Source organism: Pseudomonas mandelii, assembly GCF_002251635.1.
GTDB lineage: Bacteria > Pseudomonadota > Gammaproteobacteria > Pseudomonadales > Pseudomonadaceae > Aquipseudomonas > Aquipseudomonas mandelii_B.
The window spans coordinates 5,062-48,201 of record NZ_NMOJ01000023.1; the positions used below are offsets into that span (position 1 = coordinate 5,062).

Genomic DNA, 43,140 nt, shown 5'->3' on the forward strand with positions numbered 1-43,140 from the left:
CCGCTCGTCCTATCGAGCGGGGCCTTTTTTTGTTTGTCGCGAGCGTAATAAATACAGCTATCGTTAAGCGTATTCGCTGTTGTGCCCATGGAGACTTGCGATGAAAAGTTCCCTGACTTTCCTGTTATTACTGGCTACCGCAACTATTGCTCAAGCAAACAGTGTCGAAGGCGTTCCTTCTTTCGATGTGGAATGCCCCGGAAAAATCATCATTCACGCGGATCAGGACGGTCCGGTGTTGATCAACAACAAAGAAGCTGACACAAAAGCCATCAGCGAGCGTCGCTTCGAAGCCAAGGGTTCGGGCATCACGATTTCGATCGTTCTCGCCGATGACGACTCGGTGACCGTGAGCTCCACGGGCAAGGCGCCCAATGGCGTCTGCCAATCACTGGACGACTGACTCCGTCGCCACCGCCCCTAACACCAGTTTCATAAACGCCACTGACGCCGCGCTGTGAGAGTTGTTCTTGCGCCGAATCACCTCCAGCAAGGTGCTCACCGAGCCTTTCGGCCTTTGCTTCAGCTGGGGGAAACCCAAAAAATTCAATCGATTGTTGCTTAATAGTGGCGATAGCCGTGTGCCGAATCACCTCCAGCAAGGTGCTCACCGAATTGACCTCGATCACCACCTTGGGTGTGATCTGCGTCTTGGCGAAATACTCATCGATGCAGACACGGGTGGCGAAATCGGGAGTCAGCAACGCAAAGTCCAGTTGAGCGACCTGCTCGGCGGTCAAGGGTTTCTTACAGTCGTATAACGGATGATTGCGCCCCACCACCAGCCCCAGGGTTTCAATAAAAGCCGGGATCGTTTCGATGTCAGCATTTCTTACATCGTCAAACGCAATGGCGATATCCAGTGAGTCATCCGCCAGGCCGGTCTCGATATCGGCCATGGAGAGTTCAAAGATCTCCAGATGGATGTTCGGATAGAGAGCCATGTAGTCGCGCACCAACGATCCTACCAAGTACGCCATGAACGTCGGTGTCATGGCCAGGCGCAGGGTGCCGCGGGACAGATCCTTCACGTCGTGCAATGCGCGCTTGCCAGCTTCCAACTCAACCAATACGCGACGTGCACATTCAATGTAAGCCTGCCCCGCATCGGTAGGTTTTACCGTGCGCGAGGTCCGGTCGAACAGCACAACGCCGAGAGTCTCTTCCAACTGCCGGATCTGTTGCGACAAGGTCGGCTGGGAAACATGCAGCGCCTCGGCGGCGCGGGTGAAGCCGCCGTTATCGGCGACTGCCAACAAATAGCGCAAGTGTCGTAGCAGCATGGAATTCCCCCTCTATAGGCCCCGCTTATGCGTTGCATTGTATATCGGTCTTGGACGCTATCGAGCAANCAGCAGAANATTGCTTCACACCCAAGCAANCAAACCCGATAGGAGAAACACCATGCAACAGTCCCACGCTTACAACGACACCAGCCTCGAGCTGACCGCGAAAATCCTCGACGCCAAGGCGCGCAAAAACCTGTCCTTCGAACAAGTGACTGAAGGCACCGGCCTTGGCCTGGCTTACGTCACCGCTGCCCTGCTCGGCCAGCACCCGCTGCCTGAAGCCGCTGCCAAAGTGATCGGCGAAAAACTGGACCTGGATGCTGACTCGGTCGCCCGCCTGCAAATCATCCCGNTGCGCGGCAGCCTGTCGGGTGTTCCAACGGATCCGACCATCTACCGTTTCTACGAAATGATCCAGATCTACGGCACCACGCTCAAGGCCCTGGTTCACGAGAAATTTGGCGACGGCATCATCAGCGCCATCAACTTCAAGCTGAACATGAAGAAAGTCGAAGACCCAGAAGGCGGCCATCGTGCAGTGATCACCCTCGACGGCAAGTTTCTGCCACTGCGCCCTTTCTAAGGATGCAACCGGACCTGTAAATCGGCCCGCAGCCTTGCGGGCCTGCTTCAAAAAATTTCTTAACCCTTTCGATCAAGCTGCAAAGCAGTCGTGAAACCTGAATGACTTACCGCGATTCGCACGGTGAAACCCACATCCTGGAATACAGCGTGATCGGTAGCGGCTGTACCAACTGATCGTCACTCACTCAACACTCAATGAAAGGTAAACATCATGAAAGCGCTCATCGAAGGTTTTTTGAAGTTCCAAAAAGAAGCATTTCCTCAACGCACTGACCTGTTCAAACACCTGGCCACCACGCAACATCCAGGCACTCTGTTCATCACTTGCTCCGACAGCCGCGTGGTGCCGGAACTGCTGACNCAGCAAGAGCCTGGCGAACTGTTCGTGATCCGTAACGCCGGCAACATCGTGCCGTCCTACAGCCCCCANCCNGGCGGCGTGTCGGCCACGGTNGAATACGCCGTCGCCGTACTGGGCGTGACCGATATCGTGATCTGCGGCCATTCCGATTGCGGTGCCATGACCGCTGTCGCCAAATGCAAATGCATGGATCACCTGCCTGCNGTCGCGGGCTGGTTGCAACATGCCGAGTCGGCGAAAGTCATCAACGAATCGCGCCCTCACGCCAATGAAGCGGCCAAGGTCAGCTCCATGGTGCGCGAGAACGTCATCGCCCAACTGGCGAACATTCAGACCCATCCGAGCGTACGCCTGGCGCAGGAAAAAGGCCTGGTGAATCTGCATGGCTGGGTCTACGACATAGGCACCGGTTCGATCGACGCCCTGGACGCCGACAACAAGACGTTCAAGTCGCTGGTCAAACATCCGAACACCGTTGCCGTTCATGCCCGTCCCGCGCAAGCGGTTGCCTAAGTCAGCCTCTGATTTTCAGGAGTACTCAACATGCTTGAAGTCACTATGTACACCTTCCCTGGATGTACGAGGCAAATGAAGGGCGTGCCGGATCAAGGCACTTGCGGCGTTTCATACCACTGGCGAGACGGTGTTGGAAAACGCATTTTCTGCCGGATATCCGCCGCATTTGCAGCACTGGTCAGTTGTTCCAGCAGCACGAAGGCGACTTCCGTTGCCGTGCCGGGGCCGCTTGACGTGATGATGCGGCCATCCACCACCACAGGCCAGTCGACGAAACGGGCACCGGTTTCAACCAGCTGGTTTTTGCGCTTGCCACCGACCTGGTGATAGGTCGTGGCATCTTTGTCTTTCAGCACCCCGGCAACGCCCAGGCACACCGACGACACGCAGACACTGGCGACGGTTTTACCGGCCGCGACAAAGTGCCGGATGACCGCCAGAAACGGCTCACTCAAGGCCTCTTCGTAGAAGCCCGAGGGTTCGAAACCACCGGGCAATGCCAACGCGTCGAAGCTGTCGAGATCAACCTCACTCAATAAATGAGCCGGATTGAACGATAACCCGAAGGTCGTCACGATATTCCGCCGGAGGCCGGCGTTGATCAATTCCACGGGTTGGTCGCCAAGCAGATTGGCCCAACCGAGCACATCGGTAAACGCCGCCATTTCCAATGGCTCGACACCGTTGGCCAACAACATGAGTTCTTGCGCCGAATCACCTCCAGCAAGGTGCTCACCGAGCCTTTCGGCCTTTGCTTCAGCTGGGGGAAACCCAAAAAATTCAATCGATTGTTGCTTGATCTGAAATGCCCGCGTCGCAGCGCTCCCTGTTCACGGGAGCGCTGCACTCACAAGGTCGCCCTGATCAGTGATCGTCTTTTGCTGACGATGATGGCCGACGCTCGGCGGTTTCTTCGGCGTTAGGGGGAACTGGATTACTGCCTGGCGTGAACACGTGGGTCAGCAAGTCCCTGGCATCGATTTCCACGACGCCCGGCACCGAACGGGCCAGCGCAACAGCCTGCTCACACTGTTTATGGGTGTTGACCCGACCGCTCAACGCCACCGTACCCGCAAGGGTTTTGACATGGATCTGCAGGCCGAGGCTGGGTTCGGCCAAGGCCAGGGCCGACTTAACCCGGCCGGTGATCCATGTGTCGTGCACGACCGTTTCCAGATCGTGGGAGTAATGCCGAAAAGAATGAAGTTTCATGACGCAGCCCTCACTCAAGACACAGACGCAAACACACCTTAATTATAGTGCGATCGTTGCCTGTGCCCGGAATGTCAGCGTTTGACCGACAGATCGGTCTGGGTCATGCGACTGCGAATGGTGAACACGCCATCTCCCGAAAGAATCGCGCTGCGGGCAAACAGGCGACCGCTCTCCCAGTTCGAAAGCCCCAGTTCCGGCTTGTTCAGCGCGTACTGCCCATCGACCCAGCGGGTAATCCCGTTGCCCACAAACGGCGCGTTGACCGCGTTGTAGAAACGTTCATGCGCGGCCCCGTCTTCGCTGATCAGCGACACGGTGAACTGCGGGCTGTAGCGATTGAACAAGGCGATGGCGCTGTCCAGGTCATCGACGATCTTGAGGCTGACTTCCGGGGTCTCTTCCCATTCCCACTCGCGCCCCAACTGATCCTCGGGCAACGGTTCGGCCAGTGCCTCGGTCTGGTAGCCTTCGGCGCGATACACCTCAACGCTGCCGGTTTGCCATTCAGTCGGCAACCACGATTCGCTGCCCTCGACGATATGCAACTTGCAGCCTTGGCCCCGGGCGGTGCCGGCCTGCTGGAGGGCGTCGAGAAACACCGGCACCAGCTCAACGGCGCGGTCGCGCTGGATCAGGCAGACGTTCAAGGTATTGCAGACTTTGCGGTCCAGAGAATTGCGCACCACGGCGGCGAAGCGCTGGGCATCAGCGTCTTTGTCGGCGATCAGCCAGGCGCCACCCGTGCCGTGCAGACTGACGGCGGTGCCGGCCTGTTGGGCGATGCTGCCCAGTTGACTGACCGCCCGGCCCGAACCCCGGGCCACGGCCAGCGACAGACGTCGGTCGGCGAACATCGCCCAACCGGCGGCGTGATTGACGCTTTCTACCAACGACACGGCGCCGTTCGGCAAACCGGCGTCGCTGAGTGCCGGATTCAATGCGTGAGTGACGATGGCCTGAGCGGTGCCCAACGCATCGCTGCCAATGCGCAGCACGGCGGTGTTGCCGGTGCGCAACACACCGGCGGCGTCGGCGAACACATTCGGCCGGCCTTCGAACACGAACGCGACGATGCCCAGCGGCGACACCACTTGTTCGACTTTCCAGCCGTCGTGCTCGACGCAACTTATGACCTTGCCGCGAGTCGCCGACGCATCGCGCCAGGCGCGCAGGCCGGCGATCATGTCGCGGCGCATGCGCTCATCGGCCAGCAGTCGCGTGGTGGAGCGCCCGCGGGCCTTGGCACGCTCAATGTCGGCCAGGTTGGCGGCCTCGATCAGCGCCCAGCAATCGGGAGTTTCCAGCCGTTGGGCAAACAGATCGAAGAACGTGCTGATCGCCTGATCCGAGACGCTGGACAGCGCGCTGAACGCCGCTTCGGCGCGCTCAATGGCGACGGCCGCCGCTTGCTGGTCAGCCACCGGAATCAGCAACAACTCGCCGCTGACCTGCTCCACCAGCAAATGGTCCCCGGGCTGAAAGCGCGCGGCCAGTTCGGGGCTGACGACAGTGACACGATTACCGGCAAAAGGGATCGGCGTGCCAGCGACTAGACGTTCGAGCGCAAAAGACATGAAGCGGTTTCACCATGCTGTGGGCGGCTGGAAAATGTATAGGAAAATCCACGGAGCGTCATTAACCGCTCAGGCCCTAATGCCTCAGAACACCGACCAGCCGATCCGCTGGCTCAACAATTCCAGCGCCGCCATGCCGGCCAGCGAGTTGCCGGCGGCATTCAGTTCCGGTGACCAGACGCACACCGTGAACTGCCCCGGCACCACCGCGACGATTCCCCCGCCCACACCGCTTTTGCCCGGCAAACCGACGCGATAAGCAAAATTGCCCGCCTCGTCATACAGCCCGCTGGTGGCCATGATCGAGTTGACTTGCTTGGTCTGACGCGCGGTCAGGATTTGCTCGCCGCTGTGTTTGCAAAACCCGTCGTTGGCCAGGAAGCAGAACGCCCGGGCCAGGTCCACGCAATTCATGCGCAGCGCGCAATGGCTGAAGTAGCTGCGCAGCACCGCGTCCACGTCGTTGTGGAAGTTGCCGAAGGACTTCATCAGGTACGCCATGGCCGCGTTGCGCGCGCCGTGTTGGGCTTCGGATTCGGCGACGACGCCGTCCACCATGACCTGCGGGTTACCGGACAACCGACGGACGAAGTCGCGCATCGAGAGGATCGGCACGGCAAAGCGCGACTGGTTGATATCGCAGATCACCAAGGCACCGGCGTTGATAAACGGATTGCGCGGGCGGCCGCGTTCGAATTCCAGCTGCACCATGGAATTGAACGGTTGCCCCGAAGGCTCGTGGCCCAAGCGTTCCCAGATGGTTTCGCCGCCGTGGTCGATGGCCTGCACCAGGCTGAACACCTTGGAGATACTCTGCACCGAGAACAGGGTGTCGGCATCACCNGCGCAATACAGCTCGCCATCGTTGCCATACACGGCAATGCCCAACTGATTGGCCGGCACCGTGCCGAGGGCGGGAATGTAGTCAGCCACCTTGCCCTGACCGATCAGCGGCCGGACAGCATCAAGGATCTCGTTCAACAGCGCTTGCATGCCGGGTTCCGAAGTCTCGCCCCGTGGGATTGCGGGGACACGGAGGCTAGACGCCATTGGCTGGCGCTGGATCACAGATTGCTTAAACACCTCGCTCAAAATCTCCAACATCCCTGTGGGAGCGGGCTTGCCCGCGATTGCGGACTGCCAGTCAACATCATCGTTGAATGACACACCGCTATCGCGGGCAAGCCCGCTCCCACAGGGATGCGATGGTGCCTGTGTATCGGAGTGTGTACAGACGCCCTTGTGACACACCCCATCCATAAAACCCCGCACCAAAGACACATCGCAGATACACCCGCTTGATGAACTGTGCGTGTCGATTGGCCCTGCCGATCAAAGCGCTCAACTCACTCAACGCTACGGAGTATCACCATGTTCAAGCTCTCGACTTCTTCCCTGACCCTCGGCCTGATCATCGCCGGCGGCCTGGCCCTGTCCAACGTGGCTTCGGCTTCCGAATCCGAAGCGTTCAGCATGAAACAACTGGCTCACGGCTACAGCCAGGTCCAGGCCGACACCGCGGAAAAGCCCGCTGAAGGCAAATGTGGCGAAGGCAAGTGCGGCGCCGGCGAGTAACCCGATTGCGCGGGGCAACCGCTGCCCCGCCTTCCTGACTGAACGGAGATCAAGCTCATGAACACCTCACTTTCATCGGCCGTGAAAGGCCTGCACCTGAACCTCGACCGTGCCGGCAGCTGGCTCGCGCCTTTGACGCTGCGATTGTTCATTGCCTGGGAATTCTTCGAGTCGGGCCTGGAAAAATGGAACGGCGAGAACTGGTTCGCCGACATCCAGGACGCCTTCCCGTTTCCGTTCAACCACGTGCCGGCCACGCTGAACTGGGAACTGTCGATGTGGGCCGAACTGATCTGCGCCCTGGCCATCCTGGTCGGCTTCGGAACGCGGGTATCGGCCATCATTCTGATCGTCGTCACGATTGTCGCGACCGCTGCCGTTCACTGGCCGGCCGATTGGTCTACATTGAGTGAGCTTGCCCAGGGTTACGCCATCAGCAACAAGGGTCACGGCAACTTCAAGCTGCCGCTGATCTACCTCGCCGCCATGATGCCGTTGTTGCTCTCGGGTGCCGGCAAGCTCAGCCTGGATGCACTGTTGGCCCGATTTTTCTGGCGTCGCACTCAGCATTGACCGACCAGAGGCTCGGGCGCGTCCTCCACTCCCTTGAAAAACGGAGCAATCGCCATGAGCCTCACTCTCTACGGTTTTGACGGCAGTACCTATGTGCGCACAGTGAAAATGCTGCTTGCGGAAAAAGACGCGGACTTCGACCAGGTGCAGGTCAACGTGATCAAAGGCGAGCCGCACCTGCCGGAACATCTGGTGCGGCACCCCTTCGGCAAGGTGCCCGTCATCGACCATGACGGCTTCCGGGTCATCGAAACCGGCGCGATCGTGGCCTATCTGGACGAAGTCCTGCCCGGACCCTCCATCACACCGGATAACGCCCACGACCGCGCTCGCACCCACATGGCCCAGGGCATCTACGATTCCTATGGCTACGGCAACCTGGTGCAGGTGTTCGGCTACCATCTTTTTCCTGACTTCATTGGCGGGCAGAATGAAGAGTCGCGCCGCAAAGGAATCGAGAACTCGAAACGGGTGTTGCGCGAGTTGATGAAAATAAAAGGCACCGATCCGTATATCGCAGGTCTTGAACCCAGTATCGGTGACTTTTACCTGGCACCGGGCTGCGCCTACATCGCGATGACGCCGGATGCGCCTCAGGTGTTTTCGGTGGACGGTTTCGACGGATGGTGGAAACGTATGCAGTCTCTGCCAAGCTACAAGGCCACGCAGCCGAAATAAGCCTCAACCCCACTCACTTGCGTAGACAGGAGCCACCATGAGCGTGACCACCCAATGGATCGAGATCGACAGCGACGAAGGCACCTTCGGCGCTTACCTGGCGATTCCGCATACCCGCAAAGGTCCGGGGATCGTGCTGATCCAGGAAATCTTCGGCGTGAATGAACACATCCGTTCAGTCGCGGAGCAATATGCCGCCGATGGTTACCTGGTGATTGCGCCGGACCTGTTCTGGCGCAATGGCCACCGCATCGAACTGACTTACGACGAAGCCGGCTGGAAACGCGCCGTCGAGCTGATGAACGCCACGGACATCGAAAAGGCGCAGAGCGACATCAAACTGGCCATCGAAGCGCTGGATGCGCAACCTGGCCTGGACGGCGGCATCGCCTCCATCGGTTATTGCTTCGGCGGCTTGCTGTCCTACCTCACCGCCACCAATGGACTGGTGGATGTGGCTATCGCCTACTACGGTGGCGGCATCCAGAATCATTTGGACCGTGCCGATGAAATCGAGGTGCCGTTGCTGATGCACTTCGGCGAACAGGACAGCCACATTCCACTGGAAGCCGTGGAAAAAATCGCCGAGCGTTTCGACAACAACGACAACGTGGAAATTGTTGTCTACCCGGAGGCCGAACATGGTTTTAACTGCTCGCACCGCGACAGTTACAACCAGCGTGCAGCGGCTGAGGCGCATGGCAATACGTTGATCTTTTTGGGGCAGGAGTTGTAAAAGCCGACGCCATGCAAAAGGCACCTTCATCAAGCGATGAAGGTGCCTTTTTTCTGCGCCACGCTTACTTGATCAGCATTCCCAGCGGACTCAGCGGCCCGATCGGCATCAGTTCGAAGGTCAGCAAATCGACTGCCCCCAGCGGCAATGCCTTGAGCAAACGATCAGCCTCATCGGAAGTCATGGAGCAAAATCCAATGATAAAACTTCAAGCCGTTGTTAAGAGGGGCAATGCGATTGGAACCGTTTTACGGCCACACAGGCATGAGGATGGACATTACGTGGTCAGCATGACTCGATTCGAGAAGGACTATATCCGTTTCGCAAACCCGGATGAACTGCCTCTCTGGGTCGACAAAGGCTACAGCCTGCGAATGAGCAATCCTCATGTTTCCAATCACCGGTCACCCAGCCTTATTAGCCCTGCCTCAATCGAGATGCTCAGTGAAGGCACCTCGGGGGCTGATGGGGGTGCGCAACCGGTGTCCGGCACGTCATCGTTGCTGTCACTGACCGGCATAGGAGGTTCGGCACTGGTCGATGCGTTGAACTACGCGAAGTTCTAGCAGCATGTCATGGGCGCCCATTGAGCGCCCATGGCCTTCTAAATGACGACCTACTTCGCCGACCCATCATGCGGTTTGTAAAACCGGAACATCCCGGTTTCAGCGGTTTTGATGTACTCCTTGGCCCAGTCCGGTTTCACCGTGCGGTCATGAAAATACATCGCGCCACCGGTGCGATCCGGGAGCTGCTTGTTCAGCGCCTTGCGCGCGATTTCCTTGGCCAGGGCATATTGCGTCTCTTCCTGGACCGTGTCTGGGCGCCCGTCGCACCACCACGAAAACTGGCAGCTCTTGGTCTCGGAACCTTGCTTGACCACCGCGCACACGGTGTCGGGGAAACCGGCGTGGCCGAGGCGGTTCATGACCACGTTGGCGACCGCTTCCATGTCGGCGGTGTCCTTGCCTTTGGCCTCCCAGTAGATGGAGCGAGCCATGCAGGTGATGGGATCGTCCAGCGGTGACTTGCCGACGGGATCGACCGCCTGGACTTCAGGTTGGGTGATTGCCTCGGATTTCGGTACGGGCAGATCGCCGCCCTTCTCCGCGGCTTTCTGCTCAAGCACTTGGGCCTTGTCTTCAGCCACTTCCTTTTTCTGCTGCTGGTCGTCGGCAATCACCTGGCCTGCGATTAGGGTAATGACGAGAAACGTAGCTGACCATTTGAGGAACATGATGGAGACACTCTGTGTGGCGTCGAGGGAAGCGCCCGTTAGGCGACTTGGCTTCAGTGTAGTAGCCAAATCATGTCAGCAAGCGGACAACAAAGCGCAAAAAGGCATTGCGCGGCATGGGGTGGAATCGCGCATCATGGGCGCAGTCAAATCAAGGGAGATTTCCATGCGCGTCCTGTCATCCGCTCTGCGTTTTGCCGTGTTGCCGCTGGGGTTGGTGTTCGCCGCCAACGCCATGGCGACCGAAGAGACGCAACTGGTCGAGTCGATCAACGTTTACCGTAGTCAGGTGCAGCGTTGCGCCGGTCAGGCGTCACCGGAATTGCCGCCGTTGACCAACGATCAGCGTCTGGTGCTATCGGCCAGCGGGCCTGTCGATTTGCAGCAGGCCATGGCTCGGGCGTCGTACCCGATGGTCAACGTGCAGGCGATCACATTGTCCGGCCCGCGAGATGCGCAGTCCGCCATCACGGCGATCAAGGAGAGCTTTTGCCAAGTAGTGCTGAACCCGCAATTCATCGATGTCGGGGTCAGCCACGAGGGACGCGACTGGCGCATTGTGCTGGCACGACCGCTATTGACCGCGCGCCTGGGCGACGCTGCGGCTGAAGGCCAGAAGCTCCTGGAATTGCTCAACGCCGCCCGTACCCAACCCCGTCAGTGCGGTGGTCAACCGTTTGCCGCGACCACACCGCTGGCCTGGAACGCGACGCTGGCGACCGCCGCCCAGGAACATACCCGGTCCATGGCCAATAACAATTTCTTCGACCACAAGGACCGCGACGGCCGCACACCGGGGGATCGCGCAGAACTGGCGGGTTACAACTATCAAGAGGTCGGCGAGAACATCGCTGCCGGGCAAGACACCCCGCGCAAGGTGGTGGACGGCTGGCTCGCCAGCCCCGGCCATTGCGCCAACCTGATGAACCCGCAATTTCGCGAGTTGGGGGCAGCCTATGCNNTTGATCCAAAGAGTGACGCCGGGATTTACTGGACAGCCATGTTCGGTACGCAGTAAAGGCGATGGTCAGAGCGGTGGTTCACCGCTCTTACAACGTGTGTTGTTGGTTGCCGATGTCTTTGGCTTTTTCGATTGCCCACTCCAAAGCCGCTTCCATGTCCAACAGATGGGGGGACGGGTGATGGTCCTCTTCAATGACCGAGCCATCCGGCCGGTAAACACCGATGAACATTTTCAGGGAGCCGTCCTTCAATATTTCGGCCTTCACTTCGATCTTGCATCCATTGGATAGCGTTTCCTTGTGTTCCTCATGGCGTTCAGTCATCGCTGGATCCTCTCGTCGGTGATAGCCGAGTCACGGGTTAATCGGGAATAACCCCCTTCTGTGCAAGCCGTTTCAACGCGTTGATCATGATCTCGCCGATTTTTGTTTCACACAACACCCTGTAGCAGTGCCGCGGACGACTGCGACTAACCTCCCGGGACAGCGGCGTAATGCCACCTATACTCCATTCCACCAACCCCGCCCGGGGCCTGCACAACCAACAATAAAAAGCAGAGGTGGAACATGGTCTGGCAGCAAATCTACGATCCCTTCGGTAACCCGGTGCTTTCTACCATCATGGCGGCGGTGCCGGTGGTGGTGATGCTGGCATCCCTGGCGTTTTTCCATATCAAGGCGCATCTGGCGGCCTTGCTGGCCCTTGGCTCGGCTTTGTTGATTGCCATTTTTGCCTTCGGCATGCCGGCGAACATGGCGGGCTCGGCGGCACTCTACGGCGCCGCCAACGGCCTGCTGCCGATTGGCTGGATTGTGCTCAACATCATCTTCCTGCATCGGCTGACCACCGAAAACGGCTCGTTCAAAGTGCTGCAGGATTCCCTTGCGCGCATCACTGACGATCGACGCCTGCAACTGCTGCTGATTGCCTTCTGCTTCGGCGCCTTCTTTGAAGGGGCTGCCGGGTTCGGCACGCCGGTGGCGGTGACCGGGGCGATTCTGATCGGCTTGGGCTTCTCGCCGTTGGCTGCCTCTGGCCTGGCGTTGATCGCCAACACCGCGCCCGTGGCGTTCGGTGCACTGGGCACGCCCATCATCACCCTGGCCAAGGTCACCGGCCTGGATGAAATGGAGCTGTCGATGATGGTCGGCCGGCAGTTGCCGTTCTTCTCGGTGCTGGTGCCGTTCTGGTTGATCTGGGCCTTTGCCGGCTGGCGCAAAATGCTGGAAATCTGGCCGGCCATTCTGGTCGCCGGGGTCAGTTTCGCCGTGCCGCAGTTCCTGGTGTCCAACTACCACGGGCCGATGCTGGTGGACGTGATCGCCGCGCTGATCTCCATGGCGTGCCTGACCGGTTTCCTCAAGGTCTGGAAACCGGCCACGATACACACCTCGGCCGCCCTGACCGGGCGCGTCGACAACTCGAAAATCGACGAGGAACATCAGCAAAAAGCCGAGACCAGTGGGGCCTTCGCCAGCGATGCGAAACCGGCGGTGATGCGCGCCTGGATGCCGTGGATCATCCTCACCGTGTTCGTGTTCGCCTGGGGCACCCAGGGCTTCAAGAACATGTTCGACACCCGCCCGGCAATCGATCCGGCCACTAACTCAGCCAAGCTCGACCCTCAGGGCAAACCGATGCGCGAAGCCAACCCGATCTTCGCCCCGATCGTGACCTTCACCACCATTCACCAGCAAATCGAAAAGGTGCCGCCCGTGGTGCCCGCGGCTAAAACCGAGGAAGCGGTCTACAAGTTCACCTGGTTCACCAGCACCGGCAGCGGCATCCTCCTGGCGGCCATCGTCGGCGGCCTGCTGATGGGCTATTCCATCCCGCAACTGGCACGCCAATACCTGCGAACGCTGTGGGTGGTGCGTTACTCACTCATCACCATCGTGGCCATGCTTGCGCTCGGTTTCCTCACCCGCTACTCAGGTCTTGACGCCACCATGGGCCTGGCCTTCGCCGCGACTGGCATCTTCTACCCCATGTTCGGCACCCTCCTCGGCTGGCTCGGCGTGGCGCTGACCGGCTCCGACACGGCCTCCAACGTGCTGTTCGGCGGCTTGCAACGAGTGACCGCCGAGCAACTGGGCATCAGCCCGGTGTTGATGGCCGCGGCCAACAGTTCTGGCGGGGTCATGGGCAAAATGGTCGACGCCCAGTCGATCGTGGTCGCGTCCACGGCAACTCGCTGGTACGGGCATGAAGGGGAGATTCTGCGTTATGTGTTCTTCCACTCGATTGTGCTGGCGATTCTGGTTGGGGGCTTGGTGACGTTGCAGGCTTATGTGGCGCCGTTCAGCAGTATGGTGGTGGGCGGGCACTAGACGTCAAACGGTCCATAACCCGGGCGAGTTCGCCCGGGTTAGGGCTTGCAACGCACGGATCAAGTCAGACGCCCCCCCGACATCAACCCCTCCGTCAGCAATGACACCAACGGCTGCACCAGATGCTGAGTCCGAACATCATCGCCAACCACCGCCACTTCGGTGCTGGGCAAGGTCGGTAACTTCTCCGACGGTTCCAGTATCCGCATTCCTTCCTGCAAAAACGAAGTCCCCAACACCGTAATCCCCAACCCTCCCGCAACTGCCGCCTGCACGCCCATCAAATTGCTGGCCAAGCATGCGGATGCCCATTCCCGCCCGACCGTGGCCAGGGCTTCGATCATGATTGCGCGGTATGCACAGGGTGGACGCATCATCACCAGGCGCACCGGTTTCGACGATTCGATTTCGTAATCCTTCGCGGCAATCCACACCAACGGTTCGCGCCAGATGACCCGGCCTCTTGTGGTGCCGGAACTGAATTTTCGCTTGGAAATAACCACGTCCAGTAGCCCGGCTTCGTAGTCGGTGAGCAGGTCGTCGCTCAGGCCGGTGGTCAGTTCCAGTTGAATGTCGGGGTACAACTGGGTGAAGCGCGACAGCAGCTTGGGAAGCTGGGTCGGCACGAGATTTTCCGAGATCCCCAGGCGCAGCAGGTTGACGGTCGCGGGGGCTCTGATGTCCCGCATGAAGGTGTCGAAATGCACCATCATTCGGCGCACACCCACCAGCAGGCGTTCGCCGTCCGGGGTCAGCGTCAGCGCGCGGCTGGTGCGCTCGAAGACACGAAAACCGAGCACCTCTTCCAGCCGGATGATCTTCTGGCTCACCGCCGATTGCGACCGCGCAATCACCTCGGCAGCCGCGGTGAAACTGCCGGTCTCCGCCACCGCGATAAACGCCCGTAGCAGGTCGATCTCAAGGTCGCTGGCTTGCATGATGGATTCGCCTTTCAACTGGATGCCATTAAATTTATGCGTTTGTGTTCTAGATAGCAATTGCCGAACATCGTACTCAACCTGAATACGAGGAGTTCGAAAATGGCAGTCAATACAGCGGTAGAGATTGTTGAACGTTTCTGGCGTGAAGTCTGGCAAGCCAAAGATCCACAAGCCGCAGCACGCTTCGTGGCTGAAGACTTTGTCATCACTTCTGGCGGTATGGATATCGTTGGCCGCGAAGCCTTCATTCAATGGATCGGCGTCTTTCTGTCGAAGATCGAAGACTTCGAGTTCGGCAGTATCGAGACGTTTCAGAATGCCGAAGGCACTCGCGTTGCCTCTCGCTGGAAACTGGCGGGAAAGAACCAGGGATTTATTGGTGGCCGCACGTGCAACAGCCCTTTTGAAATGCTCGGCACCGCGGTCTGGGAAGTTCGGCCGGATGGCCTGCTGGCACACAACTGGGTGGAGCGTAATTCGCTGGAAGTTCATCGCGATTTGATCGGGCTCTGAACTTTAACGTTTAAAGTTGCCAACTGCAGAGTTTCACCCCGCTCCCTCTGTTTGCGTCCACGCAACGCGCTCGGAGGGAGCACCCTGGTCGAATTTAAAATGACACCGACGANTGACCCGAGCCTGCCAGACGGCAGACGTTGCTCACACTCATCATCACTACAGGAAACACATCATGAACATTCGAACATTGCTTGCTACAACCACGCTGACCATTGCCGCGTTCACCGGTTACGCCCAGGCCGACACTCCCAACGTACCCGCCAATCCTTATCACTACGGCATGCCGATACACGTGGCCGAGGTCATTTCCCTTGAGGAACCTCGTTCCGCCGATTGCGAAGTGGTTGCCGCCAAACTGACTTATCTGGACGACTCCGGGAACGTCAAAGCCTTTACCTACTTCAAAATGGCCCAGGCCTGCGAAGTGCAGAACTGAATGTGGGGCTGTAAAACAAAAGCCGCATTGAACGGCAAAGCAAATGACCCGCTGGTGCATCGCATCAGCGGGTCTTTTTTTACGACGGATTAAAGAAGATCAGGCGCCGGCCACCAACACCTGCAACAAGCCACCCGCACCACCGCCAGCTCTGGACTGGACTGGATCAACAGCAACAAACAATACGCGGCGATGATGCAGCTTGGTGGTGACCAGGTAGTCATATGAGTGATCGTACTAACAGGTCATTTTATGGGTCGTATCCATACGATTCCATCCTCCCTCAAAACGTCTTTAAAGTCATCCCCGACATTAACTTGCTGAATCTCCCAATATTCAAACTCCCTCAGCCCTCCCTTCCAGTTCATAACCACTTTAGTAGCAGTAGCAGATTTAAAAGTGCCTTTATGGATATTAGGTGTTTGAACATCGATAGGGGCGTCGACGGCAATATTAGTGAACGAACCTTGTGAGTATGGCATTTCAATAGTTCCATCTATTCATAGAGGCTTCATCCTAAATCGACAACTGTTCAATATCACCTGTAAGAAATGACAGTTGTTTATAACTTTTCGACGTAACACCTTTGAAATTGTATTAGAAGCAGTCGCGACGCCCTCTTCTGAGAAACGAGTTAAGTATGCTTGGCTAATAGCTTGAACGCTTCAACTTCCCCCCAATCACCAACCACTCCATCGACTACCCATTCCTGGTTGGCAGCATAACCGCTTTCTCACAACGCGCCCCTGTAGGAGCAAAACTTACTTGCGAAGGACGATAACGCGGCGTCCAGACTAATCACATCATGTACAAGCCCAAACGCCAGACAGTTAGCAGGAACACCAAGCACCGAGAAACCTGTGGCGAGAGAGGTTGCTACCACTAGACCGCGCAACGGCCCCAAAAAGGCACCGCTGCACAGCCCAACGTCCGCTACTCACTCACCACAGAAGACAGCACCTACTTAGGCAGATCAATCTTATCCAACACCCGATTCGCCGTGATCTCCGCCACCATGATGCTGTTGGAAATGCCCAGCAATGCGTAGCGCGATTCCCCCTCTAGATGATTCACCAACTGATGGACCATCACGTCAACCGACGCCAGTATCTCGACCAGATAAACCGCCAGGGTTTCGGCCGTGGCCTCCGGATCTACGGAAAACAGCGTGCTGCGTGTTCGCGGGCAGGCTTTGATGTCGGCATTCGACGGGAAGTGGAAGTCGAGTGCCCGCTCGGCGGCTTCGTTGAGCTTCTTTGAATCGGGTTCGTACGGGAAGACCGGATCGGTGTCCGGCGGGTTTGGTGTGACTTTGAACATGGTGAAACTCCTAGAGAAATGNNNACCCTCTTGCTGCTAAACGAGAGGGAGGCAGCTGCACGCAGGTTAGCAGACCGGGAAANACCCGAAGGCCTCCCACGCACAGCCGCCATGACATGAACGACAGACCTGACAAGCATCTGCTCACGAGCGTTAGACGTTGTGCGTCTAGAGATTACCCGGGCTGCGAAACCCGATCACTGATGGGCAGTGACGGGTATCAAATTACCGAGGGGCCCCTAGGCGCACAAGCCGGCGGATTCTGGCGCAGCCGTAGGCAACGGCGCAAGGTTTTGTAGCTTTCAGGACGTAACCTTGAGAGCGCTTAAACAAAGAAGCTTCGGCTATGTTTATTAACGCCGCGCGAATGGTAAAAATCAGGTGTACACCCAATCCTGTAGGAGATGTCGAGTGAAACGAGGCAGCTCCTACAGGGGTAAGGGGGAACGAGGCAGCTCCTACAGGGGTAAGGGGGATGCCTGCTTTTCACGCGGTCCTTTCTGCCACCTTCGCCGAAGCTTCACTCGCTCCGAACACCAACCCCGAAGCAAACACCACCCCAAGAATCACGCCCCCCGCCCCCAGCAACTGCCACACATTGGGCAGCACACCGAGTATCGAGGACACCAGCATGGTGAACACAGGCGCCAGGTTGAAGAAGATCGACGTGCGCGCCGCGCCGATGGCATGAATGCCTTTGAACCACAGCAAGTAGGCAATCAACGAACCACAGACCGCCAGATAAACCACCGCGCCATGCACAGACAGCGAAGCCGCACTGATCGAGGCCATCGGGCTTTCATAGATGAAGCCCAGCACGATCAGGCCAATGACACCGAACAACATGGAAAATGTGGTGGTTTCCAGCGGTGTCGAGTCTTTGACGAAGCGTCGGGTGCCGACCATGTTGGCTGCCCAGGCGATGCTGCCGGCCAGGATGATTGCGTCGCCGGTCGCCACTTTCAGCCCGAGCAGCACCTGGATATCCCCGCGCGTGATCACCAGTCCAACGCCCAGCAAGCCCAGCACCAGCCCGATGGCGCGGCCGCGATCGATGCGTTCGCCTTCGAGCAGCACGGCGAAGATCATGGTCCACAGTGGCGTGGTCGCCAGGATCAGCGCGCCGTTGATGGGTGTGGTGGTTTGCAGACCGAAGAAGGTTGCGAGGTTGAACGCAGTAAAGCCCAGCAGGCCCAGACCGATAAAGGCCGGTAGATTTTGCTTCAGCGTGGCGAGGCGCAACTTGCCCGCCAGGCCGAAAATCAGCACCAGCAACAGGGTGGATATGGCAAAGCGCTCAATTGAGGCGCTGATCGGTGCCATGCTCTTGATGATGTAGGCGCCGGCATTGAAGTTGGTGCCCCAGAAAAACGTGGCACCGACGATGCCGGCATACGCGAGAGGGGTTGATTTTGACATGGCTGTTTCCTCGTCAAGTCGTACGATGAACACGCCGCACATCGCGGAATGCTTCAGACCTGCTTGTCAGGTGTTGAAGGATTCTTGCAGGCTTGGCAGTGGGGCAAAATTCCCCATTTATTCACCCATCATGTGAGAAAACGCCCATGTTCGATTGGGAGGATCTTCGCTACTTCATCGTCTTCGCCCACGAGCAGTCATTGTCGGCGTCGGCGCGCAAGCTCAAGGTCGACCACGCCACCGTGGCGCGACGCATCAGCGCGCTGGAGAGTTCGCTGAACCTCAAGCTGGTGGACCGACGCCCTCGCTCCTATGTCATCACCGAGGACGGCGAACGCATCGCCCAGCTCGGGCGGCGCATGGAAAGCGAGTCGTTCGCGGTGCAACGCTCGGCGCTCGCCGGGCAGGAAAGCTTTACCGGCGAAGTCACCGTCAGTGCCCCGCCCGCCCTGGCTTGCGCGTTGATAGCGCCGCGGATCAAGGCGTTGCGCACCTTGCATCCGCAACTGTCTGTGCAGTTGATCGGCAGTCTGGACAGCGCTTCGTTGTCGCGGCGCGAAGCCGATATTGCCGTGCGCCTGAGCCGCCCCAAGGAGCCGGACCTGGTGGCGCGCAAGGTGGCGACGGTGCAGTTCCACCTGTACGGCTCGGCAGATTACTTGTCCAAGACCGCCCCACAAGATCTGGCGTTCATCGCCTACGACCAGACCATGGAGCAAACCCCGCAACAGGTCTGGCTCAAGCAACAAGCGGGGGATCGGCCGATCCTGCTGCGCAGCAATGATCTGAACATCCAGGCGACCATTGCCCAGGCAGGCGCTGGTGTCGCGGCACTGCCGTACTTCCTCGGCGAGCATTATGGCTTGCAAGCGATGGAGGCTGTGGGCGCGGGGCTGGCGCGTGAAGTGTGGCTGGTGGTCCACAGCGACATCCGGCACACCCCGTCGGTCCAGGCGGTGATGAGTTTCCTGGCGTCCTGTTTCGAAAACTGAGTCAGTGCGCCAAACACTGCTTTACTGATTCAGAATTCGAATCAACGGGAAGCGCCCCATGGACCGTCTCACCGCCAAAGACTTCGCCCCGGAACTGCTGGAGCTCTACGACTACTACGCCCACGGCAAGATCAACCGGCGCGAGTTTCTTGATCGAGCGGCGCTGTTCACCCTGGGCGGTTTGACGGCCAGTGCCCTCCTCGCCTCCCTGAGCCCGAACTACGCGCTCGCCGAGCAGGTTGAATTCACCGACCCGGACATCATCGCCGACTACATCACCTACCCCTCGCCCAAAGGCAACGGCACCGTGCGCGGCTACCTCGTGCGCCCGGCCAAAGCCANCGGCAAGGTGCCGGCGGTGGTGGTCGTGCATGAAAACCGTGGGCTCAACCCTTACATCGAGGACGTCGCACGGCGCGTTGCCAAAGCGGGGTTTATTGCCCTCGCACCCGATGGCCTGAGTTCGGTGGGCGGCTATCCGGGCAACGATGAAAAAGGCAAGGAGTTACAAGCGACTGTCGATCCGGAAAAGCTGATGAATGATTTTTTCGCCGCCATTGACTGGTTGATGAAAAATGACAAGACCACGGGAAAAGTCGGGATCACCGGCTTCTGTTATGGCGGCGGCGTGACCAATGCGGCGGCGGTGGCCTACCCGGAACTGGCGGCGGCCGTACCTTTTTATGGACGGCAGCCAAAGGCTGAGGATGTGCCGAAAATCAAGGCGCCGCTGCTGTTGCATTACGGCGAACTGGACAAGGGCATCAATGAAGGATGGCCGGCGTATGAGAAAGCGTTGAAAGCGTCGGGCAAAACTTACGAGGCATTCATTTACGCAGGCTGCAATCACGGTTTTCATAACGATTCCACGCCTCGCTACGATGAAGCCGCCGCTAAGCTCGCGTGGGACAGGACCGTGGCCTGGTTCAACAAATACCTGGTTTAGGCTGCGATCTTTCGGGTTGTTTGCAGGTGTGGGCTACGCAGCTATCGATTGCTTCGATCTTTTAAATCATGAAGCCGAATTTTTTATTTTTCAGCGGCGGGTTCAGGATGGCGCCACTTCTGATAATTCGGGCGAAAGCTTCATGAACATCAATTTTGCGTTTGCGTGCTTGATCGTGGTGTCGTTTGCGATTGCCCTGGGGCATGGCTGATCGCTCAGGCGTGCGCTTGCACCACTTCGATGCCCAGCTTGCGATAGTCGTCGATGTCGCCCGACGCCACGTGACGCTCGGTAATCAGGGTGTGCAAACGTGAGCACGGCACGACGATGTACGGTTCCACCGCACCCAGTTTGTCCGCCGTGGTGACGGCGATCACTTGAGAGGCACTGTCAAACAGCGCCTGCTTCACTGGCACCTCATCAAAATGCAGCGAGCTGATGCCGACCTCCGGATGAATCGCACAAACCCCGGTAAACAGCACGTCAGCCTTGATGCCCTGCAACAAGCGCACGGTCTCGTGACCGCTGACCGACATCGTCGCCAGGTTAAGTTGCCCACCCGCCAGAATCACCTTGATGCCGGGGTATTGCGCGAGGGTAATCGCGGTCAACGGCGATGTGGTGATGGCCGTGATGGAGATAGTCGAAGGCAAGGACCGGGCGATCTGCAGCGTGGTGCTTCCCGAATCGAACATCACGATCTGACCGTCCCGGACGTGTCGTGCGGCGAGTTGCGCGAGGTGCACTTTCACCTCGTCGGTTTCACCCACCCGAGTGAGGAAATCCTTGCCCGTGTCCTTGGGACGAGGCAGCGCGCCACCGTGCACACGTTGCACCAGACCGGCGTTGTGCAGTTCCGACAGATCGCGGCGAATGGTGTCTTCCGAAACGGCGAAATGCTGGCTCAACTCCGAGGCCATGACCTTGCCGTCGCGTTCGAGGATCAGGAGGATTTTTTGCCGGCGCACGGAAGGAAGCTCGGCTGCCGAATGCTGATCTTGCATGTTTATGCCTGATTTTGCGTGTTTGTGCGAGATTAGCCAAACCATTGCACAAACACAATCGCGGTTTTTTTTCTGGCAAACTCCCCCGGCGCCTCCCTCCAGAGCAATCAACCCATGCATTTCGCCCTTGTCTCAAACGGTTCCCTCCTCACGCCTGAGCTGCCCGATGCAACCGTGCCGTGGTGGAGTTTCACCAAGACGGTACTCGCTGCTGCGGCGTTGTCGTTGGTGCGTGATGGGTTGATCGCTCTGGATGATGTTGTGCCTGAAGGCCCGTTCACGTTGCGTCAACTTTTGCGGCATGAAGCGGGGCTTGCAGATTACGGTGAGCTCGCCGACTACCACGCCGCCGTTGCCCGCCATGAGACACCTTGGCCAGCCGCTGAAATGCTGCAACGGCTTGATGCCGCCCGGTTGCGTTATGCACCGGGAGACGGTTGGCGATATTCGAACGTCGGTTACCTGTTCATCGTCAAACTTGTTGAGCGCATCACCAGCCTCCGACTTGAGGAAGCGCTGACGCAACGCGTATTCGCCCCCCTCGGTTTATCGCGCATACGCCTCGCCACGACCCGTGCCGACCTGGAAGGCGTGAATATGGGAACGGCCTCAACTTACGACCCGGGCTGGGTTTATCACGGGTTACTGGTCGCTCCGCTTGCTGATGCGGCGCTGTGTCTGGACCGTTTATTGGGCGGGCACCTGTTGCCGCAATCACTGCTGCGGGAGATGCAAACGGTACGCACGCTGGGCGGACCGATGGCGGGACGTCCTTGGGTGGTTCCGGGTTACGGCCTCGGTCTGATGCAGGGCATGGTGGAAGATGGCATGACCCTGAGTGGTCACACGGGAGCCGGACCGGGCAGCGTCGTTGCGGTCTACCGCTGCGTTGATGACGGCCGTTCGGCGAGTTGCGCGATTTTTGATGAAAGTGGCAACGAAGGCGCTGTGGAGGCCGAGGTCGTGCGCCACCTGACAAGCGAGTCACTTGAATAAATCTGAAAATCATCTGACCCGCCTCCCCCACCAAGGGCGGTGATACCTCAATGCGGCGAGCACACAAGACCTGTGGCGAGGGCAGTCAGACCTCGATGTGGGGAATTCACAAATAAGTTTGGCGAACCCGGATCATTCAGATAAACCGCGTGCACTGGATTTACGACGGCGGTGATACCTCAATGCGGCGAGCACACAAGACCTGTGGCGAGGGCAGTCAGACCTCGATGTGGGGAATTCACAAATAAGTTTGGCGGATTGATGGATCACTTTGGATGTGCGTCAGTTGCTAGCGACTCGCGCCCCATCACCGGGCGTCACCAACGCCTTCAACGAAGCATCAAACTGCTTCAACGCATTCAGCTGCACCGCATTTTGCTGGTCAATCTGCGCAGCAATCTCCGGGGCGGCTTTGCCATGAACCCAGACCGAAGGCATCTGCTGCTCACGTGATCCTTCAGCCTTACCAATGTATTGCAGGTTCGAGTCGTAGAACTTGGCCAGGAATCGCGCTTCGACCTGGTTGTTGCGCTTGGACACCAGACGGCTGTAAGTGTCCAGCATCACCACCACATCGGGGTGGGCTTGCACCAGGGCGTCGAGATTGTCGTAGACGGTCACCGAAGCGAATTGTTTTTGCAGCGAGCCCATCAGCCAGTTGATCGCCAGTTTCGGATCGGAGCTGTTGACGAAGGCGTTGCTGATGCGCGAATCCAGCGCCGGGTTCTTTGCCCCATTCAGCGCGACCGAATGGTACTGCTCAAGGTATTCGATCGTATTGAGGGTGTTTTCGCTGTAGAGCACGCCCACCGATTGAGTGTGCTGCAAGCTGGCGGTGCTGTCGGCGATCGGCAGGAAATGGCAGGACGGGTCGGCCGCGTAGGCCGGCACGGTGGCGGCAACACTGCCAGTCAAGACGGCGACAAGGGCCAGCAAGGTAGAGATTCTCATCGCGCAGGTTCCTTCAGAGGCGACTTTGGTATGACGCTATCCTCCTCTCATGACAAAAAAACAGAACTTGCATTCCTTGATGGTGATTATTGATTAAACGAATGGTTGCGAAGTGAGGCGTCAGGGGCGACTCAGCGCCCGCCCCTGAGGTTGAACGTGATGGCGAGTGGATATCTGCGCGAAGCCGATTATGCTTCAGGAAACCTTGCAGTGATGCGAGGCCGTCAACCTGTGTGCATGCTTCGCGCAATCCGTATTCCGACGACATCAGCCCAAGGGCCTGGGTGCGGCAAAAGGTAATGAGCGACTCCGGCCTATAACAAGAACGACGGAGAAGACTCATGGCCGCAATCGACAACACTTCCACGGGCAGCGCGCCCCACCACGGCATCACCAAGGAGGAGCGCAAAGTCATTTTTGCCTCATCCCTGGGCACCGTGTTCGAGTGGTACGACTTTTACCTGTATGGCTCCCTGGCCGCGATCATCGCCAAGCACTTCTTCGCCGGGGTCAATGAGACAACGTCCTTCATCTTCGCGCTGCTCGCGTTCGCCGCCGGCTTCGCGGTGCGCCCCTTCGGCGCCATCGTGTTCGGGCGACTGGGCGACATGATCGGGCGCAAGCACACCTTCCTCATCACCATTGTGATCATGGGTATCTCCACGGCCGTGGTGGGTTTTCTGCCCGGCTACGCGACCATCGGCGTGGCGGCACCGATCATCCTGATCACCTTGCGCCTGTTGCAAGGCCTGGCGCTGGGCGGTGAATACGGCGGCGCGGCGACCTACGTCGCGGAGCATGCGCCGAAAGGCAAACGTGGTTATTTCACCTCATGGATTCAAACCACTGCGACCCTCGGCCTGTTCCTTTCACTGCTGGTGATCCTCGCCTGTCGCACCGCCCTCGGCACCGAAGCCTTCGAGGCCTGGGGCTGGCGGATTCCGTTCCTGTTGTCGATCCTGCTGCTGATTGTTTCGGTGTACATCCGCTTGCAGCTCAGCGAGTCGCCGGTGTTCCTGAAAATGAAGGCTGAGGGCAAGGCTTCCAAGGCACCGCTGACCGAATCCTTCGCCCGCTGGGACAACCTGAAAATCGTGATCATGGCCCTGCTCGGCGGCACCGCCGGCCAGGCGGTTGTCTGGTACACCGGGCAGTTCTATGCGCTGTTCTTCCTGCTGCAAACACTGAAGATTGACCCGCAGACCGCCAACTTGCTGATCGCCGGATCGTTGCTGATCGGCACGCCGTTCTTTGTCATCTTCGGCAGCCTGTCCGATCGCATCGGCCGCAAGGGCATCATCATGGCCGGCTGCATTCTCGCGGCGTTGACTTACTTCCCGATCTTCCATGCGTTGACCCAATACGGTAACCCCGACGTGTTCGTCGCGCAGGAGAAGAACCCGGTCACGGTGATCGCCGATCCCGACCAGTGCTCGTTCCAGTTCGACCCGGTGGGCAAGGCCAAATTCACCAGTTCCTGCGACCTCGCCAAGACCGTGCTGGCGAAGCGGGCCATTCCCTACAAGAACGAGAAGGCCGAACCGGGCACTGTCGCGCAGGTGCGCATCGGCGACAAAGTGGTCCAGAGCTTCGAAGGCACCGGCATGCCGGCTGCCGACTTCAAAGCCAAGAACGACGCCTTCACCGCCGCCCTCGGCACCGCGCTCAAAGAGGCCGGCTACCCCGAGAAAGCCGACCCGGCCAAGACCAACTACCCGATGGTGCTCCTGCTCCTGACCATCCTCGTGATCTACGTGACCATGGTCTACGGCCCGATCGCCGCCTGGCTGGTGGAGCTGTTCCCGGCGCGCATCCGCTACACCTCGATGTCGCTGCCCTACCACATCGGCAACGGCTGGTTCGGCGGCTTCCTGCCGACGGTGGCGTTCGCCATGGTCGCGGCCACGGGTGATATCTACTACGGCCTCTGGTACCCGATCGTCATAGCGGTGATGACGGCTGTTCTGGGCATATTCTTCATGCCGGAAACCAAGGATCGGGAGATTCATCACACCTGAGGCTGGCACCTGCCCTCTCGTGCGAGCGAGAGGGCCCTTCTGCTTCGGATCAAACGGTCTACGCTCATCCCAGTGCTTTGTAAAACGAATTGAACCCCGCGCATCATCGTGTTTTCGAAACTCCATAAGCGCCGATCTTTGATCACGAGCAGCGCCATTGGAGAGGAATTCCCGATGAACCATAGACTGCTGTTTCTGCTCGCCAGCCTGAGCCCCACGCTGGTATTCGCCGAAGGCTGTGACGTCCTGACCCGATCCCAAAGCCCTTCGGTTCCGGTGGTCGAGTCCCATAGTTGCTATGAGTACGAAGGCATGCCGGTGAACGCCATCGACTGGTCATGCAGCAATGAGAGCAAGGAAATGCTCACCAGCACCAAGAAAAAAGTCGAACAGTGCGACGATCATTATCAGGCCTCCTGCATCGCGACCCTGACCCAGGAATCCTTGGCCAACCCTCACTCCACCAGCAAGGACAAGAACAGCAAGTCGCTGAACATCCCCGACAATGCCCAGGTCACCACGTATTACTACGGTGCTGAACACTTGGCCCAATCGAAGATTGATTGCGAATCGGGCGGTGGTCACTGGAAAGCGAAGTGATGTCGCTGGCTGATACGTCGCCGTTACATCGCGCGATTCGCTGTATCCGCGGTGTTACCTTACCGACCGAGTTGTCACTTCTGCGGTGCCCGGCGGGCCAATAGAGTATTGGCTTCGGTGGGTTGGTCGGGTCGAGAACGTCTCGAGCCGACTGTCCGCCGATCCCCCCATCACGGAAGAGGTGACACCATGAGTTTCGTAACTGTTGAAAAAAACCAGAGCAGCGCCCCGTCGGAAGCCGATATGAAAAAGGCCATGACTGAATCTGGCGGCAAACCCGGGGAAGTCACCGGGACCAACGCGGCCCGGAAGCTGACGTACACCGGCACGGTCAATCACACCGTGTATGAGAACAAGCTGATCGAGATTGCCGAGGGCAAACGAACCAGTTGGAACTTTGTCTGGGCCGACGCGAAGGTGAGTACACCGGCGCATTAAGGCTACGGCGGGGCGGTCGCACGGCCGCCCCGCTGTTTCAACTCGCGGCCCCCTTGATACAACCCGGTTACGCAAGCTGATACGTTGCCGATTCCTGCCCGATGAATCGCCCACTCCTCTGTAACGCCAAGACACTTCGCCACCCTGAATCTTGCGCCTACTGTGAAGCCATCAATGTGTTTAGAGGGCGCTGCCCGATTACTTGTCGGATTCGCTGCCCGCTGGCCATTGATTGCCTAACACAACCAAGGAAGAGGAAAGCCATGAGTAAGTCGAGCGCTGTAAGCAAGCAAGCTCTGCAACTTCACAATGATGTGCAAGAGGCCCTCAAGTCGTTCCAAAGTCTCGCCCCAGCGAGCCTGAAAACGTCGGACTACAGCAAGGTGCTGACGTCGACCCTGGCGGCCACTCAAAAATCGGTCACGATCGAGATCGCAGCCGATGACCTGACACTGCTCAAGCAGTCAGGCTACAAGCTGTGCTTCGCCAAAAAGGTCGGCAACGAAGCCTATAACGTTGTCTGGCAGTCCTATGACAAATACCTGAGCAACAATGGCTTCAGCTGGACTCCTCAGTACCAACTGTTCGGGTCCAATACTTTTCAGGCTGACGTGACGGTGAAGGTCTCGACCAACATCGTCACGATCGGCCTTGGGCAGCAATCGATACTCAGTCCGGAAGGCTTGCTGGGCCAGGCGGTGACCGGCGGCCCTGACATTTCCATTACCCTGGATAACGAATACGGCCCGATCCACCCTGGCATCAACCAACTGTCTGTCGGTATCGACGGCAAGCAGGTCAGCACGCCGATCTACGTTGCCACAAACCAGGTGGTCACCGGCAATACCGTTCTGACCCCTGTCGAGACTATTCTCGTGTGGTTCGAACAGAACGTGCAGACCAGCACCATGTTCAGCACATCGCGGTCCAAGGCCATCGAAATCGACCTGACTGTCGTTAACGATGCAACCCGCCTCTACGAAGGCGGGGCATGGAAAACCGTGTAATCGTCGCACCCGGGGGCAACCTCGCGGTTGCCCCTTCCACTCAAGGAACATCACCGCTTCCCCGGGCGAAATAGCCCGTCAACGACCGACAGATGGACTCCGCCAGATCTTCCTGTGTCGCGATGCCGTAAGGTTGATTGCGATCGAACTGCTCGGACCAGCGGATCCGCCCCTGTGCGACATCAATCAGGCGCACCGATGCCCGGACACGGCTCGGTTCCACCCGCACGCTGCCCTCAAGGGAATAGTTGCCGCGCCCGGCACGCACAACGTCCAGCGCCTTGACGCTGGAGCGTGACACCTTCATCAACACGTGGTTGCCATGGCTTTGCGCCTGCTCGAACGACTCGAACAGCCGGCAGCTCAATTCTTCAGACAAGCCCTTGGTGAAGTCATCGCCGTCGCGGGTGATGCAGGTAAACGGCTGAATTTGCAAAACAGGATGGCGAGTCGCGATGGTTTTGGGTCTGATCCGCTGGTAAGCCAGCCGATAACAACCGGCCGGTATGCTCAGGCGCACCGGGTCTTGCTGCCCCAGGGTGGCGTAATGGATCGCGAGTTTGCGCCGCAACCGGCCCACCTGCACGCGCACCACCGGATCGTCGCCCGTGCAGTAAACCGCCGGGTCACGGCGAAACACCGCGATGCCGATGGCATGCTCGGTGAGCGGGACATTGGAAAATTGAAGATCGTGATCGACCAGGAAACGCAGCAAACTGCCCATGCGCCTGGACTTGGCAAACACCGGACTGGCCAGCAACAGCGCCAGCACCCGCTCTATCTCTTCGTGATCGAGTGGCTCGGGAACGCCCTCGGCACTTGAATGGCCTACGTGCTTGATTACCATTGCCTGCCTCCGTGCAGGTTACCGACAATCGCTCGCCACCCCTGTAGAAGTGGATATTGATACTGAAGTCGTACTCCATGGCCACGCTCAACGCCCGAGCCCGCAAAGGCTCGGACGCTGCAACGTCGAAGCTTAGCAGCCGTAACGAAATGGGGAGGATATTGTGCTGATCGCGGCGTTCGCCCAGGTCATCAGCAGCAACGCGTGGTGCATTGCTTGCCGCCGTAGCGGGCTTCCTGACGCTCGCGAAGAAACGCTGAATGGCTCATCACCGGCTCTTCCGGGTGTTTAAGCGTCATCTGGGCGACATAGTTGTCGTAATCGGGGACGCCGACCATCAAACGCGCGCTCTGGCTGAGGAAGCGGACGGCTTGCTGCAGTTTACGGATCATGGAAACGCTCTCATTGTGAGGGGGGACAGGGCCATGAAAGCGCACTTATGTATCTGGAATGTGTCCGCGCGACAATGTGTCCAATACCAGCCATCAACCGCAACGCATAACCTGTAGCAGCTGGCGAAGCNNNTATGGCCGGGTAGTCAGTGGCCCGGGCGTTTCTGCTGATCCGTAGTTTTCAGCAGTTTCTGCACCTGTACCAAACCCGCCCCTCGTCCAACAATGAGCAAAGCACGGCCACAGTTTGTTAATATCCACCCGTTTTTTTCGTCTGACTCATCAGGCGCTACAGATTTCCCGTCGCAACACAGGAATGCTTTTCCATGAGTACGTTGTTTACCCGCCGCACGGTACTGCGCGGTATGGGCTTGTTGAGTCTTGGCCTGCTCGCCGGCTGCGATGACAGCTCCAGGCTGTCGTTCAAGTACGGCAAGGACCTCAGCGACAAGATCATGGGGCGTACCTTCAAGCTCAAAGATGCCCAGGGCGAAACGAAGATGCTCACCAGTTATCGCGGCCTGATGCCGATGGTGTTCTTCGGTTTCACCCAGTGCCCGGCCGTGTGCCCGACCACCCTGGCCCGCGCCGCCCAGGCCAAGAAGCTGATGGGCCGCGACGGCGAGATCATGCAAGTGGTGTTTATCACCCTCGACCCGGAACGCGACACGCCGCAAATGCTCGACGCCTACGTCAAGTCGTTCGACCCGAGTTTCGAGGCGCTGCACGGCACCCTGGAAGAAACCGCCGCCACCGCCAAGGAGTTCGGCGTGTTCTTCGAAAAGATTCCGAGCGGTTCGACCTACACCCTTTCCCACACCGCGACCAGCTACGTCTTCGACTCCCGGGGCACCTTGCGCCTGGGGCTGTCCGCGTCTCTTACGGCTCAAGAGTGCGCAGAAGACCTGCTCACCGTCATGGAAGTCTGCTGATGAATTCGATCCACGCAAACACCGTTTTCTCGCGACGTGTCAAACAAGTGGTCCTGGGATGCGCCCTGATCGGCATGGCCTGGCAGGTATCGGCGCAAACCAAAGTGGACGACGCCTGGGTCCGCGCGACCGTTGCCGGCCAGCCATCGACCGGCGCCTTCATGACGCTGCAAGCCGACAGCGACAGCAAGCTGCTCAGCGTGCAATCGCCTGTCGCCAAAATGGTACAAATCCACCAATCCAGCATGAAAGACGATGTGATGAGCATGCGTCAGGTCGAGTCCGTCGCGCTGCCGGCCGGCAAACCGGTGAGTTTTGATCCTCACGGCTACCACGTGATGCTGATGGACCTTACGGCGCAGGTGAAGGAAGGCGACCAGGTGCCGCTGACCCTGACCGTGGAAAACGCCAAGGGCGAGAAACAGTCGATCAAGGTGGACGCCGAGGCCCGGGCACTTGGCATGGCTGATCACAGCAAGATGCATTAACGGTCGGGGCGTCTCAGGGCGAGCGACTCTTACTTGACGAGTCGCTTCTCCTTGGAAGGCCTGTAGCCGAAATACGCGCTATAGCACTTGCTGAAATGACTCGGTGAGACAAACCCGCACGCCACCAGCACGTCCACTTGCGATAGCTCTGTGTGCTGCAACAAGCGCCGCGCCTCGGTAATCCGCAGCTCCATGTAATACCGTTGCGGTGTGGTGCCCAGTTGCTCCTTGAACAAGCGCTCAAGCTGTCGGCGGGAACGCCCCGCGTAGACCGCCAGTTGGTCCAGCTCCAGGGGTTCTTCGAGGTTGGCGTCCATCAGTTTGACCACTTCACGCAGCGGCGCGCTGACNCAGACATTTTCCGTCGGCTTGATGCGCCGGTAGCGCGACTCCTCGAACGCCAGGATGTCCTCGATCCCCTCGACGAGCGCTTTGCCGTACAGCCCTTTGATCCAGTCCAGCGCCATGTGGAAGGCCCCGGAAGGACTGGACGCCGTGAGCCGGTCTCGATCGATGATGTAGGGCTCGCTGCTGACCTGCGTCGCCTTGCAGAAATCCGCTAGCGCCGGGCGATGTTCCGGGTGAATCGCGCAACGGTATCCGTCAAGCAACCCCGCCTTCCCCAGGAACCATGCACCGTTCCACAACCCGGCCAGGCTGACACCCTGGTCTGACGCGGTCCGCAACAGGCTGATCAAGCCTTCGCTGGCCTTGAGTTCAGTCCTGTAGCCTCCGCAGATCACCAGCAGGTCCAGCGCTTTGACCGCTGCGCAATCGATACGGGCATCGGGCCGAATGACCAGGCCCAGATCGCTGACGACCTCGCCGTCGTTCAAACCAAATGTGCAGGAAGAGAACGATTCAGGTCGTAGCAGATTGGCTGTGACCACCGTATCCAGCGCCTGGGTAAACGCCGGCAGGGAGAAATGTTCGAGCAGCAGAAAGCCTGCGCGGACCGTTTGCCGGGTCCCGTCAGGGTGTTCATTCAGATAGCGAAGGTTCTTGCCCTTCATGCCTCCGCTGAATTGGCGTCGTTCGATCAATGCTCGATCCACTCCATTACGTACCGAACCGGTTGTCTGGTGCGTTGATAAGGCGCCATGTTAACCCGTGGCGCCACTATGGCGTATCGACTCGAGCGCCAGACAGCGCTCTGCCTCAGTTATTTATACTCAAATGCCAGCTTAATAATATTTTACCGATACCAGGGTCATCCCTAGTCTTGAGCCCAAGAAATGGCAGGTCGTTCGCGACCTCACTCCAACTTCGAAGGGTATTGAGATGACCACCGAAAAAATAAAAACAGATACGCTGATTGTTGGCGCCGGTCAGGCTGGCGTGGCCATGAGTGAACACTTGAGCAAACTCGGGGTGCCGCACCTGGTGCTGGAGCGCAACCGCATTGCCGAGCGCTGGCGCACCGGGCGCTGGGATTCGCTGGTGGCGAATGGTCCAGCGTGGCACGACCGGTTCCCGGGTCTTGATTTCGACGACCTCAGTCCCGACGAATTTGCCCCGAAAGAACGCGTTGCCGATTACTTCGAGGCCTACGCCAAGAAATTCAATGCGCCGATCCGCACCGGCGTCGACGTGCTGAAGGTTGAGCGCAATGCCGGTCGCCCGGGCTTCACCATTGAAACCTCTGAAGGCGTGATTGAAGCCAACCGCGTGGTGGCGGCCACCGGGCCTTTTCAGCGTCCGGTCATCCCGCCGATTGCGCCGAAAGATCAGCCTTTCATGCAGATCCACTCCGCCGACTACCGCAACCCGGCGCAACTGCCTGAAGGCGCGGTGCTGGTGGTCGGCGCGGGGTCGTCCGGCGTGCAGATTGCCGATGAATTGCAGCGTGCCGGGAAGAAGGTTTACCTCTCCGTCGGTGCCCACGACCGCCCTCCTCGCGCTTACCGCAACCGTGATTTCTGCTGGTGGCTGGGTGTGCTGGGCGAGTGGGATCAAGCGGCGATGAAACCGGGTCGGGAACACGTGACCATCGCGGTCAGCGGCGCCCATGGTGGCCGCACGGTGGACTTCCGTGGACTCGCCCATCGCGGCATGACGCTGGTGGGGCTGACTCAATCGTTCAACGGTGGCGTGGCGACGTTCCAGCCGAACCTGGCCGACAACCTGGCGCGCGGCGATGAGAACTATCTGACGCTGCTGAATGCCGCCGATGCCTACATCGAACGCAATGGTCTGGACTTGCCGGAAGAACCGGAAGCGCGCCACGTGTTCCCGGATCCGGAGTGCGTGACCCATCCGATTCTCGAGCTCGACCTGGTCAAGGCCGGCGTCACCTCGATCATCTGGGCCACCGGTTTTGCCACGGATTACAGCTGGCTCAAGGTCGATGCCTTCGACGATAACGGCAAGCCGCAGCATCAGCGCGGAGTGTCGAGCGAGGCTGGCGTGTATTTCCTCGGCCTGCCGTGGCAGTCCCGTCGCGGCTCGTCGTTCATCTGGGGTGTCTGGCATGACGCCAAGTACGTGGCGGACCACATCGCGATTCAGCGCTCTTATCTCGACTACCACGATGCGGCGCAACGGGAGGCTGAACAGGCCCCGGTCGCCCTCAAAACCACGGTCAGTGCCTAAGCCTTTTCTGTCAGGAGCTCAAAATGTCCACGCCAACCCATACCCGTATTCGCATGTTCAACACCAAGGAAACCTACCCGAACCAGAGCCTGGACAACGACCTGTGCCAAGCGGTCCGGGCCGGCAATACCGTTTATGTTCGCGGCCAGGTCGGGACGGATTTCGAGGGCCGGCTGGTGGGTCTGGGTGACCCGCGTGCCCAGGCTGAGCAGGCCATGCGCAACGTCAAGCAGTTGCTGGAAGAGGCTGGCAGCGACCTGAGTCACATCGTCAAAACCACCACCTACCTGATCGACCCGCGCTATCGCGAGCCGGTGTATCAGGAGGTGGGTAAATGGCTCAAAGGCGTGTTCCCGATCTCTACCGGCCTGGTGATTTCCGCACTCGGGCAGCCGCAGTGGTTGATGGAGATTGATGTGATTGCGGTGATTCCTGAGTAAAGAAGTAGACCGCGTCGCGGCCATCGCAGGCAAGCCAGCTCCCACAGGGTTAGTTGTCGTGCACAAAATTTGCGGCCACTAAAAAAACCTGTGGGAGGGGGCTTGCCCGCGATGGCGGCCAAACAGACACCTCATTTGCCAAGGCCAACCAAGGAGCAAAACCCATGACCTTCTCCATCGCCGCCCGTTGCCCCGAAACCGGTCAGTTCGGCATTGCAATCAGTTCCTCCAGCATCGCCGTCGGTGCCCGTTGCCCCTGGCTGCTGCCAGGCGTCGGCGCTGTCTCCACACAAAACATCACCTTGCCGTCGTTAGGCCCGGAAGTGCTTGCCCTGATGGAGCAAGGCCTGGCGCCCGCCGAAGCGCTGGACAAGGTGTTGACCCGCAACGGCTACAGCCAATACCGCCAGATCACCGCCATCGACCACCTCGGCCAGACCGCGCATTTCAGCGGCGCGCAAACCCTCGGCAACCACCACGCCGTCTCCGGTGAACAATGCGTCGCCGCCGGCAACATGCTTGCCGACCGTTCGGTGATCGAGGCCATGGTCGAAGCGTTTGAACACGGCGAAGGCCAACTCGCCGACCGCTTGCTCGCTGCCATGAAAGCGGCCATCGCCGCCGGTGGCGAAGCCGGGCCTGTGCATTCGGCGGCGATGGTGGTGGTCGGCGAACTGACCTGGCCGATCATCAACCTGCGGGTCGATTGGGCGGATGAAAATCCGATCGGCCAACTGGAAAAACTCTGGGACGCTTATCGCCCCCAAGTTCAGGACTACATCGACCGCGCCCTCGCCCCCGACAAGTCCCCCGGCTACGGCGTCGCCGGAGACGACCGATGAGCAGCAGCAGCCGTGATTTGCTGGAAACCCTGGTGGCGTTCGACACCACCAGCCGCGAATCCAACCTGCACCTGATCGAGTTCGTTCGTGATTACCTCGCGGGTTTCGATGTGCCTTGCGAGCTGATTTACAACGAGCAGCGCAGCAAGGCCAATCTGTTCGCGACCATTGGCCCGGCGGATCGGCCGGGCATCGTGCTGTCGGGGCACACCGACGTGGTGCCCGTCGACGGCCAGCCGTGGACGGTTGCGCCATTTGAACTCACCGAGCGCGACGGCAAACTGTTCGGGCGCGGCACGGCGGACATGAAAGGCTACATCGCCTGTGTTCTCGCCCTCGTTCCGTCGCTGGTGAAGGCGAAGCTACGGCTGCCTGTACACATTGCGCTGTCTTACGATGAGGAAGTCGGCTGCCTTGGCGTGCGCTCGTTGCTGGCGGAGTTGGAGCAGCGCCCGGTCAAACCGATGCTGTGCATTATCGGTGAGCCGACCGAACTCAAGCCGGTGCTGGGTCACAAGGGCAAGCTGGCGATGCGCTGCGAAGTGCATGGCGAAGCGTGCCACTCCGCCTACGCGCCGCTGGGGGTCAATGCCATCGAATACGCCGCCGAACTGATCGTTGAGCTAGGGCGGATCGGCAACCGACTCAAGGCCCCCGAGCATCACGATGCGCGGTTCGATCCGCCGTTCAGCACCGTGCAAACCGGGGTGATTTGCGGTGGCAAGGCCTTGAACATCGTCCCCGCCGATTGCCGCTTCGACTTCGAAATCCGCGCGTTGCCCTCGTATGATCCGAGCGAAGTGGCGCAGGCGTTGAAGGCCTATGCCGAGCAACAGGTGTTGCCGCGCATGCGGGCCGTGAGTGAACAGAGCGAGATCCGATTCAGCCAGTTGTCGGCGTATCCGGGATTGGCGACTGATGCGCACAGCGAAGCGGCCGAGTTGATCGCCATGTTCTGCGGCTCCCGAGCATTCGGCACCGTGGCCTTCGGCACCGAGGGCGGCCTGTTCGATGCCGCCGGAATCCCCACCGTTGTTTGCGGCCCCGGCAGCATGGATCAGGGCCATAAGCCCGACGAATTCGTCAGCCTCGAACAACTCCATGCCTGCGACGCCATGTTGCAACGGATGCTGTTATCGATCACTGAATAGCAAAGATTCCGAACACCCAAAAACCCCTGTGGGAGCGGGCTTGCCCGCGATGACGGCCTGACAGTCAATGATGATTTGACAGACAGACTACCATCGCGGGCAAGCCCGCTCCCACAGGGTTTTGCGGTGACCAAACGACCTATTTTTTTTAACGTCTATACCCACAATCTTACTAATTTATCTATCCGCCCCCACCGCACATCATCACTCCAACAAGAAAAGCGTCGCCCCCGTGCGGCGCTCACCGAAGTACGTCCACGTACTCAAATTGCCTTGGAGTCCGTCATGGTTACCACCGCAACAAACGCCGCCCCGCTCATCGAAAAACACACCATCGGCTACGTGCCGCCCGAAGATCGCCACGGCAAGACCCGCGACCTGTTCACCCTTTGGTTCGGCGGCAACATCGCCCCGCTGCCCATCGTCACCGGCGCCCTTGGCGTGCAGATGTTTCACCTCAACCTGGTGTGGGGCATCGTCGCCATCCTCGTCGGCCACCTGGTCGGCGGCGTGCTGATGGCGCTGCACTCGGCGCAAGGTCCGCAAATGGGCATCCCGCAAATGATCCAGAGCCGCGCCCAGTTCGGCTCCCTCGGCGCGCTGCTGGTGGTGCTGATCGCCGGCATCATGTACATCGGCTTCTTCGCCTCCAACATCGTCCTCGCCGGCAAATCCCTGCACGGCGTGGTCGACAGCGTGCCGGTGCCGGTCGGCATCGTCATCGGCGCCCTCGGTTCCGGCATCATCGGCATCATCGGCTACCGGTTCATCCACGTGCTCAACCGCATCGGCACCTGGGTGCTCGGCGCCGGCATCGTGCTCGGCTTCGGCTACATCTTCACCCACGTACAGACCGCCGACTTCCTCACCCGTGGCAGCTTCAACATCTCCGGCTGGCTGGCTACCGTGTCGCTCGCCGCGCTCTGGCAAATCGCCTTCGCCCCCTACGTCTCCGACTACTCGCGCTACCTGCCGGCCAACGTGCCCGTGGCCGCCACGTTCTGGACCACGTATCTGGGCACCGTGCTCGGCTCCAGTCTCTCGTTCATCTTCGGCGCCGTCGCCGTCCTCGCCACCCCCGTGGGCATGGACACCATGGACGCGGTCAAGCTCGCCACCGGCTCCATCGGCCCGTTGATGCTTGTGCTGTTTTTGCTCAGCGTCATCAGCCACAACGCCCTTAACCTCTACGGCGCCGTGCTGTCGCTGATCACCCTGGTGCAAACCTTCGCCTACCGCTGGATCCCGACCGCCAAAAGCCGCGCCGTCCTCTCCGTCATCGTCCTCGCCGCCTGCTGCTTCGCCGCCGTCGGCGCCTCCGCCAACTTCATCGGCCACTTCGTCGACATGGTGCTGGTGCTGCTCGTGGTGCTGGTGCCGTGGACCGCGATCAACCTGATTGACTTCTATGCGATTCACAAAGGTCAGTACGACATCAACTCGATCTTCAAGGTCGATGGCGGGATCTATGGACGCTACAACCCGCAAGCGTTGCTGGCGTATGCGATCGGGATCGCGGTGCAGATTCCGTTCATGAACACGCCGCTGTACGTCGGGCCAATCTCCGAACACATCAACGGCGCTGACTTGTCCTGGCTGGTCGGCCTGCTCATCACCTCACCGCTCTACTACTGGCTGGCCAATCGCGACACCGCCTACAAACGCCGCCTCTCCACCGGAAAACTCGCCAACTCGATCTAACTCACCCCGCAATCCCTGTAGGAGCGAGCCTGCTCGCGATGAGGCCCTGTCAGCCAAAACAGATTTTCCTGACAGGTTCCCCTCGCGAGCCTCCTGCTTATGCTCCGACATTCAATGAACCCAGCCAGCGTCTGATTAACAGTGCCTCGCTCGCCACAACAGGTAACGCTCTTATCATCCCAACGCACTCAACGTGCTGACAGCCGTTCTGTTGCTGGTCGAGCTATGGGCAATCAACCGAGTGCGCAAAGCCGAAGGCAAATCGACCAACAAACTCTTGTGGATCGTGGTGATCGTGTTTGTGCCGCTGATTGGGGTGGTGGCGTGGGCATTGGCTGGACCGAAACACACCGACCACAATCCGCATTCACCCCAGGCCAGGCAATGAAGTCGGGAGGGTTCGCGATAACCCGCTTCTGATCGACAGGGGCGGGCCCACGGACGGCCCCTCGCTGGAGATTCTCGGTCTTGAGCTGAACTCAGCCCCCCTTCGACAGGCCGTGAAACGACACGGTGCCGCTAAATCATAGCAATCAATGGCGGTAGAACGATCAGGCCTTCAAGGAGAATGGGTAAGCGCCGGCATTGAGTCCGGACTGACAATCGTAAATGTTGACTCAGGGTCGTGCCCGAGATTAACCGGTCGATATTGGCCTTTAGGCTCACGGTCGGGATGGGGTGCCGCGAGCTTCCCGATCTTCATTCGGGTCAGGACGCTCTTATCGACGTTGTCATGAGCAATGGGTTTGCGACGCAGTAAACCCGCATTTTTATAGAGCGCGGCTAAAAACCTATTGGCGTCAAAATATTCGTCATGAAGTTGCCCGCCAACACATTCCCTGGGCCACTCGGCATCGGAAAAAATACGATCATTGCGGGTTCTCGTTAACATCCAACGCAACGGCGTAGCTTCCAACCCAACCGGTGCTGATTCACCCTCACCAAATTCTTTACCGCAGATCAACGCTTCAGGGCCTTTGTAATAGCCACCACCGATATCGGCATGTGCACCCGCAAACCAGACTTCCTCTAGCGTTTGCTGCTCATATTGCGGCACACCGAAACGCTGAAGGCGAAAACTATCGCGCTGCTCGTCCAGGGACATCGCGTGATAACCCCGTCTCGCATAAAGTTCGATTCGATGCCCGTCTGGATCCTCATCAAGGCCTAGCCCTACTGCGGGAACGGTATCAAACACTCCTACCACTTCCACAGTGACCTTTCTATCTGAAGGTTTATCTCCATAGACCTCTATGTTGTTCTCCTGACGATACTTTTTCAAATCACCGCGCAAGTCACTTTCAAAAGTTGCACTACCAGTATTAGATCGATGATAAATCTTATACATATTGGAGACTTTACTGTGAAAGTTCCCTGCCCACCACAATAGGAATGTGTCGTCTAGCGTATTGGAGGCTACGGTCGCTGGCTTCGCCAACCCCGCAAATTCGATAAAGCCGTTAAGTGAGCGCGCAGTGAACGCTCCGCGACTGAATCCGAATAAAAAGATTTGATCCTCTGGTTTGTAGGCCTCAACCAAAAAACGATAGGCCTGACGAATATTCATACTCACGCCGGTCCCGAATGCGGCACCGCTGATAGGCGAGGTAGGGCTGGTACCCACACCCTTGTCATAATAGGGAATGACCGGATCGCCCAGTTCTATTTTTGTGTCCAAACTGCCTTTAAGTGTTCTGGACAACGCCAGTTCATACAGGCGCCAAATATTGGTGCTGTCTTCCTTGTCATTGGCAGTTCCATCCAGAAGCACGACAAGTCTTCGCCCCTGCACATGCTTGAATAAGCAATCGAGGAGTTTCCATCGAGCCTGAACCTTATCGTAATCATCATCGGCTTTTCCTTTCGGAAAGCTCTCTCGACCAGGACAGCTCTCTGCTTTAGCCAGCAACAAGTCATCAAACTTCACCTTTTCTTGCGGCTGCACCCCTAAACGGTCTGCACGATTGCTGACTGGCGTATCAAGATTTTGAGAAACGGTAGAACAACCTGAAAGCAAAAGAACCAATGGAAAAATTAGGTTTCGCACAGTCCGAACTCCCTGGGTTGATTGGAGCAATCGTTTGGGTAATGTAACAACGACTCGCACTCTTTCCCTCATCACCAGCATAGATTCGGCAATTGAAGTGCGCAAATCGTAAAGCGAGTTTAGTGTTTCCTGTGAAAATGCAATAACTTACAGTCGAGTTTTTGTGTCTTTCAAGAAATCCCGTCTTCTGCCATAAACCCGACTACACTCCCCTCGTGAATTATTCGCTTGCCTGGACAGATTTACTTCCGCTTCGAAGCAGTATTGGACGCGAATAAAATAGATGTCGGAGAGTAATCCAATGCCTCTACCCAAGCTCGTTGCACGGCTCATGGCCTGGCTCCCTTGCGCGGCAGGCATTGTCGTATTGACTTCATGTACACACCTGGCAATGGAGCCTTGCGAAGACTATGAAGTTTTGGGAGTCAGAACGCCAGGAACAGTCAGAATACGAACCGAACATTACAGAGCCATGATTGCAGAACCTAAATTAGCGTCAAAGCGACTTGCCCCTTATGCATTAATGTCAGCTTATACCTATCGGGTCCCCCCTCACTGCATATATCCAAAAAAGGTTCCCGAAGCAGTCACAGCACAAGAAACCACGCTCAAAAAAGAGATACTTGAAATCGGAATAGAGGAAAGCCATTGGGGGGAGCGAGAAGAACTCAGCATTCCCGATTCTGCTGTCCCGCCAACGTTTGGCTGCGAGGATAAAACCGGGCTAATGTACAACGTCTGGGAACGCCAACAAGACAACCAGACCATAGTAGTAGTCGCTTTCCGTGGGACTTCTGGGGATATCGGGGATTGGATTTACGGTAATTTATGGTGGTTTACCAGAATCCTTCCGAGTGACAATCAATTCGACCTTGCTCGAGTCCATATGCAACGAATCATCTATCATTATGAAGCAGACGCAACGATGAAAGGGATGCGCCCACCCAGATTTATAACTACCGGGCACTCGCTGGGAGGAGGAATTGCTCAACATATGTTGTACTCATTTCCGAGTCGCGTGGAGCAAGCGATCGTATTTGACCCCTCCCCAGTAACCGCTTCGGCAGACGCTTCAACGAAAGCCAACGAAGTTATGGATTGTTCTTGCTTACCTCAACGTCTTAAAGATATCGGCGTAAATCTAGGCACTGAAGCGCGAATCCTTCGTGTTTATTTTGATTATGAAATTCTCTCGATCTTCAGATTACCGCACAAGATTTTTTTCAAACCTCTCCCCTATGTTCAGGAGATAACCTTCAATCTTTCGGGATCTTTAAATCAGGTGACTCGCCATTCAATGAGCGATCTTGCCGAAGCTATCCATAAAGGAAGCGGGAAAGAAACGGCTTATAATCGTGGCGACGAGTGGATTGCCAGCGCCAATGAAAAATGCAAAATAAAACTCAGAAATGATCAAGCGCGTAGTTGTACAAGTATGCATTCAGGCAGTTTCCCGGCTCCATGCATGGTTGACGAGCCAGTTCGTTACGCTGAAGCCTGTTTGACGTGGTCAGGGCTGCAGCATTCGCGTTTTCCAGCGTTGAGACCCGCGTACTTGACGCCTCACCTCATTAAGTGGGAAAACGTGCACGGCCCAAACGGAAGCATTGGCGTACGACACGAATCAAGGAAGACTCATGAAAACCCTAGTGTGTTTGCTGATCGCCACCGGCGTCGGCACTGCGCTGCAATACGCCGGTATCCCCCACGGCCTGTTGCTAGGCTCGATACTCGCGAGCGCGTTGATCGCCAGCAATCTGCGATTTTCCCCCACCCTGCCCTTCGGCCTTGGCTACGTGCAAATCGTGCTGGGGATCGCGACCGGTCTGATGTTCACCTCGTGGGACAACCACACCGTGGCGGCCATGTTGCCCAGCCTCGGATTCATGCTGCTGTGCCTGATGATCCAGAGTTCCGTGGCCGGTTTCTGGTTGTTCAGGGTCTCGGGCTGGAACCTCAAGGACTCGCTGTTATCCGTGTACCCGGGCGCACTCGCCGCCGTGTTCGACTTGATCGAATCTGAACGTGCGTCCAGCAAAGTGATCGTCGTGCACCTGGTCCGCCTGTTGTCGATCACCCTGCTGGTCAGTTTTTGCATTCCCGGGCACATCGACGTCGCGCTTGCCCAGAGCAGCCCGCTAGACGTGAGTACGGCGCTGACCCTGCTGTCGCTGATCGCCTTGTGCCTGTTGCTCGGCCGCGTGCTGTTGAGCGTCGGCGTGCCGGCGCCGTTCATGCTCACCGCCATCGTGCTCACCGCTGCCTACATCAAGCTGGGTTACCTCCAGGCGTTCCACCTGCCGCAGTGGAGCGTCGACTCCGCCTCCGTGCTGATCGGCGTGCTGATTGGCTCTAAATTCAAGGACATCAGCTTCGCCGAGCTGGTCCGCCATGGCCGCGCCGGGCTGCTCGCCGTCGGCCTCATGTTGCTGATCGCCGCCGCGTTTGCCGGCGTGGCCGGGCGGGTGCTGGGCAGCGATCCGCTGTCGTTGTGGCTGGCGTACATGCCGGGCGCCATTGAAACCATCGCCATCGTCGCGTTCAGTGGCGGGCTGAACGTGGTGTTTATCCTGACGCATCATTTGGTGCGAATGGTCGTGCTGCACTTTGCCCCGGCGCTGATCGTNNAGGCGCGAAACCATCGTCATCGGTCATTTCTGCGCAGCACCGCAACGCCTCCCACTGTGGAGGCGGTTTGCTTTGTGCTGAGGGGAGGAAGGACTAAACGGGAGAGATTGTGGCCAGGGCACCAATCAAAATGGTTAACACCAGAAATCCGCCGAGGAAAATTGCCATCTTGCCCATAGGGCCTCCTACATTATGAGTTTACGGTGCAGTGACTGCGCGACTGCGGACCGTGCTGTCATTGTGAGCGGGCGGCTGGGTACATTACAGAGGCAGATGGCGAAGGAAAATACGGATCAGATCGATTAATCGGCAGCTGCCGAGCAGCGCGAGGCCTGTCTTTTTACGAGGACCCGGCGAGGGGACGCTATCCACGGCAACCCCTACTCTATCGCAAGCGAGCGATTCCTGCAGCTTGACGCCTCACCTCATTAAGTGGGAAAACGTGCACGGCCCAAACGGAAGCATTGGCGTACGACACGAATCAAGGAAGACTCATGAAAACCCTAGTGTGTTTGCTGATCGCCACCGGCGTCGGCACTGCGCTGCAATACGCCGGTATCCCCCACGGCCTGTTGCTAGGCTCGATACTCGCGAGCGCGTTGATCGCCAGCAATCTGCGATTTTCCCCCACCCTGCCCTTCGGCCTTGGCTACGTGCAAATCGTGCTGGGGATCGCGACCGGTCTGATGTTCACCTCGTGGGACAACCACACCGTGGCGGCCATGTTGCCCAGCCTCGGATTCATGCTGCTGTGCCTGATGATCCAGAGTTCCGTGGCCGGTTTCTGGTTGTTCAGGGTCTCGGGCTGGAACCTCAAGGACTCGCTGTTATCCGTGTACCCGGGCGCACTCGCCGCCGTGTTCGACTTGATCGAATCTGAACGTGCGTCCAGCAAAGTGATCGTCGTGCACCTGGTCCGCCTGTTGTCGATCACCCTGCTGGTCAGTTTTTGCATTCCCGGGCACATCGACGTCGCGCTTGCCCAGAGCAGCCCGCTAGACGTGAGTACGGCGCTGACCCTGCTGTCGCTGATCGCCTTGTGCCTGTTGCTCGGCCGCGTGCTGTTGAGCGTCGGCGTGCCGGCGCCGTTCATGCTCACCGCCATCGTGCTCACCGCTGCCTACATCAAGCTGGGTTACCTCCAGGCGTTCCACCTGCCGCAGTGGAGCGTCGACTCCGCCTCCGTGCTGATCGGCGTGCTGATTGGCTCTAAATTCAAGGACATCAGCTTCGCCGAGCTGGTCCGCCATGGCCGCGCCGGGCTGCTCGCCGTCGGCCTCATGTTGCTGATCGCCGCCGCGTTTGCCGGCGTGGCCGGGCGGGTGCTGGGCAGCGATCCGCTGTCGTTGTGGCTGGCGTACATGCCGGGCGCCATTGAAACCATCGCCATCGTCGCGTTCAGTGGCGGGCTGAACGTGGTGTTTATCCTGACGCATCATTTGGTGCGAATGGTCGTGCTGCACTTTGCCCCGGCGCTGATCGTGCAGGCGCGGCGCTGGCGGGCAGAGTGATTGCCGAGAACGGCTGATTTTTTTCGGAGCGCTTGCCACCNNTTTGCTTTGTGCTGAGGGGAGGAAGGACTAAACGGGAGAGATTGTGGCCAGGGCACCAATCAAAATGGTTAACACCAGAAATCCGCCGAGGAAAATTGCCATCTTGCCCATAGGGCCTCCTACATTATGAGTTTACGGTGCAGTGACTGCGCGACTGCGGACCGTGCTGTCATTGTGAGCGGGCGGCTGGGTACATTACAGAGGCAGATGGCGAAGGAAAATACGGATCAGATCGATTAATCGGCAGCTACCGAGCAGCTCATTGTGGCGAGGGGGCTTGCCCCCGTTGGAGTGCGGAGCGCTCCCNAAAA

47 protein-coding genes are annotated in these 43,140 nt (G+C 58.5%); 31 read left to right on the forward strand and 16 right to left on the reverse strand.

Annotated elements, in window-relative coordinates; genetic code table 11:
* Positions 1–100 precede the first annotated feature (100 nt).
* A complete protein-coding gene (locus B7L09_RS03615) occupies positions 101–403 on the forward strand; it encodes a hypothetical protein (RefSeq protein ID WP_094467779.1) in 303 nt (100 codons plus the stop codon).
* On the opposite strand, the gene cynR is transcribed toward B7L09_RS03615, so the two are convergent.
* Entirely contained in the window at positions 309–1,283 is a 975-nt protein-coding gene (gene cynR / locus B7L09_RS03620; RefSeq protein WP_255141742.1) for a transcriptional regulator CynR, read from the reverse strand. The genes B7L09_RS03615 and cynR overlap by 95 nt on opposite strands.
* 121 nt (positions 1,284–1,404) lie before the next feature.
* Between cynR and cynS the strand changes: the two genes are divergently transcribed.
* The 3 genes from cynS (at position 1,405) to B7L09_RS03635 (ending at position 2,748) form a co-directional block, all read left to right on the forward strand.
* A complete protein-coding gene (gene cynS, locus B7L09_RS03625; RefSeq protein WP_094467780.1) occupies positions 1,405–1,872 on the forward strand; it encodes a cyanase in 468 nt (155 codons plus the stop codon).
* A 101-nt stretch (positions 1,873–1,973) separates the two neighbouring features.
* Complete coding sequence (locus B7L09_RS03630) at positions 1,974–2,048, forward strand: DUF2790 domain-containing protein (RefSeq protein ID WP_255141745.1); 75 nt, start codon at positions 1,974–1,976, stop codon at positions 2,046–2,048.
* Positions 2,049–2,085: 37 nt separating this feature from the next.
* Complete coding sequence (locus tag B7L09_RS03635; RefSeq protein WP_094467781.1) at positions 2,086–2,748, forward strand: carbonic anhydrase; 663 nt, start codon at positions 2,086–2,088, stop codon at positions 2,746–2,748.
* Between the two features lie 92 nt (positions 2,749–2,840).
* Here B7L09_RS03635 and B7L09_RS03640 read toward each other — a convergent pair whose 3' ends face one another.
* The 4 genes from B7L09_RS03640 to glsB form a co-directional block, all read right to left on the reverse strand.
* On the reverse strand, positions 2,841–3,449 hold the full coding sequence (locus B7L09_RS03640; protein WP_094467782.1) for a DJ-1/PfpI family protein: 609 nt from the start codon (positions 3,447–3,449) through the stop codon (positions 2,841–2,843).
* 166 nt (positions 3,450–3,615) lie between these two features.
* Positions 3,616–3,963, reverse strand: a complete 348-nt coding sequence (locus B7L09_RS03645; protein ID WP_010459553.1) for a BON domain-containing protein — start codon at positions 3,961–3,963, stop codon at positions 3,616–3,618.
* 74 nt (positions 3,964–4,037) lie between these two features.
* Positions 4,038–5,540: an aldehyde dehydrogenase family protein gene (locus B7L09_RS03650; RefSeq protein WP_094467783.1), complete on the reverse strand. Its 1,503-nt coding sequence runs from the start codon at positions 5,538–5,540 to the stop codon at positions 4,038–4,040.
* A gap of 84 nt (positions 5,541–5,624) precedes the next feature.
* Positions 5,625–6,533, reverse strand: a complete 909-nt coding sequence (gene glsB, locus B7L09_RS03655; protein ID WP_094467784.1) for a glutaminase B — start codon at positions 6,531–6,533, stop codon at positions 5,625–5,627.
* Positions 6,534–6,911: 378 nt separating this feature from the next.
* Between glsB and B7L09_RS03665 the strand changes: the two genes are divergently transcribed.
* From B7L09_RS03665 to B7L09_RS03685, 5 genes are all read left to right on the forward strand, one after another.
* A complete protein-coding gene (locus tag B7L09_RS03665) occupies positions 6,912–7,115 on the forward strand; it encodes an HvfA family oxazolone/thioamide-modified RiPP metallophore (protein ID WP_059405530.1) in 204 nt (67 codons plus the stop codon).
* A gap of 57 nt (positions 7,116–7,172) precedes the next feature.
* The gene (locus B7L09_RS03670; protein ID WP_077750138.1) at positions 7,173–7,688 is read left to right on the forward strand and encodes an HvfX family Cu-binding RiPP maturation protein; all 516 of its coding nucleotides are present in this window, start codon (positions 7,173–7,175) and stop codon (positions 7,686–7,688) included.
* Between the two features lie 54 nt (positions 7,689–7,742).
* Complete coding sequence (locus tag B7L09_RS03675) at positions 7,743–8,366, forward strand: glutathione S-transferase family protein (RefSeq protein ID WP_094467786.1); 624 nt, start codon at positions 7,743–7,745, stop codon at positions 8,364–8,366.
* Positions 8,367–8,403: 37 nt separating this feature from the next.
* Positions 8,404–9,102 carry a dienelactone hydrolase family protein gene (locus B7L09_RS03680; protein ID WP_094467787.1) on the forward strand — a complete coding sequence of 233 codons (699 nt, stop codon included), beginning with the start codon at positions 8,404–8,406 and terminating at the stop codon, positions 9,100–9,102.
* A 290-nt stretch (positions 9,103–9,392) separates the two neighbouring features.
* A complete protein-coding gene (locus B7L09_RS03685; protein WP_141213424.1) occupies positions 9,393–9,668 on the forward strand; it encodes a hypothetical protein in 276 nt (91 codons plus the stop codon).
* A 50-nt stretch (positions 9,669–9,718) separates the two neighbouring features.
* Here B7L09_RS03685 and B7L09_RS03690 read toward each other — a convergent pair whose 3' ends face one another.
* Positions 9,719–10,339 (reverse strand): cell wall hydrolase, encoded by a 621-nt coding sequence (locus tag B7L09_RS03690; RefSeq protein ID WP_094467789.1) that lies wholly within the window; start codon positions 10,337–10,339, stop codon positions 9,719–9,721.
* Between the two features lie 166 nt (positions 10,340–10,505).
* Between B7L09_RS03690 and B7L09_RS03695 the strand changes: the two genes are divergently transcribed.
* Positions 10,506–11,357 (forward strand): CAP domain-containing protein, encoded by an 852-nt coding sequence (locus tag B7L09_RS03695; RefSeq protein WP_094467790.1) that lies wholly within the window; start codon positions 10,506–10,508, stop codon positions 11,355–11,357.
* 31 nt (positions 11,358–11,388) lie between these two features.
* Here the strand turns inward: B7L09_RS03695 and B7L09_RS03700 are convergent, their stop codons facing one another.
* Positions 11,389–11,625: a hypothetical protein gene (locus B7L09_RS03700; protein WP_094467791.1), complete on the reverse strand. Its 237-nt coding sequence runs from the start codon at positions 11,623–11,625 to the stop codon at positions 11,389–11,391.
* A 243-nt stretch (positions 11,626–11,868) separates the two neighbouring features.
* On the opposite strand from B7L09_RS03700, the gene B7L09_RS03705 reads away from it, so the two are divergent.
* A complete protein-coding gene (locus tag B7L09_RS03705) occupies positions 11,869–13,632 on the forward strand; it encodes an L-lactate permease (RefSeq protein WP_094467792.1) in 1,764 nt (587 codons plus the stop codon).
* Positions 13,633–13,691: 59 nt separating this feature from the next.
* Here B7L09_RS03705 and B7L09_RS03710 read toward each other — a convergent pair whose 3' ends face one another.
* Positions 13,692–14,570 carry a LysR substrate-binding domain-containing protein gene (locus B7L09_RS03710; protein WP_094467793.1) on the reverse strand — a complete coding sequence of 293 codons (879 nt, stop codon included), beginning with the start codon at positions 14,568–14,570 and terminating at the stop codon, positions 13,692–13,694.
* Positions 14,571–14,672: 102 nt separating this feature from the next.
* Here B7L09_RS03710 and B7L09_RS03715 point away from each other — a divergent pair, with 102 nt between their 5' ends.
* Complete coding sequence (locus B7L09_RS03715) at positions 14,673–15,086, forward strand: ester cyclase (protein ID WP_094467794.1); 414 nt, start codon at positions 14,673–14,675, stop codon at positions 15,084–15,086.
* A gap of 175 nt (positions 15,087–15,261) precedes the next feature.
* Positions 15,262–15,525 (forward strand): DUF2790 domain-containing protein, encoded by a 264-nt coding sequence (locus B7L09_RS03720; protein WP_094467795.1) that lies wholly within the window; start codon positions 15,262–15,264, stop codon positions 15,523–15,525.
* A gap of 960 nt (positions 15,526–16,485) precedes the next feature.
* On the opposite strand, the gene B7L09_RS03730 is transcribed toward B7L09_RS03720, so the two are convergent.
* Together B7L09_RS03730 and B7L09_RS03735 are read right to left on the reverse strand one after the other, a co-directional pair.
* Positions 16,486–16,845 carry a DUF6124 family protein gene (locus tag B7L09_RS03730; protein WP_094467797.1) on the reverse strand — a complete coding sequence of 120 codons (360 nt, stop codon included), beginning with the start codon at positions 16,843–16,845 and terminating at the stop codon, positions 16,486–16,488.
* Positions 16,846–17,331: 486 nt separating this feature from the next.
* A complete protein-coding gene (locus B7L09_RS03735) occupies positions 17,332–18,264 on the reverse strand; it encodes a DMT family transporter (protein ID WP_094467798.1) in 933 nt (310 codons plus the stop codon).
* 146 nt (positions 18,265–18,410) lie between these two features.
* Between B7L09_RS03735 and B7L09_RS03740 the strand changes: the two genes are divergently transcribed.
* The 3 genes from B7L09_RS03740 (at position 18,411) to B7L09_RS31915 (ending at position 20,413) form a co-directional block, all read left to right on the forward strand.
* Positions 18,411–19,256: a LysR family transcriptional regulator gene (locus B7L09_RS03740; RefSeq protein WP_094467799.1), complete on the forward strand. Its 846-nt coding sequence runs from the start codon at positions 18,411–18,413 to the stop codon at positions 19,254–19,256.
* 58 nt (positions 19,257–19,314) lie between these two features.
* The gene (gene yghX / locus B7L09_RS03745) at positions 19,315–20,202 is read left to right on the forward strand and encodes a YghX family hydrolase (RefSeq protein WP_094467800.1); all 888 of its coding nucleotides are present in this window, start codon (positions 19,315–19,317) and stop codon (positions 20,200–20,202) included.
* 28 nt (positions 20,203–20,230) lie between these two features.
* Positions 20,231–20,413, forward strand: coding sequence for a hypothetical protein (locus B7L09_RS31915; RefSeq protein WP_176457658.1), 183 nt, complete (start codon positions 20,231–20,233; stop codon positions 20,411–20,413).
* 4 nt (positions 20,414–20,417) lie between these two features.
* On the opposite strand, the gene B7L09_RS03750 is transcribed toward B7L09_RS31915, so the two are convergent.
* The gene (locus B7L09_RS03750; RefSeq protein WP_094467801.1) at positions 20,418–21,206 is read right to left on the reverse strand and encodes a DeoR/GlpR family DNA-binding transcription regulator; all 789 of its coding nucleotides are present in this window, start codon (positions 21,204–21,206) and stop codon (positions 20,418–20,420) included.
* Between the two features lie 114 nt (positions 21,207–21,320).
* On the opposite strand from B7L09_RS03750, the gene B7L09_RS03755 reads away from it, so the two are divergent.
* Complete coding sequence (locus B7L09_RS03755) at positions 21,321–22,202, forward strand: serine hydrolase domain-containing protein (protein WP_094467802.1); 882 nt, start codon at positions 21,321–21,323, stop codon at positions 22,200–22,202.
* 282 nt (positions 22,203–22,484) lie between these two features.
* Here B7L09_RS03755 and B7L09_RS03760 read toward each other — a convergent pair whose 3' ends face one another.
* Positions 22,485–23,153, reverse strand: a complete 669-nt coding sequence (locus tag B7L09_RS03760; RefSeq protein ID WP_094467803.1) for an ATPase — start codon at positions 23,151–23,153, stop codon at positions 22,485–22,487.
* 341 nt (positions 23,154–23,494) lie between these two features.
* Between B7L09_RS03760 and B7L09_RS03765 the strand changes: the two genes are divergently transcribed.
* The 4 genes from B7L09_RS03765 (at position 23,495) to B7L09_RS03780 (ending at position 27,216) form a co-directional block, all read left to right on the forward strand.
* Positions 23,495–25,171: an MFS transporter gene (locus B7L09_RS03765; RefSeq protein WP_094467804.1), complete on the forward strand. Its 1,677-nt coding sequence runs from the start codon at positions 23,495–23,497 to the stop codon at positions 25,169–25,171.
* 174 nt (positions 25,172–25,345) lie between these two features.
* Positions 25,346–25,771, forward strand: coding sequence for a hypothetical protein (locus tag B7L09_RS03770; RefSeq protein ID WP_094467805.1), 426 nt, complete (start codon positions 25,346–25,348; stop codon positions 25,769–25,771).
* Between the two features lie 189 nt (positions 25,772–25,960).
* Entirely contained in the window at positions 25,961–26,209 is a 249-nt protein-coding gene (locus B7L09_RS03775) for a hypothetical protein (protein WP_094467806.1), read from the forward strand.
* 263 nt (positions 26,210–26,472) lie between these two features.
* Positions 26,473–27,216 carry a hypothetical protein gene (locus tag B7L09_RS03780; protein ID WP_094467807.1) on the forward strand — a complete coding sequence of 248 codons (744 nt, stop codon included), beginning with the start codon at positions 26,473–26,475 and terminating at the stop codon, positions 27,214–27,216.
* A gap of 40 nt (positions 27,217–27,256) precedes the next feature.
* On the opposite strand, the gene B7L09_RS03785 is transcribed toward B7L09_RS03780, so the two are convergent.
* Both B7L09_RS03785 and B7L09_RS03790 read right to left on the reverse strand, forming a co-directional pair.
* Positions 27,257–28,063, reverse strand: a complete 807-nt coding sequence (locus B7L09_RS03785) for a hypothetical protein (RefSeq protein ID WP_094467808.1) — start codon at positions 28,061–28,063, stop codon at positions 27,257–27,259.
* A gap of 191 nt (positions 28,064–28,254) precedes the next feature.
* Entirely contained in the window at positions 28,255–28,455 is a 201-nt protein-coding gene (locus B7L09_RS03790; RefSeq protein ID WP_094467809.1) for a YbdD/YjiX family protein, read from the reverse strand.
* 326 nt (positions 28,456–28,781) lie between these two features.
* On the opposite strand from B7L09_RS03790, the gene B7L09_RS03795 reads away from it, so the two are divergent.
* Positions 28,782–29,387 carry an SCO family protein gene (locus tag B7L09_RS03795; protein WP_094467810.1) on the forward strand — a complete coding sequence of 202 codons (606 nt, stop codon included), beginning with the start codon at positions 28,782–28,784 and terminating at the stop codon, positions 29,385–29,387.
* Positions 29,387–29,875: a copper chaperone PCu(A)C gene (locus B7L09_RS03800; RefSeq protein WP_094467811.1), complete on the forward strand. Its 489-nt coding sequence runs from the start codon at positions 29,387–29,389 to the stop codon at positions 29,873–29,875. The genes B7L09_RS03795 and B7L09_RS03800 overlap by 1 nt, the downstream gene beginning before the upstream one ends.
* Before the next feature lie 29 nt (positions 29,876–29,904).
* Here B7L09_RS03800 and B7L09_RS03805 read toward each other — a convergent pair whose 3' ends face one another.
* On the reverse strand, positions 29,905–30,888 hold the full coding sequence (locus B7L09_RS03805) for a GlxA family transcriptional regulator (RefSeq protein ID WP_094467819.1): 984 nt from the start codon (positions 30,886–30,888) through the stop codon (positions 29,905–29,907).
* A gap of 268 nt (positions 30,889–31,156) precedes the next feature.
* Here B7L09_RS03805 and B7L09_RS03810 point away from each other — a divergent pair, with 268 nt between their 5' ends.
* From B7L09_RS03810 to B7L09_RS03835, 6 genes are all read left to right on the forward strand, one after another.
* On the forward strand, positions 31,157–32,467 hold the full coding sequence (locus B7L09_RS03810) for a flavin-containing monooxygenase (protein WP_094467812.1): 1,311 nt from the start codon (positions 31,157–31,159) through the stop codon (positions 32,465–32,467).
* A gap of 23 nt (positions 32,468–32,490) precedes the next feature.
* A complete protein-coding gene (locus tag B7L09_RS03815; RefSeq protein WP_094467813.1) occupies positions 32,491–32,907 on the forward strand; it encodes a RidA family protein in 417 nt (138 codons plus the stop codon).
* A 164-nt stretch (positions 32,908–33,071) separates the two neighbouring features.
* Complete coding sequence (locus tag B7L09_RS03820; RefSeq protein WP_094467814.1) at positions 33,072–33,749, forward strand: DUF1028 domain-containing protein; 678 nt, start codon at positions 33,072–33,074, stop codon at positions 33,747–33,749.
* Positions 33,746–34,900, forward strand: coding sequence for an acetylornithine deacetylase (argE, locus tag B7L09_RS03825; RefSeq protein ID WP_094467815.1), 1,155 nt, complete (start codon positions 33,746–33,748; stop codon positions 34,898–34,900). The genes B7L09_RS03820 and argE overlap by 4 nt, the downstream gene beginning before the upstream one ends.
* 285 nt (positions 34,901–35,185) lie before the next feature.
* Positions 35,186–36,601: a purine-cytosine permease family protein gene (locus tag B7L09_RS03830; RefSeq protein WP_094467816.1), complete on the forward strand. Its 1,416-nt coding sequence runs from the start codon at positions 35,186–35,188 to the stop codon at positions 36,599–36,601.
* Between the two features lie 193 nt (positions 36,602–36,794).
* Complete coding sequence (locus B7L09_RS03835; protein WP_094467817.1) at positions 36,795–36,989, forward strand: PLD nuclease N-terminal domain-containing protein; 195 nt, start codon at positions 36,795–36,797, stop codon at positions 36,987–36,989.
* A 171-nt stretch (positions 36,990–37,160) separates the two neighbouring features.
* Here the strand turns inward: B7L09_RS03835 and B7L09_RS03840 are convergent, their stop codons facing one another.
* On the reverse strand, positions 37,161–38,648 hold the full coding sequence (locus B7L09_RS03840; protein ID WP_158491240.1) for a phospholipase effector Tle1 domain-containing protein: 1,488 nt from the start codon (positions 38,646–38,648) through the stop codon (positions 37,161–37,163).
* Positions 38,649–40,285: 1,637 nt separating this feature from the next.
* Between B7L09_RS03840 and B7L09_RS03845 the strand changes: the two genes are divergently transcribed.
* Both B7L09_RS03845 and B7L09_RS03850 read left to right on the forward strand, forming a co-directional pair.
* The gene (locus B7L09_RS03845; RefSeq protein ID WP_255141744.1) at positions 40,286–41,455 is read left to right on the forward strand and encodes an AbrB family transcriptional regulator; all 1,170 of its coding nucleotides are present in this window, start codon (positions 40,286–40,288) and stop codon (positions 41,453–41,455) included.
* 315 nt (positions 41,456–41,770) lie between these two features.
* Positions 41,771–42,787, forward strand: coding sequence for an AbrB family transcriptional regulator (locus B7L09_RS03850; RefSeq protein WP_094467818.1), 1,017 nt, complete (start codon positions 41,771–41,773; stop codon positions 42,785–42,787).
* Positions 42,788–43,140 lie beyond the last annotated feature (353 nt).

Excerpts from the sequence above, each read along its gene's own strand:
- B7L09_RS03775 (WP_094467806.1), top strand. The coding sequence starts at position 25,961 with ATGAGTTTCGTAACTGTTGAAAAAAACCAGAGCAGCGCCCCGTCGGAA.
- B7L09_RS03760 (WP_094467803.1), bottom strand. The coding sequence starts at position 23,153 with ATGAGAATCTCTACCTTGCTGGCCCTTGTCGCCGTCTTGACTGGCAGT.
- B7L09_RS03815 (WP_094467813.1), top strand. The coding sequence starts at position 32,491 with ATGTCCACGCCAACCCATACCCGTATTCGCATGTTCAACACCAAGGAA.
- B7L09_RS03820 (WP_094467814.1), top strand. The coding sequence starts at position 33,072 with ATGACCTTCTCCATCGCCGCCCGTTGCCCCGAAACCGGTCAGTTCGGC.
- B7L09_RS03730 (WP_094467797.1), bottom strand. The coding sequence starts at position 16,845 with ATGTTCAAAGTCACACCAAACCCGCCGGACACCGATCCGGTCTTCCCG.
- B7L09_RS03705 (WP_094467792.1), top strand. The coding sequence starts at position 11,869 with ATGGTCTGGCAGCAAATCTACGATCCCTTCGGTAACCCGGTGCTTTCT.
- B7L09_RS03615 (WP_094467779.1), top strand. The coding sequence starts at position 101 with ATGAAAAGTTCCCTGACTTTCCTGTTATTACTGGCTACCGCAACTATT.
- B7L09_RS03700 (WP_094467791.1), bottom strand. The coding sequence starts at position 11,625 with ATGACTGAACGCCATGAGGAACACAAGGAAACGCTATCCAATGGATGC.
- B7L09_RS03850 (WP_094467818.1), top strand. The coding sequence starts at position 41,771 with ATGAAAACCCTAGTGTGTTTGCTGATCGCCACCGGCGTCGGCACTGCG.
- B7L09_RS03640 (WP_094467782.1), bottom strand. The coding sequence starts at position 3,449 with ATGTTGTTGGCCAACGGTGTCGAGCCATTGGAAATGGCGGCGTTTACC.
- B7L09_RS03830 (WP_094467816.1), top strand. The coding sequence starts at position 35,186 with ATGGTTACCACCGCAACAAACGCCGCCCCGCTCATCGAAAAACACACC.
- B7L09_RS03770 (WP_094467805.1), top strand. The coding sequence starts at position 25,346 with ATGAACCATAGACTGCTGTTTCTGCTCGCCAGCCTGAGCCCCACGCTG.
- B7L09_RS03720 (WP_094467795.1), top strand. The coding sequence starts at position 15,262 with ATGAACATTCGAACATTGCTTGCTACAACCACGCTGACCATTGCCGCG.
- B7L09_RS03755 (WP_094467802.1), top strand. The coding sequence starts at position 21,321 with ATGCATTTCGCCCTTGTCTCAAACGGTTCCCTCCTCACGCCTGAGCTG.
- B7L09_RS03650 (WP_094467783.1), bottom strand. The coding sequence starts at position 5,540 with ATGTCTTTTGCGCTCGAACGTCTAGTCGCTGGCACGCCGATCCCTTTT.
- B7L09_RS03790 (WP_094467809.1), bottom strand. The coding sequence starts at position 28,455 with ATGATCCGTAAACTGCAGCAAGCCGTCCGCTTCCTCAGCCAGAGCGCG.
- B7L09_RS03685 (WP_141213424.1), top strand. The coding sequence starts at position 9,393 with ATGACTCGATTCGAGAAGGACTATATCCGTTTCGCAAACCCGGATGAA.
- B7L09_RS03710 (WP_094467793.1), bottom strand. The coding sequence starts at position 14,570 with ATGCAAGCCAGCGACCTTGAGATCGACCTGCTACGGGCGTTTATCGCG.
- B7L09_RS03780 (WP_094467807.1), top strand. The coding sequence starts at position 26,473 with ATGAGTAAGTCGAGCGCTGTAAGCAAGCAAGCTCTGCAACTTCACAAT.
- B7L09_RS03735 (WP_094467798.1), bottom strand. The coding sequence starts at position 18,264 with ATGTCAAAATCAACCCCTCTCGCGTATGCCGGCATCGTCGGTGCCACG.
- argE (WP_094467815.1), top strand. The coding sequence starts at position 33,746 with ATGAGCAGCAGCAGCCGTGATTTGCTGGAAACCCTGGTGGCGTTCGAC.
- cynR (WP_255141742.1), bottom strand. The coding sequence starts at position 1,283 with ATGCTGCTACGACACTTGCGCTATTTGTTGGCAGTCGCCGATAACGGC.
- B7L09_RS03795 (WP_094467810.1), top strand. The coding sequence starts at position 28,782 with ATGAGTACGTTGTTTACCCGCCGCACGGTACTGCGCGGTATGGGCTTG.
- B7L09_RS03680 (WP_094467787.1), top strand. The coding sequence starts at position 8,404 with ATGAGCGTGACCACCCAATGGATCGAGATCGACAGCGACGAAGGCACC.
- B7L09_RS03670 (WP_077750138.1), top strand. The coding sequence starts at position 7,173 with ATGAACACCTCACTTTCATCGGCCGTGAAAGGCCTGCACCTGAACCTC.
- B7L09_RS03750 (WP_094467801.1), bottom strand. The coding sequence starts at position 21,206 with ATGCAAGATCAGCATTCGGCAGCCGAGCTTCCTTCCGTGCGCCGGCAA.
- B7L09_RS03765 (WP_094467804.1), top strand. The coding sequence starts at position 23,495 with ATGGCCGCAATCGACAACACTTCCACGGGCAGCGCGCCCCACCACGGC.
- B7L09_RS03675 (WP_094467786.1), top strand. The coding sequence starts at position 7,743 with ATGAGCCTCACTCTCTACGGTTTTGACGGCAGTACCTATGTGCGCACA.
- B7L09_RS03785 (WP_094467808.1), bottom strand. The coding sequence starts at position 28,063 with ATGGTAATCAAGCACGTAGGCCATTCAAGTGCCGAGGGCGTTCCCGAG.
- B7L09_RS03800 (WP_094467811.1), top strand. The coding sequence starts at position 29,387 with ATGAATTCGATCCACGCAAACACCGTTTTCTCGCGACGTGTCAAACAA.
- B7L09_RS03690 (WP_094467789.1), bottom strand. The coding sequence starts at position 10,339 with ATGTTCCTCAAATGGTCAGCTACGTTTCTCGTCATTACCCTAATCGCA.
- B7L09_RS03645 (WP_010459553.1), bottom strand. The coding sequence starts at position 3,963 with ATGAAACTTCATTCTTTTCGGCATTACTCCCACGATCTGGAAACGGTC.
- B7L09_RS03810 (WP_094467812.1), top strand. The coding sequence starts at position 31,157 with ATGACCACCGAAAAAATAAAAACAGATACGCTGATTGTTGGCGCCGGT.
- B7L09_RS03665 (WP_059405530.1), top strand. The coding sequence starts at position 6,912 with ATGTTCAAGCTCTCGACTTCTTCCCTGACCCTCGGCCTGATCATCGCC.
- B7L09_RS03715 (WP_094467794.1), top strand. The coding sequence starts at position 14,673 with ATGGCAGTCAATACAGCGGTAGAGATTGTTGAACGTTTCTGGCGTGAA.
- B7L09_RS03740 (WP_094467799.1), top strand. The coding sequence starts at position 18,411 with ATGTTCGATTGGGAGGATCTTCGCTACTTCATCGTCTTCGCCCACGAG.